Raw genomic sequence first — 57,671 nt, 5'->3', positions numbered from 1 at the left:
GGCCGCGTCCCCGTCCGCCGCCTCGCCGACCACCCGCACGCCCGGCGCGCCGCCCAGGATCATCACCAGGCCCGCCCGCACCGCCGCGTGGTCGTCGGCCACCAGCACCTCGACGACCCCGTCCACGCTCGCAGCGTCCCCACTCACCGCGTCCCCGCTCACAGCGGCAGCTCCGCGCGCACGACCCACAGCCCGTCCTCGACCCCGGCCCGGAACCGCCCGCCCACCGCGTGCGCCCGCTCCGCCATGCCCACCAACCCCGTCCCGCTCCCCGGCGCCCGCACGGCGCGCCCCTCGTCCCGCACCTCGTTGCCCACCTCCAGCACCACCCGCGCGGCCTGCCGCTCCACCCGCAGCGACACCCGCCCGCCGCGCGCCCCGTGCTTGAGCGCGTTCGTCAGCGACTCCTGCGCGATCCGGTACCCGGCCACGTCCACCGCGGCCGGGACCCCGCTCACGTCGTCCACCCGCAGCCGCACGTCCAGCCCGGACGCCTCCACCAGCCGCCCGACCTCGCCCAGCCGCGCCGACACCGCCTCGTCCACCTCGCCGTCGGCCCGCAGCACGTCGATCATCGTGCGCATCTCCGCCAGCGCCCCCACGCTGCCCTCCCGCACCGCCCGCAGCACCGACCGCACCCGGTCCGGGTCGTCGTCCGGCAGGGTCAGCACCGCCTCGGACTGGATCGCGATCGCCGACAGGTGCCCGGCGACCACGTCGTGCAGGTCGCGGGCCATCCGGGCGCGCTCGGCGGTCACCGCCGCCCGCCGGTCCAGCTCGGCGATGCGCGCCAGCTGCCGCTCGTTCTGCCGGTGCTGGCGGATGTTCGACCCCCACCACACCGGGACGACCGCCATCGAGAACGCCTGCACCGCCACCAGCAGCGCGAGCCGGGGCTCCCCGGTCAGCAGCGAGGCCCCCACGGTCAGGCCGACGCACAGCAGCCCGATGCCGGTCACCAGCCCCCGGTACAGCCTCGGCCCGGCCGAGATCGCCGTGCTGAACAGCACGTCGATCCCCACCACCAGCACCACGCTGCTGTGCCCGAGCACCATGTCCGCCGCCACGGCGGGACCGGCCAGCGCCAGCGCGAGACCGGGCCGCGCGGTCCGGAACAGCTGACCCGCGCAGGCCACCACCAGCAGCAGCACCCGAACCCAGGTCGGCGCGGCCTGGTCGGGGCCCCACAACCGGTCGAAGTCGATCCAGAACAGCAGGAGCCCGGCGCTCAGGGCCGTCGCGACCACGGCGAGATCGGTGCGGGACGGCACTCGCCCATCCCACCACACCGGTCCGGCGGGGCACGTCCTACGAACTGATGACCACCGGTGGCACCGATCGCCGACGCGCCGGGCCGCGCCGCCGGGGCACGCTGGTCGCCGTGGAACCCCTGGTCCTGGTCATCGTGGCCTGCGAGGTCGGCTTCTGGGTCGTGCTCGCCGCCGGTCTGCTGCTGCGCTACGCCTTCGGGCTGCGCCGCGCGGGCGCCGTCCTGCTCGCCTGCGTCCCGCTGGTCGACCTGGTGCTGCTCGCCACCGCCGTGGTCGACCTGGCGCGCGGCGGCCAGGCGACCGGCGCGCACGGCCTCGCCGCCCTCTACCTGGGCGTGAGCGTCGCGTTCGGGCACTCGCTGCTGCGCTGGGCCGACCAGCGGTTCGCGCACTGGTTCGCGGGCGGGCCGCCCCCGGTCAAGCCGCCACCGGGCGGTCCGGAGCGCGCGGCGCACGAGTGGCGGGAGTGGGGCAAGGCGGTGCTCGCGGCGGTCGTCGCCGCCGCCGTCATCGGGCTGCTCGCCCTGGTCGCGGGCGGCCTGGACCGGGTCGCGCCGCTGCTGGACTCGCTGCGGCTGGTGGCGCTGGTGTGCGGGGTGTGGCTGGTCACCGGGCCGGTCTGGTTCTCCGCCAAGCTGCTGGCCCGCCGGTAGCCGGCCGGAGGGCTTCTGCGACCATCGTGCCCGTCCGCAGGTCGCGGGCAGGTTCGCGCAGGAGGTTCGTCGCGGTGAGCACCGCCAGTGGTCCGTTCCAGCCCGGAGACCGGGTGCAGTTGACCGACCCGAAGGGACGGCACTACACCATCGTGCTCGAACCGGGCAAGGAGTACCACACGCACCGCGGCGCGCTGCCGCACGACAAGCTGATCGGGCAGCCCGAGGGCAGCGTGGTGTCCTCCGTGGGCGGCACCTCCTTCCTGGCGCTGCGCCCGCTGCTGGCCGACTACGTGCTGTCCATGCCCAGGGGCGCGCAGGTCATCTACCCCAAGGACGCCGCGCAGATCGTCATGTACGGCGACGTCTTCCCCGGCGCGCGGGTGCTGGAGGCGGGCGCCGGTTCGGGCGCGCTGACCTGCTCGCTGCTGCGCGCGGTCGGCGAGAAGGGCAGCGTGACCTCCTACGAGGTCCGCCAGGACCACGCCGACCACGCGATCCGCAACGTCGAGCAGTTCTTCGGCGAGCGGCCCGCCAACTGGTCGCTGACCGTGGACGACCTGGCCACCCACACCGGCGAGGTCGACCGGGTGGTCCTGGACATGCTCGCGCCGTGGGACGTGCTGCCGACCGTGGCCGCCAACCTCATCCCCGGCGGCGTGCTCGTGGTGTACGTGGCGACCACGACGCAGCTGTCGAAGGTCACCGAGGCGCTGCGCGAGCAGCAGCACTGGACCGAGCCGCAGGCGTGGGAGACCCTCGTGCGGCCGTGGCACGTGGTGGGCCTGGCGGTGCGCCCCGAGCACCGGATGATCGCGCACACCGCGTTCCTGCTGACCACCCGCAGGCTCGCCGACGGCGTCACCCCGCCCCGCCCGCAGCGCAGGCCGTCGAAGGGCTGAGCTGGCACTGAACGTCGAACGCCCCGGCGACCTGGTGGTCGCCGGGGCGTTCTCGCTGCTCAGGGGGGTCAGCCGCCGAGGGTGGTGGTCTCCAGCGCCTTGAAGACGTTGCAGACCTTCCAGCCGCCGTCCTCCTTCACCACGTCCATCGTGCGCGTGGTGTCCTTGACGTAGTCCTTCATGATGTCCGGCACGTTCTCGAACTTCACGATCACCTCGAAGGTGCCCTTGTCGCCGTTCTCGGTCACCTTGCCGAGGGTGTTCGTGGCCTTCATCTGCGAGGCGGGCGAGTCGGGGAGGTCGCCCAGGTCGGGCTTCTCCATGTCCTCGAACTGCTTGTTCAGCTCGGCGATCTTGGCCGCGTCCGCGGCGCAGAGCAAGTCCTCGCCCAGCTTCTCGCCGCCGTTGGACGCCGCGACGTAGCGCTCGGCCACTTCCTGCGCGCTGCTGCCGCCACCACCGCCGAGCACCATCACCAGCGTCACGACGACGCCGATCACCACGACCGCGCCGACGCCGCCGAGCACCCACGGCAGGGGGCTCTTCTTCTTGGGCGGCATCCCGCCGCCGTACTGGTCGAAGCCGGGCTGGCCGTAGGGCTGCTGCCCGAACTGGCCGGGCTGCTGGCCGAACTGGCCCGGCTGCCCCGGCTGGCCGAACTGGCCCGGCTGCTGCCCGAACTGGCCGGGCTGGCCGTACTGCCCCGGCTGGCCGGGCTGCTGGCCGAACTGGTCCGGCTGCCCGTACTGGCCGGGCTGCTGGCCGTAACCCGGCTGGGGCTGCTGCGGGAAGCCACCGCTGGGCTGGCCGTAACCGGGCTGGGGCGCGCCGGGGACCTGGCCGTAGCCGGGCTGCTGGCCGAACGGGCCGGACGGCGGCCCCTGGGGACCGGGAGGCGGCGGGACCGACATGGAGATCTCCTTGGAGCTGCTTGGGGCGGTGCTGGGTGCCCGGTAGGGGGATGCTGGGACCTGGGTACTCCGGTCCCCGCCTGCGCAGAGTAGCGCCCTGCGGGGTGCAAGATCGCTGGAACGGGGGTGTTCCGCACGATCCCCGAGCTGCGGCGTCACCCGGAGCGAGGGGTGTTCAGCGGCCGGTGGCGGTGGGGTCGGCGGGGGCGCTCTCGATCAGCTGCTTCGCGGACTTGGCCGTCCCGCAGACCTTCCACTCGCCGCCCTCCTTGACCAGCTCGACCGCGCCGTCCTGCTCGGGGTAGTTCGACTTCATCGTGGTGGGCACGTTGTCGTACTTCAGCCTGAGCTCCGCCGAACCGGTGTCCCCCGAGGCGGTGACCGACTTGATCGTGTAGCTGACGGTCATCTTCTCCAGCTCGGCGTAGCGCTCGCGCTGCTCCGCCGTCATGGACTGGCGCATCAGCTTCGTCTGCGCGCTGAGCTGCTGGAGCACCTTGCGGTCCTCGGCGCAGTACATCGCGATCAGGTCGGTGTTCTCGGAGGCGACCGGCGCGCTCCCCGCCTCGGCGGCGAAGGCCTCCACGAACGCCCTGGCCTCCGCGCCCGCGTCGGAACCGCCGGAGCTGTCGGTGCTGGAGCCGCCGGTGGCGGTGTCGGACCCGTCGTCGCCGGTGAAGAGCGCCACGCCCGCGACGACCCCGGCGACGACCAGCGCGCCGACACCGGCCAGCACCCAGGGGAGAGGGCTCTTCTTCCTGGGCGGGACGCCACCGTGCTGGGCGAAACCGGGGTACTGGGCGAAACCGGCTGGCGGGGCGAGACCGGGTGGTTGTGCGAAACCGGGGTGGCCGTGGGGCGCGCCGAACTGCCCGAGGCCGGGCTGCCCGTAGCCGGGCTGCGGCGCGCCCCCGGCTCGCCCGTGACCGGGCTGGGGCGCGTCGGGGGCCTGCCCGTGGCCCGGCCTGCCGTGGGGCGGTTGCCCGTGACCGGGCTGCCAGCCGTGGGGACCCTGCGGCGGGACCGACATCGCACCCTCCTCCTCAACACCGCGTCACCGCGCGGTAACGCCTGGTCAGGGCGCTGTCGCCCCCTTCCCCCGCACCCTAGGCGGCTGCGTGGGCCCGGTGCGCCGGGAGGGGCGACCCGGTCCGCCGCCCACCCACGGCGCCGTGAGCGAGCACACCCCCCCGGACGCGCGAGACCCCGGCGACCCGCGCGGGTCGCCGGGGTCTTGGGGCCGGTCGCCGGACCGGTCAGCCGTTGGCGCCGCCGGGGGTGCCGGTGAGCTGCTTGGCCAGGCCGCAGAGCTTCCAGCCGCTGCTCTCCTCGACCAGCTCCAGCGCCGTGGTGCTCTCGGCGGGCAGCGTCAGCCCCTCGGGGACGTTCGAGTACTTGACCCGCATGGTGAACGAGCCGGTCGTGCCCGACACGGTCACGTTCTCCGCCGAGTAGTCCATCTTCAGCGAGTTCAGCTTCTCGCGGCGCTCGGCCGGGATGCTGGCCTCCAGCTCCTCGGCCTGCTCGGCGACCGCCTTCACGGTCGGCAGGTCGGCGGCGCAGATCATGCTCTGGGCCTTCGCCTTGTCCGCGTCCTTGCCCTTGTTCGACTCGGCGACGTACGCGTCCACGACCTTCTGCGCCTCGGCCGTCTTCTCCGACCCGCCGCCCGCGCTGGTGCCGTGCTCGTCCGAGCCGCCGCTCGCGGTGTCGTTCCCGTCGTCGCCGGTGAACACCAGCAGGCCGACGACGACCCCGACGACGGCGAGCACGCCGACGCCGCCGAGCACCCAGGGCAGGGCGCTCTTCTTCTTGGGCGGGACGCCGCCGCTCGGGTCGAAACCGGGCTGGCCGTACGGGGTGAACTGGCCGGGCGTCCCCGGCTGCTGCCCGTACCCCGGCTGCCCGTGCTGGCCGAGCTGCTGGCCGAACTGGTCCGGCTGCCCGTACGGGCCGGGCTGCTGCCCGTACTGCCCCGGCTGCCCGTACCCCGGCTGCTGCCCGTGCGGGTCCGGCTGCTGGCCGTGCGGACCGGGTGGCGGGACCGACATCGCGTTCTCCTCATACCGGGATGGCCGTGCTCAGTGCGCACAGTAGCGCCCTGACCACGGCAGGTTCACCTGGATGAGACTTTCCTCCACTCCGCGGAACTGCCCGGTCACCGAGAGCGTCGAACACCTCTCCGGCGGGGGTGGTCAGCGGGTGCTGGACGCGCCCGCGTCCCCGGTCGCGGGCGCCCCCGGCGTCCGCGCCGCCCGAGCCGGACCCGCCGAACGCCCCCACCCCGCCCCACCCCGGTCGAAACCACCCGGTTGGCCGCATTCCGGCTGGCAGGCGGGGGTGTCCGCCCCCGAGGGCTGCTGACCGTAACCGCGCCCGCGCCCGCAGCCGGGCCCGCGCCGCCGCCCGGCGTCCCCCGCGCGGGGCGACCGCCGCCCGACCGCCCGCGACCGGACCGCCCACCTTGTGGGAAGTCCCACCCGCCCGCCGAAGCGCCCCCGCCGCCCACCCGCCGCCCGAACTGGCCTGGCTGCGGCCCCGATCACCCGCCCGTCACCCCCGCGCGCACGGGAACCGCCGTCCGCCCACCCGCGAAAACCCCTGGAACTCCCCGGTCACGGCGGGGACACTGCCCGGACACAACCGGTGGACGGCCACCGGCACGTGCACCGCAACGGGTGAGCGGCGCGCGGCGCCACCGAGATGGAGCAGTTCACCCCCCGTACATGTCGAACCCGGTGATCACCCGGCGCTCCGGCCGCCCGCCGAGGTGGCCGCTTTTGTCGGTGATCGCCGGTACCGTTGTCGTACGAACACGGGAGGAGGGCGCCGACATGCCGCACGGTCATCCCGGCAGCCAGCCCGACGAGGGCGGCGAGCTGAGCAATGGCAGCAGCTCCGGCGAGTTGACGGCGCAGATCAGGTTCCTGGAGGACGAGATCGCGCTGCTCCGCCGCAAGTTGACGGAATCCCCACGACACGTCCGCCTGGTGGAGCAGCGGTTGGCCGAGGCCACCGAGCGCGTCAACCAGCTGACCGAGCGCAACACCAAGCTCATCGACACCCTCCGCGAGGCGCGCGGTCAGCTCCTCGCCCTCCGCGAGGAGGTGGACCGGCTGGCGCAGCCGCCCAGCGGGTACGGCGTCTTCCTCGCCCGGTTCGAGGACGGCACCGTCGACGTGTTCACGTCGGGCCGCCGGATGCGCGTGTCCGTCTCGCCGTCGGTCGAGGCGCCCTCCCTGGTCATGGGTCAGTCCGTGCGCCTGAACGAGGCGCTGACCGTGGTCGAGGGCGGCGACTTCGAGCGCACCGGCGAGGTGTGCGCGCTGCGCGAGGTGCTCGACGACGGCGGCCCCGAGGGCTCCGTCGCGCGGGCGCTGGTCGTCGGCCACGCGGACGAGGAGCGGGTGGTCTGGCTCGCCCAGCCGCTGCTCGACTCGCCGCTCAAGGCGGGCGACTCGCTCCTGGTCGACACCAAGGCGGGCTTCGCCTACGAGCGGGTGCCCAAGGCCGAGGTGGAGGACCTGGTGCTGGAGGAGGTGCCGGACGTCCGCTACGAGGACATCGGCGGCCTCTCCCGGCAGATCGAGCAGATCCGCGACGCCGTGGAGCTGCCGTTCCTGCACGCCGACCTGTTCCGCGAGTACAAGCTGCGCCCGCCCAAGGGCGTCCTGCTCTACGGCCCTCCCGGCTGCGGCAAGACGCTGATCGCGAAGGCGGTCGCGAACTCGCTGGCCAAGCAGGTCTCGAAGGCGCGCGGCGAGGACCACAAGGACGCCAAGAGCTTCTTCCTCAACATCAAGGGCCCCGAGCTGCTCAACAAGTTCGTCGGCGAGACCGAGCGGCACATCCGGCTGATCTTCCAGCGGGCGCGCGAGAAGGCGTCCGAGGGCACCCCCGTGATCGTGTTCTTCGACGAGATGGACTCGATCTTCCGCACCCGAGGCAGCGGCGTGTCCTCCGACGTGGAGACCACGATCGTGCCGCAGCTGCTCTCGGAGATCGACGGCGTCGAGGGCCTGGAGAACGTCATCGTCATCGGCGCCTCCAACCGCGAGGACATGATCGACCCGGCGATCCTGCGGCCGGGCCGCCTCGACGTGAAGATCAAGATCGAGCGCCCGGACGCCGAGGGCGCGAAGGACATCTTCACCAAGTACCTGACCGACGACCTGCCGCTGCACGCCGACGACCTCACCGAGTTCGGCGGCGACCCGGCGGCCTGCATCCAGGGCATGGTGCAGCACACCGTCGAGCGCATGTACGAGGAGACCGACGAGAACCGGTTCCTGGAGGTCACCTACGCCAACGGTGACAAGGAGGTCCTGTACTTCCGGGACTTCAACTCCGGCGCCATGATCCAGAACATCGTGGACCGGGCGAAGAAGTCGGCGATCAAGTCGCTGCTGGACACCAAGCAGCCGGGCCTGTCGGTGCGGCACCTGATGGACGCCATCGTCGACGAGTTCGCCGAGAACGAGGACCTGCCCAACACGACCAACCCGGACGACTGGGCCCGGATCTCCGGCAAGAAGGGGGAGCGGATCGTCTACATCCGCACCCTCGTCACCGGCAAGAACCAGGAGACCGGTCGGGCCATCGACACGGCGACCAACACGGGGCAGTACCTCTAGCCCGTGCCTCGCGGCCCCTCGCGGGGGCCGCTAGGACCGCCACCCGGAACCCCTCCCCGGCAGCGCGCCGGGGAGGGGTTCCGCGCGTTCACCGGGCGTGACCAGGCCGGACTCGTAGGCGGCGATCACCAGCTGGGCGCGGTCGCGGGCGCCGAGCTTGTGCAGCAGCCGCCCGACGTGCGTCTTCAGCGTGCCGCGCGAGACGTGCAGCGCCTCGGTGATCTCGGTGTTCGACAGGCCCTCGGCGACCAGCCGCAGCACCTCCCGCTCGCGCGCGGTGACCGAGTCCAGCGCGGGCAGCGGCCGGGCGGCCGGGCGCGCGGCGAACTCGGTGATCAGCCGCCGGGTCACCGAGGGCGACAGCAGCGCCTCGCCCGAGGCCACCACCCGGATCGCGGCCAGCAGGTCGGCGGGCGGGGTGTCCTTGAGCAGGAACCCGCTCGCGCCCGCCCGCAGCGCGGCGTACACGTACTCGTCCAGGTCGAACGTGGTCAGGATCAGCACCCGCACGTCCGGCTGCGCCGCGCAGATCCGCGCGGTGGCCGCGATGCCGTCCACGTTCGGCATCCGCACGTCCATCAGCACCACGTCCGGCCCGGTGGCGGCGCACACCGCGACGGCCCGCTCGCCGTCGTCGGCGGTGCCCAGCACCCGCAGGTCGGGGGCCGAGCCCACCAGCACCTCGAAGCTGCCGCGCAGCAGCGCCTGGTCGTCGGCGATCACCACCCCGATCGGGGGCGGGGGCGCCGGGGCCGTGCCCGTCGGGTCCGGGCTCGTCAGGGCTGGGCTCATGGGGGCCGGGCTCATCGGGTCCGGGCTCATCGGGTCCACCTCGTCCCGGCTCATCCGAGCGGCACCTCCGCCCGCACCCGGAACCCGCCCTCCGGCCGGTTCCCGACCTCCAGCGAGCCCTCGTGCACGGCGACCCGCTCGCGCATCCCCACCAGCCCGTGCCCCTGCGGCAGCGGGTCGGGCGCGCCAGGACCGTCGTCCACCACCTCCACCACCACCGCCGCGCCGTCCACCACGGTGATCGACACCCGGCAGCTCGCGGGCGCGGCGTGCTTGACCACGTTCGTGATCGACTCCTGCACCAGCCGGTACACCGCCCGCCCGACCGCGTCCGGCAGCTCGGGGACCGGCCCGGACAGCTCGACGTCCACCCCGGCCTCCCGCGCGGCCCCGACCAGCGCGGGCAGGTCGGCCGGGCCCGGCATCGGGGCGCGCTCGGCCGCGTGGTCCTCGTCCCGCAGCACCCCCAGCAGCCTGCGCATCTCCACCAGCGTGTCCCGGCTGGTCCGCTCGGCCACCACCAGCGCCTCGCGGGCCACCTCGGGCAGGTCGGCGCACACGTGGTTCGCCGTTCCGGTCTTGACCGCGATCAGGCTGAGGCTGTGCGCGACCACGTCGTGCAGCTCGCGCGCGATCCGCCGCCGCTCGGCCTCCACGGTCCGCTCGGCCCGCTCCCGCTCGGCCCGCGCCCGGTGCGCCCGGTTCACCCGGTTGGCCCGCCCCAGCGCCCACGACGCCACCAGGATCACCGAGATCGCGCCCACCAGCCCGACGTCGTCCGGCCACGGCTGGCCGATCACCAGCGCGACGGCGGTGACCGGCAGCGCGCCGACCAGCACCGGCAGCGACCTGCGGCGCGGCACGAGCAGGCCGAGGGTGTAGGCGGCGTACGCGCTCGGCAGGTACATCTCCAGGGTGATCTGCAGGACCGTCGCCACGTTCTGCGCCAGCACGACCACCACGAACACCGCCAGCGGCCACTGCCTGCGCACCGCCAGCGGCACGCCGATCAGCAGCGCCAGCTGCAGCTCCGCCCACTGCGGGGCGGTGCTCTTGGAGGCGAAGTAGAGGTAGACCACCACGGCGGCCAGCGCCGCGAGGCCGTCGGCCGCGTGCAGCAGGGACACGGAGGAGAGCCGGAGTCGCACCCCGCGACGCTAGCGGTCCCGCGCCGACCGCCGGATCGGACCTGGGTCCGATCCGAGGTGCGGCCCGTGGTCCGATCCGCCTGGGGTGCTCGGGGCGGTTCGCTGTGCCGGTGATCGAAGTGCGTGAGCTGACCAAGCGCTACGGCGCGACGAGAGCGGTCGACGGCCTGAGCTTCACCGTGCCGCCCGGCCTGGTGACCGGGTTCCTCGGCCCGAACGGCGCGGGCAAGTCCACCACCATGCGCGTGCTCCTCGGCCTGGACCGCCCCACCTCGGGGGAGGCGTTGATCGGCGGCCACCGGTACGCCGACCTGCCCCGGCCGCTGCACCGGGTGGGCGCGCTGCTCGACGCCGGTGACGCCCACCCCGGCCGCGCGGCCCGCGACCACCTGCGCGTGCTGGCCAGGAGCAACGGCATCGGCGACCGCAGGGTGGACGAGCTGCTGGAGCGGGTCGGGCTGGGCTCGGTGGCGGGCAGGCGGGTGGGCGCGCTGTCGCTGGGGATGCGGCAGCGGCTCGGCGTCGCGGCGGCGCTGCTCGGCGACCCGGAGGTGCTGCTGTTCGACGAGCCGGTGAACGGGCTCGACCCGGAGGGCATCCGCTGGATCCGGGGGTTGATGCGGGTACTGGCGGCGGAGGGCAGGGCGGTGCTGGTGTCGAGCCACCTGATGGGCGAGATGGCGCTGACCGCCGACCGGGTGGTCGTGGTCGGGCGGGGCAGGCTGGTGCTGGAGGGGCCGGTGTCGGAGCTGGTGGGCAGGGCGCGGCGCGAGGTGCTGGTGCGCGCCCCGGAGCCCGGCGGGCTGGTGGCGGCGCTGGAGCGGGCCGGGGGAGTGGTCGTCGCCGAGGGGGAGCGGTGGGTGGTGCGCGGGCTGGACGCGCCCGCCGTCGCCGGGATCGTGCACGCCGAGGGGGTGCTGCTGCACGAGCTGACGCCGCGCGGCGCGTCACTGGAGGAGGCGTACCTGGAGCTGACCGAGTCCGTGGTGCGGCACCGCGCCGAGGGGGTGGCGGCGTGACCGCGCTGCTGTCGTCCGAGTGGCTCAAGCTCCGCACCGTGCGCTCCACGGCCGTGCTGCTGGCCGTGCTCGCGGCGGCCCTGCTCGGCGGCGCCGCGATCGCCTGCCTGATGACCGCCGACTGGGACCGGGCCGCGCCCGAGGTGCGGCTGCGGTTCGAGGCCGCCGACCCGGCGCTGCCGGTGGTCCCGATCGGCCAGTTCTGCCTGGGCGTGCTGGGCGCGCTGGCCATCACCGCCGAGCACGGCGGCGGCATGATCCGCCCCGCGCTGGTGGCCGTGCCGAGGCGGGGCGCGTTCCTGCTGGCGAAGACGGCGGTGGTGGCCGCGACCGCGACCGCCCTGGCGCTGCTGCTGTCGCTGGCCGCGACCGGGCTGGGCGAGTGGATCACCGGCGACCGCCCCGCGCCGATCGCGGCGTTCCCCGAGCTGTCCGACGCGTGGCCGACCGTGCTGGCGAACGCGCTGGTCATGGCGGTGTCGGCGCTGGTGGGCCTCGGTCTGGGGTTCGCCGTGCGCTCCAGCGCGGGCGCGCTGACCACGCTGTCGGTGCTCCAGTTCGTGATCCCGACCGCGTCCCTGCTGCTGCCGAGGCCCTGGAACGAGTACGTCTACGGCGCCAGCCTGGCCGCGCTCGCCCCGCAGCTCGCGGGAACCCAACCCGACCCGCTGCTGTCCCCGTGGGGCGCGGGGCTGGCGGTGGCGCTGCACGCGGTCCTCGCGCTGGGGGCGGGCGCGGTGGTGCTGCTGCGCCGCGACGCCTGAGGACCGGCCGCCCGGCGCGCGCGGCTACGGTGGCGGTCGTGTCCGAATTCGCCCTTGGTCTCGCCGCGCTGGGCAGGCCCGCCTACATCAACCTCGGCCGCGACGGCGCGCTCCCCGCCACCAGGGACGTCGACTCCATGCGCGCCGCCTGCCACGCCGTCCTCGACGCCGCGCACGCCGCCGGTGTGCGCCGGGTCGACGCCGCCCGCTCCTACGGCCTGTCGGAGAGCTTCCTGTCCGAGTGGCTCGCCGAGCGCGGGCACGACGACGTCGTCGTCTCCAGCAAGTGGGGGTACGCGTACGTCGCGGACTGGCGCGCCGACGCCGACGTGCACGAGGTCAAGGAGCACTCGCTGCAACGCTTCACCGGGCAGTGGGAGGAGACCTCGGCCCTGATCGAGCCCTCCCGCTACCTGGTGCACTCGCTCACGGCGGACAGCCCGCTGTTCGACGACCCGGCCCTGCAGGGCGCCCTGGGCGCGCTGCGCACCCGTGACGTCAAGGTCGGCTTCTCCACCACGGGACCGCGCCAGGCCGACACCGTCCGCCGCGCGCTCGCCCTGGAGGTCGACGGGCAGCCGCTGTTCACCGTCGTGCAGTCCACCTGGAACGCGCTGGAGCGCTCGGCGGGCCCCGCGCTGGCCGAGGCGTCGGCGGCGGGCTTCGAGGTCTACGTCAAGGAGGGCGTGGCCAACGGCCGCCTCGCCGTCCAGCCGCCCGCGCCCCTGCGGGAGCTCGCGCGGGACCTCGGCGCCACCCCGGACGCCGTCGCGCTCGCGCTGGTCGCGGCCCAGCCGTGGGCCGACGTGGTCCTGTCCGGCGCCGCGAGCACCGACCAGCTGCACGCCAACCTGCGCGCCACCGAGCTGGACGTGCCCGCCGACGCGCTCGACGAGCTCGTCGAACCGGCCGAGGGGTACTGGTCCACGCGCGGCTCGCTCGCCTGGACCTGAGCGGCGGGGCCCGCCGCCGGACCGCTCCGACCCGGTGACCGACCGGCTCACCGGGTCGGGCCCCCGCTCACCCCACCTCCGGACGAGAGCCCACCCCCGGCCGAGAACAACCGCCGCACGAGCGCCCGCCCGTCCGGCACCACCGCCCACTCCGGGTCCTCCACCAGCTCGCGGACCCGAGCGAGCGGCACCCACCCGCCCCAGGCCACTTCCTCGGGCTGGTGGGTGAACGGCCCGTCGGACCGCGCCAGGTAGACGTGCGCGACGTACCGGATGCTCCCGTCCTCGAACGGCGCCCGGTAGGAGAACTCCACCGGCGCCACCACCCCCAGCTCCTCCCGCAGCTCCCGCCGCGCGCACTCCTCCGGCGACTCCCCGTCCGCGATCACACCCCCGCACGTCGGGTCGTACAGGCCGGGGTACACGTCCTTGGTGTCGGTCCGCCGGTGCACGTACACCCGCTCGCCGTCCCCCGACAGCACCACGATCGCCGCGCACGAGTGCCACAAACCCTCGGCCCGCACGCGCGCCCGCGACGCGCGCCCCACCACTGCCCCATCCGGATCAACCAGCGCCACCAGCTCCACCCGCCGATCCTCCCCGAGGACTACCCGCCACGGCACCCCGGTCGTACACCGGCCCGCGACCCCGGACCGATGCCCGCGCGCCCCCGCCCCCACGAGACTTCCGGCAGGCCGGGACCACCCGGCCGCCGCGTCCCGAGGAGGACCGAAGTGCCCACGTCCCTGCGGCTCGCCATCGCCGAGCTGCGCGCGCACCCCGGCCGGGCGGTGCTGCCCGCCGTCGCCCTGCTCGTCGGGGTGGCCTGCCTGCTGGCGACCCTGCTCCTCAGCGACGCCATGGCGCGCTCGGCCGCCCAGGGCGCCCGCGCCCTGCCCGCCGGAACCGACCTCGTCGTCCTGCCCGAGCCCTTCAGCGGCGGCAGGCTCGACCAGGCCACGGCCGACCGGATCGCCGCCGCCCCCGGCGTGCGCGCGGTCGTGCCCGAGCGGCGCGTCGAGCTGGACCTGCTGCTCGACGACGGCCGCGCCACCGAGGAGCGCACCGTCGCCGACGTCGACCCCGACGGCTCCGTCGCCATCGCCCAGGGCCGCCCGCCCGCCGCCGACGGCGAGATCGCCGTCGACCGGGTCACCGCCCACCGCCACCACCTCGTCCCCGGCGGCCTGATCTCCATCGCCGACGCCGAGGGCCGCCCGGTCCAGGTCGTCGTCAGCGGCATCACCGAGCGCGGCGCCACCAGCGGTTCCCCCACCGCCTCGATCGGCCCCGCCCTCGCCGCGAGGGTCGACCCCCAGCCGGTCACCACCGCGCTCGCCGTCCAGGGCGGCGCGCTCGACGCCGTCGACCAGGCCGCCGGTCCGACCGCCGTCACCCGCACCGCCGCCACCGTCACCGCCGAGCGCGGCGACGCCACCGAGCTGTGGGTGATGCTCCTGCCGTTCAGCCTGCTCGCGCTCGCCACCGCCGTGTTCGTCGCCTCGGCGACCTTCCGCGCCGTCTACCTCCAGCGCCAGCGCACCACCGCCCTGCTCCGCTGCCTCGGCGCGTTCCGGGGCCCGCTGCTCACCGCCAACCTGGTGGAGGCCCTGATCAGCGGCGCACTGGCCGGTCTGGCGGGCGCCCTGCTCTCCGGCCCGCTCGCCCGCGCGCTCGGCGCGGTGATGGACGGCGTCGGCCTGTCCGAGATGTTCGGCGCGGTCGACCTCGCCCCGGCGGCCCTGCCCTCGCCCACCTACCTGGTGATCGGCGTCGTCACCGCCGCCGTCCTCAGCGCCGTGGCCGCGCTGCGCCCGTCGCTGTCCGCCGCCCGCGTCGCCCCGCTGGCCGCCCTGCGCACCGCCGACGGCACGATCGCCGTGCCCAGGCTGCGCAGGCGCCTGCTCGGCGGCGCGCTGCTCGTGTCCGCCGTCGCACTCGGCGCGGGCGCGCTCGTCCTCAAGCAGTCCGCCGCGGCCGTCTTCCTGGTGTTCTTCTCGTCGATGTGCGCCGCGACCGCCCTGTTCGGCGTGTTCGGCCCGGTGGTCGTGCCCGCGCTCAGCCGCGTCTTCGGCGCGGTCGCCACCCGCCTCGGCGGACCGGCCGAGTCCAAGGCCCAGTGGAAGCTCGCCACCGCCGAGGTCCGCCGCGTCCCGCAGCGCGCCGCCTCGGTCGCCCTGCCGCTGCTGCTCGCCTCGGCCATGGTCAGCTTCTTCGCCGTCACCGCCGGGACCACCCAGACCGCCCTGTCCGGGGTCGCCGAGCAGCGCCCGGACGCCCAGGTCGCCGACACCGGCCGCAGGCCCCTGCCGCCCGAGGCCGTCGCCGCCGCCGAGAACGCCCCCGAGGTGCGCGCCGCCGTGCCGGTCACCGTCGCCGAGGGCGCCTGGCCGACCACCGACACCACCGGCGCCCGCCCCACCCGCGCCACCGTCATGCTCGCCGACCCCACCCGGATGCGCGACTGGCTCGCAGCCGAGGACGTCACCGTCCAGCTCGGCGCGGACGAGGTCCTGCTGGCCTCCCACACCGCAGGCGCCCTCGGCGTCCAGCGCGGCGACACCGTCACCCTGAACGACCTGCCCGGCGGCCCCCGCACCGCCCGCTTCACCGACGTCGTCGACGGCGGCCTGCTCAACTACGCCGACGCCGTCTTCGGCACCCCGGACCCCGAAGGGGTGACGCGGGTCCTCGTCTCGCTCCGGGACGGCGCCGACCCGGACGCCTACCAGGCCGCCGTCGCCGCCGCGCTGCCGGACAACCCCACCACCCTGATCACCACCCTGAGCGACTGGGGGGCCGAGACCCAGGCCTCGCTCGACCAGGGCCTCACCCTGCTCATGCTGCTGATGGGCCTGTCCGCCGCCGTCGCCGTCACCGGCATCGGCACCGCCCTCACCATCTCCGTCCAGGAGCGCCGCAAGGAGCTGGCGCTGCGCCGCGCGCTCGGCGTGACCAGGGGCGGCCTGCTCGGCGGCGTCCTCGCCGAGGCCGTCCTGCTCGCCCTCACCGGCCTGCTCGGCGGCGGCCTGTTCGGCACCTTCTACGCCGAACTGCTGCTCGCCGGCCTCGGCCTCCTGGTCTGGCCGTCGGCGGCCGTCGCCCCGCTGCTCGTCGGCGGCTCCGCCGTGCTCGCGCTCGCCGTCCTGTCCGCGCTCGCCCCCGCCCGTTCGGCGGCCCGAATCCGCCCGGCGGCCGGCCTGTCCTCGGGGTGAGAAACCGGCTCGTCCACCGGCACGCGGGGCGCGTCACGCCGTAGGCTGCGCAGTATGCGGCGGATCATGGGAACGGAAGTCGAGTACGGCATCGCTGTGCCGGGTGACGCCACCGCGAACCCGGTGCTCACCTCCACCCAGGTGGTGCTGGCGTACGCGGCAGCCGCCGACGTGCCCCGCGCCCGGCGCGCCCGCTGGGACTACGAGGTCGAGTCCCCGCTGCGCGACGCGCGGGGCTTCGACCTCGGCCACCCCGGCGGGCACCCCGGCCCCGGCGACGGCGACGTGGAGGACCTGGGCGCGGCCAACGTCATCCTGACCAACGGGGCCAGGCTGTACGTCGACCACGCCCACCCCGAGTACTCCGCCCCCGAGGTCACCAACGCCCGCGACGCGGTCATCTGGGACAAGGCGGGGGAGCGGGTCATGGAGGAGGCGGCCATGCGCGCCGCCACCGTCCCCGGCCAGCCGCGCCTCCAGCTGTACAAGAACAACGTGGACGGCAAGGGCGCCAGCTACGGCACCCACGAGAACTACCTGATGCAGCGCAGCACCCCGTTCACCTCGGTGATCGCCGGCCTCACCCCGTTCTTCGCCTCCCGCCAGGTGATCACCGGCTCCGGCCGCGTCGGCGTCGGCGCGTCGGGCGAGGAGGCCGGGTTCCAGCTCTCCCAGCGCGCCGACTACATCGAGGTCGAGGTCGGCCTGGAGACCACGCTCAAGCGCGGCATCATCAACACCCGCGACGAGCCGCACGCCGACGCGGACAAGTACCGCAGGCTGCACGTGATCATCGGCGACGCCAACCTGGCCGAGTACTCCACGTACCTCAAGGTCGGCACCGCCTCGCTCGTGCTCGACATGATCGAGGCCGGTCGCCGCTTCGACGACCTGCGGCTGCTCGACCCGGTGCGCGCCGTGCACCGCATCAGCCACGACCCGACCCTCAAGGCGAGCGTGGAGCTGGCGGGCGGGCGCAAGTTCACCGGGCTCGACCTCCAGTTCGCCTACTACGAGCGGGCCTGCGAGTTCGTCGAGAAGGAGGGCTACGGCGACCGGGACGTGCTGCGCACCTGGGGCGAGGTCCTGGACGCGCTGGCCCGCGACCCGCAGGAGTGCGCCGACCGGCTCGACTGGGTCGCCAAGCTGCGCCTGCTGGAGGGCTACCGCGCCCGCGACGGCCTGGCCTGGGGCTCGCCCCGGCTGCACCTGGTCGACCTCCAGTACTCGGACGTGCGGCTGGACAAGGGCCTGTACAACCGGCTCGTCGCGCGCGGCTCGATGAAGCGCCTGGTCAGCGAGGAGGAGGTGCGGGAGGCCGTGTTCACCCCTCCGGAGGACACCAGGGCGTACTTCCGGGGCCGCTGCCTCGAGCGCTACCCGAGCGCCGTCGCCGCCGCCTCCTGGGACTCGGTGATCTTCGACCTGGGTCGCGAGTCGCTGGTCCGCATCCCCACCCTCGAACCCCTGCGCGGCACGAAGGCGCACGTCGGAGCCCTGCTGGAGGCCGCCGACACCGCCGAGGAGCTGGTGGACGCGCTCACCAGGGGCTGATCGCCCAGGGCTGATCACCAGCCCCGAGTGGCAGACGTGGAATGTCAGTCCTGCTCGGTAGTGTTGACCGGGCAGGACCCGAGGACCGGGGAGGTCGGCATGGCCCAGGAACAGGTTCAGCGGCAGGGCGGCGGCGACGGCGACGACGGCGGTGACGCCGCGGCGGCTGCCGGCCAGGAGCGCCGCGAGAAGCTCGGCGAGGACGTCGACGCCATCCTCGACGAGATCGACGACGTGCTGGAGGAGAACGCGGAGGACTTCGTCCGCGCGTACGTGCAGAAGGGCGGCGAGTGACGGCCGCCGGTCACCTCTGCCGGTAGTCAGCACGAGCCTGCGGGACAGGAGAAGAAACAGCACATGGACAACAGCTCGACCGGGCGCTACCCGGCCGCGTCGCTGCCCCCGGCCTACCTCAGGCCGGGGTCTTCGTCGTTCACCGACTTCCTTCGCGCGCAGGCGCCCGAGCTCCTGCCCACCGCGCGGTCCTTCCCCGAGGGGAGCGTCGTGCAGGCGGCCCACGGCACCACGATCGTCGCGCTGACCTTCAAGGGCGGCGTGGTCATCGCGGGCGACCGGCGCGCCACCATGGGCAACGTCATCGCCCAGCGCGACATGAAGAAGGTCTTCGTCACCGACGACTACTCGGCGGTGGGCATCGCGGGCACCGCGGGCATCGCGATCGAGATCGTGCGGCTGTTCGCGGTCGAGCTGCGGCACTACGAGAAGATCGAGGGCGTCTCGCTGTCCCTGGACGGCAAGGCCAACCGGCTCTCCGGCATGGTCAAGGGCAACCTGGACGCCGCGCTGGCCGGTCTCGCCGTCGTCCCGCTGTTCGTCGGCTACGACACCGACGCCCCCGACCCCGACCGGGCCGGGCGGATCGTGTCGTACGACGTGACCGGCGCCCGCTTCGAGGAGACCCTGGGCTACCAGTCGGTCGGCTCGGGCTCGCTGTTCGCCAAGTCCGCCCTGAAGAAGCTCTACGACCCCGACGCGGACGCCGACGCGGCCGTGCGCGCGGCCGTCGAGGCCCTGTACGACGCGGCCGACGACGACTCGGCCACCGGCGGCCCCGACCTGGTCCGCCGGATCTTCCCGGTGGTCGTCACGGTCACCGCCGACGGCGCCGCCCACCTGCCCGAGGAGCGGACCTCGGCCATCGCCGAGACCGTCGTCGAGGGCCGCCGCGCCCGCCCGGCGGGCTGAGCCGTGCCCCCCGTGTTGTCCGCCCGAGCCCAGGAGCCGCACCAGTGACGATGCCGTTGTACGCCTCACCCGAGCAGATCCTGCGGGACCGCTCGGAGTACGCGAGGAAGGGCATTTCCAGGGGCCGCAGCGTCGTCGTGCTCAGGTACGCCGACGGCGTGCTGTTCGTGGCCGAGAACCCGTCGAGCACCCTGCACAAGGTCTCCGAGATCTACGACCGGATCGGCTTCGCGGCCGTGGGCCGGTACAGCGAGTTCGAGAACCTGCGGCAGGCGGGCATCCGCTTCGCCGACGTGCGCGGCTACCAGAACGACCCGCGCGACGTGACGGGCCGCTCGCTGGCGAACGTGTACGCGCAGACCCTCGGCTCGATCTTCACCGAGCAGATCAAGCCGCTGGAGGTGGAGATCTGCGTGGCCGAGGTCGGTCACACCCCGGAGCACGACACCCTCTACCGGCTGACCTACGACGGCTCGATCGTGGAGGAGCCGCAGCACGCCGTGATGGGCGGTCAGGCCGAGACGACGGCGACGGCGCTGAAGGAGGCCTACGAGGAGGGCCTCGACCTGGCGGCGGCGCTGCGCGTGGCCGTGAAGGCGCTGAGCGCGGGCTCGGCGTCCACCGGCAACGGCAAGCCGGACCTCCTGGAGGCCGCGAACCTGGAGGCGGCCGTCCTGGAGCGCGACCGCCCGAGGCGCGCGTTCCGCAGGCTCAAGGCCACCGCGCTGGCGGCCCTGCTGGAGGAGACGGCGGACGCGGCCCCGGACGCGGACGACGCGAAGTCCGCGAAGGACGTGAACCTCCCGCCGAACGACGACAAGGCCTGACCCCGGTCGAGCCCCCGAGGCCGTCCCCACCGCGCGGTGGGGACGGCCTCGGGCGCTTCCGGCCGTTCGCACCGGTCGGAGGTCACGCCTGGGCGGTGGGCCGGACCACGATCTCCCCGACGTCCACCCCGTCCGGCTGCCCGATGGCGTAGGCGATCGCCTCGGCCACCGCGACCGGCGGCATCGCGGTGTCCTCGCCCAGCGCCTTCAACCCCTCCCGCGCGGCCGGGCTGGTCACGTGCTCGGCGAACGCGGTGGCGGTGAACCCCGGCGAGACGACCGTGACCCTGAGCCGCTCACCCGCCTCCTGCCGCAGCCCCTCGGAGAACGTCCGGACCGCCGCCTTGGTCGCCGAGTACACCGCCTGGGCGGGCACGACCCGGTGCGCCGAGGTGGACGCGACGTGCACGAAGTGCCCCCGCCCCTGCGCCCGGAACACCGGCAGCGCCGCGGCGACCCCGTGCAGCACCCCCTTGAAGTTCGTGTCGACCATGGCCTCCCAGTCGTCCACCCGCAGCTCGTCCAGCGGCGACACCGGCATCACCCCGGCGTTGGCCACCAGCACGTCCACCCCGCCGAACCGCTCCAGCGCCACCCCGACCAGCTCCCGCACCTCCTCCCGCCGCCGCACGTCCACCCCCACCGCGACCGCCGCGCCCCCGCCCGCCCGCACCTCGGCGGCGACCTCCTCGGCCCGCTCCGCCCGCCGGGCCCCGAGCGCGACCCGCGCCCCGAGCCCGCCGAGCAGCCGGGCCGTGGCGGCCCCGATCCCGCTGCCGCCGCCCGTGACGACGACGACCTTGCCGCTGATCCGATCCGCGTTGCCCGACAATGGGACCTCCTGGAACGAGCACTCGTGTAAGAGACCTCTTACACACTCCAATGTAAGAGGTCTCTCACCGACTTGTCGAGCGCGTGAGGAGCGCCCCGTGGCCAAGCGCCCGACCTACCACCACGGCGACCTGCGAGCAGCGCTCGTGGACGCCGGTCTGACCCTGGTCGCCGAAGGCGGCCTGCCCGCCCTGTCCGTGGCCGAGGCCGCCCGCCGGACCGGCGTCAGCCCCGGAGCCCCCTACCGGCACTTCCCCGGCCGGGAGGACCTGCTCGCGGCGGTGGCGACCAGGCTGGCGACCCTGCTGGCCGAGGAGATGCGCCGGGCCACCGCGCCCCTGCCCACCCCGGAGGCCCGCCTGGCCGCAGCCGCAGGAGCCTGCGCCGTCGTCACCGCGCGCCACCGAGCGGGGATCGACCTCGTGTTCGCCGAAGAGCTGCGCGCGCGCGACGACCGGGCCCTGGCCGAGGCGGGCCGGGCCGTGATGGACCACCTGCTCCCGGACGCCCTGACCGTCACCGGGACCCCGGAGGCGGCCCTGGCCCTGCTGGAGAAGCTGGTGGCGACCGCCCACGGCCACGCGGTCCTGCTGCTGACCGGCTTCGCCCGCCGCTTCGTCCCGGACGAGCAGGCCCTGCTCGCGTCGGCCACCGAGTCAGCCGCGATCCTGATCGCAGCCGCCCGCGCCTGACCACGCGGCCCCCGCCCGCGCGACCCACGCGCGCGGGCGCCCGGTCACCCCCGCCCGGACAACCGCTGCACCACGCCCACCCTGGACCGCACCCCCAACTTCGTGAACACCCGCGCCAGGTGCGCCTCGACCGTCTTCGCCGACAACGACAACCGCTCGGCGATCTCCCGGTTGGTCAACCCCTCGCCCACCAGCCGGGCGACCTCCCGCTCCCGCCCCGACAACGCCTCCACGGTCCCCACCGCCTCGGGCCGCCGGGGCCTGGGCGCCCGAGCCCCCAACCGCGACTCCCCGGCCCGGACCCGCCCCAGCAACCACAGCGCCCCGCACGCCGAGAACCCGCTCTTGGCCCGCCCGAACGCCGCCCGAGCCGCCTCGAAGTCCCCGGCGGCGGCCAACGACGACGCCGCCCGCTCGTGCCCCAGCGCGACCTGCAGCGGGGCCTCGGCCTCGCCGAACCGCTCCACCGCCACCCCGGCCTCGTCCACCGACTCGGCCAACCGCCCGCAGGCCGCCAGCACCCCGGCCCGAGCCAGCGCGGCCTCACCCCGCTGGAACGCGATCCCCAGCTCGTCCGCCACCCGCACCGCGTGCTCGGCCAGCCCCAGCGCCTCGTTCCACGCCCCGCCCCCGGCCTGGCACACCGCCAGCACCCCGCACCACCGCACCGAGGCCAGTCCGCGCGCCCGCGTTCCCCCGGCGCCCGCGTGCCGCCCGGCCAGCTCCCCGGCCCGCCGCAGCTCCCCGGCCCTGACCAGCGCCACCGCGACCGCCGCGTCCATCTCCCGCGCCCACCACCCGGACCGGGGCCGCCCCTCCTCGGCCAGGTCCAGCGCCGCCGTGGGCCCCCGCCGCCACAGCACCGGCTCGATCCGCGCGGCCACCGCCATCGCCGCCAGCTCCGGGCTCCCCAGCGCCTCGGCCGCCTCGTGCGCCTCCTCGGCCGTCTCCACCGCCACCGCCAGCTCCCCGCGCGACGCGGCCAGGTCGGCCACCACCACCCGCAGGTACGGCCGCACGTGCGCCCGCCCGGTGGCCAGCGCGACCTCCTCGCCCCGCCGCAGGTGCCGCTCGGCGTCCTCCCGCGCCCCGAGCCGCAGCTCCAACCACCCCAGTGGCGGCAGCACGTGCAGGTGGTCCCGCAGCGCCGTGTCCGGCAACCCGTCCACCAACCGCACCGCCGACGCGGCCCAGGTCCGCGCGGCCCCGGCGTCGCCGTCCTGCAACGAGGTCAACCCGACCAGCATCGACGCGGCGGCCTCCTGCCCCCGGTCCCCGCGCTCCCGCCCGTCCACCACGGCCTCGCGCGCCAGCGCCGCGCACGAGGCGGTGTCCCCGCGCAGCACCTCGGTGGCCGCCAGCTCCACCAGCAGCGGCCCCCGGCCGCCGCCGGTCCCGCCCGCCGCCAGCTCGGCCTCCAGCAACGCCCTCGACTCGTCGAACCGCCCCAGCAGCCGGTCCGCGACCGCGCTGAACCGCACCGCCTCCCGCCGGTCCGGCACCGCCGAGTCCAGCACCCCGTGCAGGATCCGCCTGCTCTCCGGCAGCCGCTCCGCCAACCCGACCGCCCGAGCCAGCAGCACCCGCAGCCCGGCCGACCGGCCGTCCCCCTCGGGCAGCAGCTCCAACGCCGTCCGCAACCACCCGGCGGCGCTGGCGGGCGCGCTGTCCACCGCCACCACCGCCGCGTCCACCAGCGTCCCCACCGCCACGTCGTCCCGCCGGGCCGCCCGACTCGTGTGGTGCGCCCGCAGCGCGAGCGGCCCGCCGCAGGCCCGCAGGTGCTCCTCGGCCCGCCGGTGCGCCCCGATCCGCCACGCCGCCCCCGCCGACTGGTACGCCGCCGCCCTGACCAGCGGGTGCCGGAACCGGAACCGCCCACCGGACGGCCGCAGCACCCCCAGCTCCGTCAGCTCGTCGACCGCCGCGAACACCTCGTCCTCCGGCAGCCCCGCCACCGCGACCAGCAACCCCACCTCGGCGGTGTCCCCGGCGACCGCCGCGGCGTGCGCCACCCGCAACCGGTCCGGCGCGAGGTCCCGCAGCTCCCCGGTCAGCAGCGCCCCCAGCCTGCGCGGCAGGTCCTCGGGATCGGTGTGCTCCCGGTCCAGCGCCGCCAGCGCCCGCTCGTCCAACCGCGCCAGCGCGTCCAGGTACAGCGGGTTCCCGCCGCTCACCCTGGTCAGCAGCTCCCGCCTGCGCGCGGGCACGTCCGGCAGCAGCACCGCCACGTCCCGCTCCACCAGCGGCGCGGGCGCCAACCGGGTCACCTCGGCGCGGGTGCGCCCCAGCGCGGCGGGCAGCCCGGCGGGCACCTGGTGCGCCCGGTACGCGACCGCCACGACCAGCGGCGCCTCCGGCAGGTCCAGCAGCAGCGACTCCAGCAGCTCCAGCGACGCCACGTCGGCCCAGTGCACGTCGTCCAGCAGCACCACCAGCCCCGACGGCCTTGCCCGCCTGCCGAGCGTGCGCCGCACCGCCCGGTGCAGCCGGTACCGGTGCGCGACCCCGGCCTGCCCGGCCTCACCCGGCGCGCCCTCGGGGGTGAGCGAGTCCAGCAGCGCCTGCGTCGTGTCGTCCGGCTTCAACCCGCCGAGCGCCTCGGCGACGATCCCGAACGGCACCCCGCGCTCGTACTCCCCGGCCCGCCCGGAGACCACCTCGAACGACCGCTCCAGCGCCAGGACCGCCAGCTCGTCCAGCAGCGCGGTCTTGCCGATCCCCGGTTCCCCGTGGACCTCCACCACCTGCGGCGACCCGGTCCCGGCCGCGCGCGCCACCGCCTGCCGCAGCGCCTCGACCTCGACGTCCCTGCCCGCTGCCGCCCGACCGGCGCCCACTGACCTACCCGCACCTTCCCGCCGCCCGGAACCGCGATCACCGCCGAGCCTAGGGGCCGAGCGCGACCACGTCGATCAACCCGACCGCCGGGGGACCCGAGAGCGCCTCAAGCCCGGTAGATCCCCAGCGCGGCGGGCCGAGCCCGGAACGAGAACCGCGACCCGGTCGGCCCGACCTCCCCGTCCGTCGCGATCGCCACCGACCGCCCCAGCACCCGCACGTCCAACCGCCGCGTCTCCATGTGCCGGTAGGTGCGGCTGCGGTGCAGCGACCCGAGCAGCGCGCCCAGGAAGAACCGGGTCCGCGACATCCTCGTGTCGGCCCGGATGAACCGCACGTCCATCAGCCCCCGGTCCAGCGCGGGCCTGGTGGTCGGTGCGAACCCCTTCGGCCGGTACGGCCCGTTGCCCACGAACAGCATCCACACCAGGTGCGGCTCGCCGTTCAGCTCCACCCGCAGCGGCTTGGACGTGGCCAGCACCCGCCCCATCGCGATCGCGGCGGCGGGCCACTTGCCCCACCGGTGCTGGAGCTTGTCGCGCAGCCGCACCATGTCCGGGTAGCCGCCCAGGCTCGCCGTGTTCACGAACCAGCGCGGGTCGGCCCCGTCGACCTGCACCGTCGACAGGTCCACCACCACCCCGTCACCGGCCGCGACCGCCCGCGCCGTGTCGTACAGCCCGGTCACGCCGACGTCGCGCGCGAAGTGGTTGAGCGACCCGGCGGGCACCAGGACCAGCGGCAACCGGTTCTCGGCGGCCACCGCCGCGACCGCGGCCACCGACCCGTCCCCGCCCGCGACGCCCAGCGCGCGCGGCCGGTGCTCCAGCACGGCGCCCAGCTCGTCGATCCCGACCAGGATGGCCTTGGGCCACTGCTCGGCGATCGCCTCGGACGGGTCCGCCGAGGTGAACCCGGCGCTGGGGTTGACCACCACGACCAGCCCCTCGCCCTCCGCCAGGGCGTCCAGCGACGCGTGCTCCCTGGCCGACGCCGGCTCGTCGCGGCCCAGCGGCCACCAGCGCCGGGTCAGCAGCCCCGCGCCCACCCCGACCGCCACGCCCGCCGCCACGTCCGACGGCCAGTGCACCCCGGTGTGCACCCGCGAGTAGGCCACCGCCGCCGCGATCGGGGCGATCGCGACCGCCGCGATCGGGTGATCCATGGCCACCGCCGTGGTGAACGCGGCGGCCGACGCCGAGTGCCCCGACGGGAACGAGGACGAGGTGGGCCGCTTGGTCAGCCTGCGCGGCACGTCCAGCAGGTCGGCGGCGGGGCGGCGGCGCGGGAACAGGGTCTTGCCGACCAGGTTCGCCGACGCGCTGGCCCCCGCGATCGCGGCGATCCCGCGCAGCGCCGCGTGCCTGCCCCTGCCCTTGCGCAGCGCCAGCACGCCCGCCACCGCGAACCACAGCACGCTGTGGTTCGCGGTCTTCGTGAGCGCCTTCAGCCCCCGGTCCAGCCGCGACGGCGGCAGGTCGGCGACGCGCTCCATCAGTGCCTGATCCAGTTGGTTCACACGTCGGCGCACACCCGGAACGTTATCGGCGAACGCGCCGCTCCGCCCGATTGGATCACTGGACGCGGGCCGGGATGCGCCTACTGTTGAGGGATGCAGCGGCGGATCTTCGGCATTGAGACTGAGTTCGGGGTGACCTGCACCTTCCACGGGCAGCGCAGGCTGTCCCCGGATGAGGTCGCGCGGTACCTGTTCCGCCGGGTCGTGTCCTGGGGGCGGTCCTCCAACGTCTTCCTGCGCAACGGCTCGCGGCTCTACCTGGACGTGGGCTCGCACCCCGAGTACGCGACGGCGGAGTGCGACGACCTGGCCCAGCTCGTCAGCCACGACAAGGCGGGCGAGCGCATCCTGGAGGACCTGCTCGTCGACGCCGAGCGCAGGCTCGCCGACGAGGGCATCGGCGGCGACATCTTCCTGTTCAAGAACAACACCGACTCGGCGGGCAACTCCTACGGCTGCCACGAGAACTACCTCGTCGCCCGCGCGGGGGAGTTCTCCCGCATCGCCGACGTGCTGCTGCCGTTCCTGGTGACCCGCCAGCTGATCTGCGGGGCGGGCAAGGTGCTCCAGACCCCGCGCGGCGCGGTCTACTGCCTGTCCCAGCGCGCCGAGCACATCTGGGAGGGCGTCTCGTCGGCGACCACCCGGTCCCGGCCCATCATCAACACCCGCGACGAGCCGCACGCCGACGCCGAGCGCTACCGCAGGCTGCACGTCATCGTCGGCGACTCGAACATGTCCGAGGTGACCACGCTGCTCAAGGTGGGCAGCGCGAACCTGGTCCTGGAGATGATCGAGCAGGGCGTGCAGTTCCGGGACTTCAGCCTGGACAACCCGATCCGAGCCATCCGCGAGATCAGCCACGACCTGACCGGGCGGCGCACGGTCAAGCTGGCGGGCGGCAAGGAGGCGTCGGCGCTGGACATCCAGCGCGAGTACTACGAGCGGGCGGTGGAGCACGTGGCCAAGCGCTCGCCCGACCCGATGGCCGAGCGGGTGCTGGAGCTGTGGGGCCGCACGCTCGACGCGGTGGCCGCGCAGGACCTGTCGAAGATCGACCGCGAGATCGACTGGGCGATCAAGCACCGGCTGCTGGAGCGGTACCAGGCCAAGCACGACATGGACCTGTCGAACCCGCGCATCGCCCAGCTGGACCTGGCGTACCACGACATCCGGCGCGGGCGGGGGGTGTTCGATTTGCTCCAGCGCAAGGGGCAGGTCGAGCGGGTGACCGACGACGGCGAGATCGAGGCGGCGAAGGACACCCCGCCGCAGACCACGCGGGCGAAGCTGCGCGGTGACTTCATCGCGGCGGCGCAGGCGGCCGGACGGGACTTCACGGTCGACTGGGTGCATCTGAAGCTGAACGACCAGGCGCAGCGGACGGTGCTGTGCAAGGACCCGTTCCGGGCGGTGGACGAGCGGGTGGAGCGGCTGATCGCGTCGCTGTAGGGGCTTTTCGGCTGCTGAGGCCCACAGGCCACAGGCCGCAGGCCTGGGACTTGGACCTGGTCCTGGACTTGGTCTTGGACCTGGTTCTGGACTTGGTCTTGGACCTGGTTCTGGTTCCCGTCGCGGGCACGCCGCCGCGGCGGGACGGGGTGCATCGGGACGGGGCGTGTCGCCGCGGCGGGACCGGGTGTGTCGCCGTGACGGGATCGGGCACGCCGCCGCGTCGAGACGGGGCACGTCGCCGTGACGGGATCGGGTGCGCCGTGGTCTGCTGGTTCCTCGCTGTCGTCGGGACGTCAGGGGGTCGCTGTGGGCGAGACGGTGCGGTTGGCGGTGCGCGCGGGCGTTCCGGTCGAGCGGGTGTGGCGCGCGCTGACCGAGCAGGCCGAGGTCCGGGCGTGGCTGGCCGAGGAGTCCGAGGTCGACCTGCCCACCCGCTTCACGTTCGGGGGACGCCAGTCACCCGGCGGTGAGCAGCGGGTACTAGCCGTGGTCGACGGCGAGGCGGGGGACCGGGCACTCACCCTCGGGTGGGACGTCGGCGGCGAGCAGACCACGGTCGAGTTCCGCTTGGTCACGGACGGTGGCGGCACGCAGGTGCACTTGGCGCAGAGCCACTTCCCCGGTTGGGAGGCGGCGGTCGCCGAGGAGGGCGTGCTGGCCTGGCTGTACACCTTCTGGGTGCTGGCCCTGTGCGACCTAGTCGACCACGTCGAGGGCCGCGAGGTGGGCCCGAGGCCGGACTTCACGCCGGGCCTAGCCGAGTTCCGAGCCGAGGTGCTGATCCGCGCACCCCGCCCCGAGGTGGCGGCGTCCCTGGTGGAGCCGGAGCGCTACGAGCGCTGGTTCGGCGCGAAGGTCGACATCGAGCCCTGGCCGGGAGGCCGCTTCGCAATGGGCGGTTTCGACCTGGACCCGTCCCCCGGACAGGTGGCGGCGTACGAGCCCGACCGGATGATGCGCATCGCCTGGGGCCGCTCGACGCACACCTGGGAACTGTCCGACGCCACCAACGCCACCAACGCCACCGACGCCGAGGAGGGCACCACCCTGGTGGTCACCCAGTCCGGCTTCGACCCGGACCACCCACCGCACGGCGAGTGGGCAGGCTGGCTGGGCGGCCTGGCGGGCCTGCGCCGCTACCACGAACTGCCGAACACCCCACCGATCTGGCTCCCCGGCGACGTGCCCGGTCTACCCGAGGGAATGCTCACCGAAGACGACTGACCCGCCCCAGCAGACCACAACCACCCCACCCACGACCACCACCACCTACTGCACCCCACCTACTGCAACCTGACCAGCCACTGGTCACCTGCCTGCCTGCCTGCCGCGCCACCCAACGCCTCTCGTTCGGGCGGTTTCGGGGGTGAATGGTCCGCACGCCTGGGGTGAACGGTCCGCACGCTCACGAGTGAGGCGAACGGTCCGCACATCCGGGGCGAACGGTCCGCACACCTGGGGTGAGTGGTCCGCACATCCGGGGTGAATGGTCCGCACACCTGAGGTGAGTGGTCCGCACACTTGCGAGTCGGGTGAGTGGTTCGCATTTCCGGGGGCGAACGGTCCGCACGTCTGCAGGGTGGGGTGAGTGGTCCGCACATCCAGGGTGAGTGGTCCGCACGCCTGGGGTGAATGGTCCGCACGCTCGCGAGTGGGGTGAACGGTCCGCACGGTCGTGAGTGAACGGTCCGCACATCCGAGGGGGAACGCTGGCCCCTGACCGACCGGCCGCCCCCGCCAACCCGCCATCCACCACCCAACCCACCCCGCCCCACCTCGCCCACCCCACCCCGCCCCACCTCACCCACCCCGCCCGCTCCGCCACGGCGGTGCCCCCGCCATCCAAGCGAACGGCCCACTCACCAACTCCCACCCACCCCTCCCACCAGCCAAAACCCACCCCAACGGACCATTCGCCCACCAAACCACCGGGGATGCCCACCACCCCACCCCCCTCCGGGGTTAGGGTTCCGTCGTGGCCACCGCACGTGCTGAGCGGCTCGTCAACCTGGTCCTGTGCTTGCTTTCCACTCGCCAGTACCTGACCGCCGAGCGCATCCGCGCCATCGTCCCCGGATACACCGACGCCGCGACGGACGAGGCGTTCTTCCGCATGTTCGAGCGCGACAAGTCCGAGCTCCGCGACCTGGGCGTCCCCCTGGAGACCGGGCGCAGCGGCGCCTTCGACTCCGTCGACGGCTACCGCATCGCCCGCCGCGACTACGAGCTCGGCGACATCGACCTCGAACCCGACGAGGCCGCCGCCGTCGCGCTCGCCGGCCGCCTCTGGGACTCCCCGCAGCTCACCGGCGCCGCCCACGGCGCGCTGCTCAAGCTGCGCGCGGCGGGCGTCGACGTGGACCAGGACGTGCACGTGCCGGTCGAGCCGAAGGTCCGGGCGACCGAACCGGCGTTCCCGCCGCTGCTCGCCGCCTCCCAGACCGGCCGCGTGGTCGAGTTCGACTACCGCCGCCCCAGCCCGGTCGAGGTGCGCACCCGCACCGTCGAGCCGTGGGGCGTGGTGGCCTGGCGCGGGCGCTGGTACCTCGTCGGGCACGACCGGGACCGGGCGGCCACGCGGTGCTTCCGGCTGTCCCGGATCGTCGGCGACGTGCGCACCCTCGGCAAGCCCGGTGCCGTGACCAGGCCCGACGACGTCGACCTGCTCGGCTTCGTCGCCCGCACCCAACCCTCCCCGCAACCGCCCGCGCCCGCGAAGCTGTGGGTCGCCAAGGGCCGAGGCCACGGACTGCGCCGCCGCGCGCGCGTCGTGGGGGAGCGCGAGCTGGACGGCGTCCCCGGCGACCTGCTGGAGATCGAGCTGAACTTCCCGGACTCGGCCGCGGGCTGGATCGCGGGCTTCGGCCCCGACGCCGTCGTGCTGGAGCCCGAGGTGCTGGCCAAGAGCGTGCGCGAACGCCTGCTCGGCGCGCTGCGCGGGACGGGGGTGGTCGCGTGACCTCGGCGAACGACCGGTTGCCGAGGCTGCTCGCGCTGGTCCCGTACCTGCTGGCCCGCCCCGGCATCCCGATCGTCGAGGCCGCCGCCGACTTCCAGGTCACCCCCAAGCAGCTGCGCAAGGACCTGGAACTGCTCTGGATGTGCGGCCTGCCCGGCTACGGCCCCGGTGACCTCATCGACCTCTCGTTCGAGGGCGAGACGGTCACCGTCACGTTCGACGCGGGCATGAGCCGCCCGCTGCGGCTGACCGCCGCCGAGGCCACCTCGCTGCTGGTGGCGCTGCGCGCGCTCGCCGACACGCCCGGCGTCGCCGACAAGGCCGCCGTCGAGCGCGCCGTCGCCAAGGTCGAGTCCGCCGTCGGCCAGGCCCAGCCCTCCGGCGTCGCGGTCGGCCTTGCCGTGCGCGAGGGCCCGGAGACGGCGCGGGTGCGGGACGCCATCGCCGAGGGCGTGCGCGCCCGCCGCGCGCTCGCCCTGCGCTACTACACGCCGTCCCGCGACGAGATCACCGACCGCGTCGTGGACCCGATGCGGATGCTGCTGGTCGAGGGCCGCAGCTACCTGGAGGCCTGGTGCCGGGCCGCCGACGGGGTGCGGCTGTTCCGGGTCGACCGGGTCGACGCCGTCGAGGTGCTCGACGAGCCCGCCAGCCCACCGCCGCACGCCGTGCCCACCGACACCTCCGAGGGCCTGTTCCAGCCCGACCCGGACCAGCGCACCGCCGTGCTCGTGCTGGAGCCGGACGCCCGCTGGTTCGCCGAGTACTACCCGACCGAGGCGATGGTCGAGCTGCCGGACGGCCGCGCGCGCGTGCTGATGCGCTACACCGACACCGCCTGGATGGTCCGGCTCGTGCTCGGGCAGGGCGGCGAGGTGCGCGCCGAGGAGCCCGCCGAGCTGGTCGAGGCCGTGGCGCGGCAGGCGAGGGCGGCATTGGACCGGGCGGATCAACTTCACTGAACCGCTTGCCTATACGGTTGTCGGTGTGCCGTACTTGCCGTCCCTAGCACTGGTGCTGCTCGGGCTGGTCATCCTGGTGGTGGCCGTGCTCAAGGTCACCCGGTCGTTGCGCCGCGTCCGCGCGGCAAGCACTCTGATGAGCGACAGGGTCGGCGATCGGGTCGGCTTCCTCCGCGCGCGCCTGGCCGCGCTCGGGGTGGCCTTCCAACAGCGGCGTCCGGACCAGGCCCGCCAGGGCGAACCCCGGCTACGATCGAGGAACCGGGGCCGACAGGAGGAACACCATGCCCAATCTCGGAGTACCTGAACTGCTGATCATCGCCGTGGTGGTCCTGCTGCTGTTCGGGTCGAAGAAGCTCCCGGACATGGCCCGCTCGCTCGGCCGCTCGGCGAAGATCCTCAAGGCCGAGACCAAGGGCCTGCGCGAAGAGGACCAGACCCAGCAGCCGGTGCAGCAGGTCCAGCCGGTGCAGCAGCCCGTCCAGCCGCTGCCGACCGCCCAGCCCCAGCAGGTGGCCCAGCCGGTGCAGCAGCAGCCGGTCGCCCAGCCGGTGCAGCCCAAGCAGGACTGACCCGGTTGCCCGCGCCGCTCGCGGCCGGGCAGCGAGACCGGCGGCGAGCCGGTCGACGACAGAAACCGGTCGCGCCGCGAGCGGCACGGGCCGCCACCCGTGCCCTGCGCGCGACCTCGCCGAACGACGAGCGGTGCCGGGCGAGCCAGTCCCGGCCGACGAGCAGTGAAGGACGGTCCACGCCGTGGGGGCGAGCCCTGGGTGGTTGTCGCGCAGGCGGGAGAGCCGCAAGCTGAAGAGCAGGCGGCACAACCCCGAAGGCACCATGTCGCTGCGCGACCACCTCTACGAGCTGCGCAACCGGCTCGGCTGGGCGCTGCTCTTCGTCACGATCGGCGCGATCTTCGGCTTCATCTGGTGGAGCTGGCGCATCCTCGGCACGCCCAGCCTCGGCGACATCATCATCTCGCCGTACTGCGGCATCCCGCTGGAGGACCGGTTCAACCAGAACCAGGAGTGCCAGCTTCTCCAGACCCAGCCGTTCGAGGCCTTCATGATCCAGTTGAAGGTCGGCGCGGCGGCGGGCGCGGTGCTCACCGCGCCGCTGTGGCTGAACCAGCTGTGGCGGTTCATCGCCCCCGGCCTGTACGCGAAGGAGCGCAAGTTCGCGCTGATCTTCGTCGGGGTGGCGTCGCTGCTGTTCCTCGCGGGCGCGGTGCTGGCGTTCTACGTCGTGCCGCAGGGCCTGTCCGTGCTGGTCGGGTTCGGCGACAACAAGTTCCTGACCGCCTTGTCGGGCACCGCGTACATCGACTTCGTGCTGGCGCTGCTGATCATCTTCGGGGTGAGCTTCGAGCTGCCGCTGGTGGTGGTGATGCTGAACGCGGTCGGCATCCTGCCGTACGAGAAGCTCAAGCGCTGGCGCCGAGGGCTGATCTTCGGGTTGTTCGTGTTCGCCGCGTTCGCGACGCCGGGCACCGACCCCATCTCGATGGTCGCGCTCGCGATCTCGCTGGCGCTGCTGTTCGAGATGGCCACCCAGATCGCCCGCCTGCACGACAAGCGCAAGGCGCGCAAGCGCCTGGAGGAGGGGTTCGGCCCCGAGGAGAACTGGGAGGGCCTGTCCGACGACGAGGCCTCGCCGTTCGACTACACGCCGTCGCAGGTGGAGGACACCGGCCAGGGCAGGACCGCGACCCAGACCGCGCCCACCCAGACCGCGCCCACTCAGACCACCGCGCAGCCGCAGCCCGTGCCGCCGCAGACCGCCGCGCAGCCGCAGTCGCAGCCTCCGACCCAGCCCGCCGCCCAGCCGGAGCGCAGGGTGAACTACGACGAGGACGCGACCTGATCCGCGTGCCCTTGATCCGCGTGCGCTGATCCGCGTGCGACGACCTCCGAGGACCGGCCGGGCCCAGCCCAGCCGGTCCTCGGCGTTCCGGGGTCTCCGGCGTTCCACGTCCCTACGCGCTCCCGGCCCTACGCGCTCCTGGCCACGTCACACTCCTGGCCGCTCCACGCTCTCGGCCGCACCACGCTCCCGCTTCTCAGCGCACCCGCGCACCCGCGCACTTCGTGTTCCCGCGCACTGCGAGCGCCCCCCGCCCTCCCGCTCCTAAGCTCGCAGGGTTCCGCGTGGGCAGCACCACCCCGACCGACTGGAGCGCCGCCGTGACCAGAGCCGCCCTGCTGGTGTCGCCGAACTCCGGAGGGGGAGCCGCCGCGCGGATCGCGGGCACCACCGCGGCCCTGCTGCGCGAGTCCGTGGACGTCCTCGACCTGCTGGTCCCCACCAGCACCGCCGAGGCCGCGGAGCTGGCCGCGCGGGCGGTGGGCTCGAACGCGGATGCTCTGGTCGTCCTGGGCGGCGACGGCGCCGCGCACGTGGCCCTCCAGGCCTGCGCGGGCACCCCGACCGCGCTGGCCGTCATCCCGGCCGGGACCGGGAACGACCTGGCCAGGGCGCTGGGCACCCGTTCGGCGGCGGACCTGGCCCCGGCCCTGCGCTCGGGCGAGCGCCGCCGGGTCGACCTCGGCCGGGTGCGCGGCGGGCGGTGGTTCGCGACGGTGCTGTGCGCGGGCTTCGACTCGGCGGTCAACGCGCGGGCGAACCGGATGCGCTGGCCCGCCGGTCCGCGCCGCTACGACCTGGCCCTGCTCGCGGAGCTGCTCGGCCCGCGCCCCGGCAGGCTGCTGCTGGGCACCCCGAACGGCGAGATCGGCGTGAACGCGCTGCTGGTCGCGGTCGGCAACACCGGCAGCTACGGCGGCGGCGTCCCGGTCTGCCCCGGCGCCGACCCGGAGGACGGGCTGTTCGACGTCACGGTGGTGGAGGCGGTGAGCAGGCGGACCCTGCTGCGCGTGCTGCCCACCCTGCGCACCGGCGACCACACCGCGCACCCGGCGGTGCACACCTTCCGCGCGTCCTCGATCCGCCTGGCCGGACCCGCGTGGACCGCCTACGCGGACGGCGAGCGCCAGCGCGCCCTGCCGGTGACCGCGACGTGCGTGCCTGGCGCGCTTACCACTATTCCTTCAGTGCAGACCGATTCCAATATTCCGGCGCGAACCTGAGCGACCGAGCGGCCCCAACCCGCAAGGCGCACCCACCCCGCAAGGCGCACCCGACCGACCACCTCCGCCCCACCGGGTGCCGCGCCCTACCGGTTACCCCGCCGCGCCGAGCACCGCTGTCCGGCTGGGCGCACCTGCCCCGCCGAGCATCCCCGCCCCGCCAGCCACCCCGCCCCTCAGTGCGCCCCGACCCGCCACCCGCCCCGCACCGCCGAGCACCTCCGCCCGGCTGGGTGCCCACGCCACCCCGGCTCCCGACCCCCGCCCCACCGAGAACCTCCGCCCGCCACCGCCACCGCCACCACCATCACCATCACCACCGCCGCCACACCCCACCCACCAACGACGACTTCACCACCCCACTCCCGCCCCCTCACCAGGACGATCGCCCCCAGCCGACCTCGCGTGGAAAAAATGACCACAGCTTTTGTCGGCCCCTTGTGACAGCCTGGAGGGGTGTCAAGTGCTTCCCGGTCCCCGGCCGAGGCCTACGCGGAATCCCGCCGCCGCGCTTCCCGGCCCCAGTTGACCGACTTCCTCTCGGTGGTCTCCTTCGAGCTCGACCCGTTCCAGCTGCGCGCCTGCGAGTCGTTGGAGGACGGCCACGGCGTCCTGGTGTGCGCGCCCACCGGCGCGGGCAAGACCGTCGTCGGCGAGTTCGCCGTGCACCTCGCCCTCGCCGAGGGCCGGAAGTGCTTCTACACCACGCCGATCAAGGCCCTGTCGAACCAGAAGTACGCCGACCTGTGCGCCCGCTACGGCCAGGACAAGGTCGGCCTGCTCACCGGTGACACCTCGGTCAACGGCGACGCCCCCGTGGTCGTCATGACCACCGAGGTGCTGCGCAACATGCTCTACGCGGGCTCCTCCACCCTGCACGGCCTCGGCTACGTGGTCATGGACGAGGTGCACTACCTCGCCGACCGCTTCCGGGGCCCGGTCTGGGAGGAGGTCATCCTGCACCTGCCCGAATCGGTGCGGCTGGTGGGCCTCTCGGCCACGGTGAGCAACGCCGAGGAGTTCGGCGAGTGGCTCGTCACCGTCCGGGGTGACACCTCGGTGGTGGTGGACGAGCACCGGCCGGTGCCGCTGTGGCAGCACATGCTGGCCGGTCCGCGCATGTTCGACCTGTTCGCCGACGACCTCGCCGACACCCACGTCAAGATCAACCCGCAGCTGCTGCGCCAGGTCGAGGACCTGGCCCGCTTCCACGTGCCGTGGTCGCGCGGCCGGGGCAACAAGGGCCGCCCGCCGCGCTCGTCCGGGTTCAAGCCGCCGTCGCGGGTCGACGTCATCCAGCGGCTCGACGCGGCAGGCCTGCTGCCCGCGATCGTGTTCGTGTTCAGCCGGGCGGGCTGCGACGCGGCGGTCAACCAGTGCGTGCGCTACGGCCTGCGCCTGACCACGCCCGACGAGGTCGAGGTCATCCGCCGGATCATCGACGAGAAGACCCGCGACCTGCCGCAGGACGACCTGATGGTCCTCGGCTACTGGGAGTGGCGCGAGGCGCTGGAGCGCGGCATCGCCAGCCACCACGCGGGCCTGCTGCCCGCGTTCAAGGAGACGGTGGAGGAGCTGTTCGTGCGCGGCCTGGTCAAGGCCGTGTTCGCCACCGAGACCCTCGCGCTCGGCATCAACATGCCCGCCCGCACCGTCGTGCTGGAGAAGCTGGTCAAGTACAACGGCGAGGCGCACGTCGACCTCACCCCCGGCGAGTACACCCAGCTCACCGGCCGCGCGGGCCGTCGCGGCATCGACGTCGAGGGGCACGCCGTCGTGGTGTGGCAGCCCGGCGTCGACCCGAAGGCGGTCGGCGGCCTGGCGTCCACCCGCACCTACCCGCTGCGCTCCTCGTTCCGCCCCGGCTACAACATGGCCGTCAACCTGGTGCACCGGCTCGGCGCGCCCGCCGCCCGCGACCTGCTGGAGCAGTCGTTCGCCCAGTTCCAGGCCGACCGCTCGGTGGTGGGCCTGGCCAGGCGGATCGAGCGCAACCGGGAGGCCCTGGAGGGCTACGCCGACTCGATGACCTGCCACCTCGGCGACTTCACCGAGTACGCGTCGCTGCGCCGCCGCGTCTCCGAGCGCGAGAAGGCCCTGGCCAGGCAGAACACCTCGGCCAGCCGCGCCGAGACGGCCGCGTCGCTGGAGAAGCTGCGCAAGGGCGACGTCATCGCGGTGCCGTCCGGTCGGCGCACCGGGCTGGCCGTGGTGATCGACCCCGGCCTCGAGCCGCTGGGCGAGCCGAGGCCGTTCGTGGTCACCGAGGACCGCTGGGCCGGGCGGCTGACCTCGACGGACTTCCCGCTGCCGGTCGAGGTGCTCGGCAAGCTGCGGCTGCCCAAGCAGGTCGACACCCGCTCGCCCAGGTCCCGCCGGGACCTGGCGGCGACGCTGCGCAACACGGGGCTCGTCGCGCCGAGCGCGCGGAAGCGGCGGTCCACGGCGGACGACGACGCCGAGCTGGCCACGCTGCGCCGCGCGCTGCGGGCGCACCCGTGCCACGGCTGCGAGAAGCGCGAGGAGCACGCCCGCTGGGGCGAGCGGTACCACCGGCTGCTGGCCGAGACCGAGCAGACCGAGCGCAAGGTCGCGGCGACCACGCACTCGCTGGCCCGCGAGTTCGACCGCATCCGGGCGCTGCTGCGCGAGCGCGGCTACCTGGAGGTCGTGGAGGACGAGCCCGAGGGCGGGGCTGTGTTCGAGGCTCCCGGCGAGGGCGTCGCTTCCGAGGGCACTGCTTTCGGGGGCGCGGCTGAGGGCGAGCCGGAGCAGAGGAAGCGGCGCGTCGTGCGCCGCGCGGGGCAGGAGCGCGTGTCGGGTGGGCCCGGCAGGCGCGGCGGGGAGCGCGTCACCGAGCACGGCAGGCGGCTGACCAGGCTCTACAGCGAGTCTGACCTGCTGGCGGCGGAGTGCCTGCGGCACGGCGTGTGGAAGGGCCTCGCCCCCGAGGAGCTGGCCGCCGTCGTGTCGTCCCTGGTCTACGAGGCGCGCAGGGACGGCCCGATGGAGACCCGCCTGCCACCGGGCCGGGTCTCCGACGCCATGACCGCCACCGCCCGCCTGTGGGCCGAGCTGGAGGACGACGAGCGCCGCCACCGGCTCGACCGCACCCGCCAGCCCGACCCCGGCTTCGCCTGGGCGGTGTACCGGTGGGCGCGCGGCGAGTCGCTGGAGAAGGTGCTCGGCACCACCGACTCCGGCGGGACCGAGCTGGGCGCGGGCGACTTCGTGCGCTGGTGCAGGCAGGTCGTCGACTTCCTCGACCAGATCAGGGACGTCGTCGGCGGCGGCGACCCGGTGGGCGCGGCGGCCCGCAAGGCGGTCGACGCGCTGCGCCGGGGCGTGGTCGCCTTGGCCACGGTCTGACAAAGTTTGGCGGGGTGCGCTGCGTAGTCGGCGCCATCCTGTGGTTTGATCGCGCGAGCAAGCCAGCACGTCCGAAATAGTCCTTTTCCCGTTCAAGACCGACCGCCGGAGGCCGAGCATGACCAGTCCGTACGGACCGTCCGGAGGGAACGACCCGCAGCAGCAGTGGGGCCAGCAGCCCTACGGCGGTGGCGGGTACCCCGGCACGCCGTCGGGTGGTTTCCCCGCTCAGCAGCCCGGTTACGGGCAGCCGGACCCCGCGCAGCAGCACCAGCAGCAGTGGGGCCAGCAGGCGCCGCAGGGCCAGCCGTACGGGCAGCCCCAGCAGCAGCAGTACCCCGGCACCCCCGGCGGCGGGTTCGACCCGAACAACCCGTACGGGCAGCCGCAGCAGCAGCCCGGTTACGGGCAGCAGCCGGGGCAGTACGGCCAGCCCGGCCAGTTCGGCCAGCAGCCCTACGGCCCGCCGCCGCCCGCGAAGAAGTCCAACGGGCTCATCTGGGGCGTCGTGGTGGGCGTGGTGCTGATCGCGGGCGTCGTCGGCATCGGCGGTTTCGTGACGCCCGGCTGGTTCAACACCAAGGTCCTGGACAACACGTCCGTGCAGAACGGCATCGTGCAGGTCCTCAAGGACGACTACAAGCTCGACGCGAAGAGCGCGTCCTGCACCGGCCAGCACGAGGTCACCCCGAACACCACGTTCGAGTGCGACGTCAAGGTCGGTGACGCGGACAAGAAGGTCAAGATCACCATCAAGACCTCGGACGGCGAGTACGAGGTCGGCCAGCCCACCGGCTGATCCGCGCGCCGTTCCACCGAGGCCGTTTCCCGCTCACCGGGAAACGGCCTCGGTGCTTTTCCGGGAACCCCTCCCGTGATTCCCGCCTAATTGATTAGTGGGCGCACGGGCGCCGGGAGAGGATGGCGGGGTGACCGACCACGACATCCGCGTCCTCCAGGACGAGGCCCACTACCGCGCCGCGCACACCGTGTTCCGCAGGGCGCTGCTGCACGGCCCCGCCACCGACGAGCTGTGGAAGGTGGTGCTGGACTCTTACGAGCCCGGCCGCGCGCTCGGGGCGTTCGACGGGGACGAGGTGATCGGGTCGGCGCAGTCGTTCCCCTCGTCGCTGGTCGTGCCCGGTGGCGCGGTGCTGCCGATGAGCGCGGTGAGCCGGGTCGGCGTGCGCGCGGACTGGACGCGGCGCGGCGTGGTCAGCGCCCTCATGCGCACCCAGCTTCGTTCGCTGCGCGACCGGGGCGACGCGGCGGCGACGCTGCGCGCCACCGAGGGCGCGATCTACGGCCGGTTCGGCTACGGCGTCGCCACCAGGGGCCGGGACCTGCGGCTGACCAGGGCGAAGTCCGAGGCGCGCGCCCGCGTGGAGGGCCGGGTCCGGCTCAAGCCCGCCGCGGACGCCGCCGCCGAGCTGCGCGCCCTGTTCGAGGGCCTGCCCGCCACCCGACCGGGGCTGATCGGCCGCTGGGACGGCTGGTGGTCGATGAACGTGCGGGCCGACAAGGACCAGGACCCGCAGGCGGTCATCACGACCGGCCAGGACGGCGTGGACGACGGGTTCGCGGTGTACCGGGTGGAGCGCTCGCACACCGAGAAGTCCGTGCTGACCGTGCTGGACCTGTGGGCGGCCACGCCGCGCGCCTGGGCCGACCTGTGGCGGTACCTGCTGGGCGTCGACCTGGTGGACGAGGTCGTCGCGCACCTGCGCCCCCTGGACGAGCCGGTCGAGCTGCTCCTGGTCGACCCGCGCGGCTGCCGCTGGGAGACCACGTCCGACGAGACCTGGCTGCGCCTGCTGGACGTGCCGAAGGCGCTGGCCGAGCGCGCGTACACCGGCGACGGCTCGGTGGTGCTCGGCGTGCGCGACGGGCTGCTGCCGGAGAACGCCGGGAACTACCGGGTGTCGAAGGCGGGCGCGGAGCGCGTGGAGGACGCGCCCGAGCTGGTCCTGGACGTCGCCGACCTGGCCTCGGCCTACCTCGGCGACGTCCCGTTCGCCGCACTGGCCGCGACCGGCCGGGCCGAGGTCCTGGCCGAGGACGCGGTCACCCGCGCCGACGCCCTCTTCGCCGTGACCACCACCGCCTGGGCGGGCACCTACTTCTAACCCCCAGGGACGGGCCGAACCCACCACGGGGGCGGCCCACCCCGCCCGCTCACCGGCCTCCGCTCAGCGCCAGGCTGGTCGGCGCCGCCCCACTCACTGGCCCCGCCCACCGGCCCGGCCCACCGGCTCCACTCACCGGACCCGCTCACCGACTCGCGCGCCGCTCCAGCGCCGTCACCAGCCGGGGAACCGAGCTCCCCAGCCCCCACCGCCTGGTCAGCTCGGCGAGCCGGTCCGGATCGGCGGGCGCGGCGGGCAGCGCGTCGTCCCGGTCCAGGACCACCGGCGCGTCCACCGCGACGTCCACCACGGTCGGCGCCACCGCCAGGTAGTCCTGCGCGGCGATCAGCGCGTTGCGCGCCTTGGTGGTGAGCTTGCGGTCCCGCCCGTCGTGCACCGCCGCCAGCACCGCCTCCAGCGACCCGAACTCGGTGATCAGCTTCGCGGCCGTCTTCTCCCCGATGCCCGCGACTCCAGGCAACCCGTCCGAGGGATCTCCGCGCAGCACCGCCATGCCCGCGTAGGCCCGCCCCGCGTCCGCCTCGGGCAGCGCGTACTTGGCGGCCACCTCAGCGGGCCCGACCAGCTCGGCCTTGGCCCACCCGCGCCCCAGGTAGAGCACCCCGACCGGGGTCGGTTCGGTGCGCACGAGCTGGAACAGGTCCCGGTCCCCGGTGACCACCTCCACCACATCCCTCGCCTCCCGCGCCACGAGCGCGCCGATCACGTCGTCCGCCTCGTAACCGGCGGCCTCGGCGGTGGCGATCCCGACCGCGTCCAGCACGTCCAGGATGATCGGCACCTGCGGCGTGAGCGCGTCCGGCACCTCCTCCCCGTCCCCGCTCGCGGCCACCCGGTGGGCCTTGTAGGAGGGCAGCGCGGAGACCCGGAACTCCGGCCGCCAGTCGGCGTCCAGGCAGGCCACGAGCCTGCCCGCGCCCCGGTCGTTGACGATCTTGGCGATGGTGTCGACGAACCCGCGCACCGCGTTGACCGGGGTGCCGTCGGGCGCGGTCATCGACTCCGGGAGCGCGTAGAACGACCGGAAGTACAGGCTGGCGGCGTCCATCAGGACGAGCGGGCTGCTCACCGTGGAGAGCTTGCCAGACACCCCCGACACCGCGCGGTCGCGGCACGGCGGTCAGGGCCCCGCCCACCGCCCACCACCCACCGCCCGTGATCGTCACCGGGTCTCGCGGAGCGGGCGGACCGCACGGGTGCGACTAGGCTTCCCACCCATGTCGACCCGTGTTGGACCCCTGGACGTGGAAGCCCTGCGCTCCCGACTCGACCGCGCCACCGCAGCCGCCGCCGTCGCGGGCGTGGACGCGCTGCTCATCTCGCCCGGCTCCGACCTGCGCTACCTCATCGGCGCGGGCGGTGCCTCGTTCGAGCGGCTCACCTGCCTCGTGGTCCCGGTCGGCGGCGACCCCGTGCTCGTCGTGCCCAAGCTGGAGCAGCCCGGTTACGCGGCCGTGCCCACCGACGCGCTCGGCGTCGAGGTCGCCACCTGGGTCGACGGCGAGGACCCGTACGCGCTGGTCCGCAAGGCCCTCAAGGGCACCGCCCGCACCGCCGTGGCCGACATGACCCCCGCCCTGCACGTGCTCGGCCTGCGCTCCGCGATCGGCGGCGAGCAGGTCCTCGCGGGCCCGATCCTGCGCGAGCTGCGGATGCGCAAGGACGCCGCCGAGATCGCCGCCCTGCGCAAGGCGGGGGAGGCGATCGACCGGGTGCACGCGCGCGTCGGCGAGTGGCTGCGCGCGGGCCGCACCGAGGCCGAGGTGGGCGCCGACATCGCCGCCGCGATCGTCGCCGAGGGCCACGAGGTCGCCGAGTTCGTCATCGTCGGCTCCGGCCCGAACGGCGCGTCCCCGCACCACGGCCTGTCCGACCGGGTGATCGAGGCCGGTGACGTGGTCGTGGTCGACATCGGCGGCCCGGTCGCCGAGGGCTACAACTCCGACTCCACCCGCACCTACTCCGTCGGCGAGCCGCGCGACGCGGACGTGCGCGAGACCTACGCCGTCCTCCAGGCCGCCCAGCAGGCCGCCGTGGACGCCGCGAAGCCCGGCGTGACCTGCGAGGCCGTCGACGCCGCCGCCCGCGAGGTGATCGACGCCGCCGGTTTCGGCCAGTACTTCGTGCACCGCACCGGCCACGGCATCGGCCTGGACGTGCACGAGGAGCCGTACATCGTGGCGGGCAACGACCTGCCCCTCGAAGCGGGCATGGCGTTCAGCGTCGAGCCCGGCATCTACCTGCCCGGCCGCTGGGGCGCGCGCATCGAGGACATCGTCATCGCCACCGAGACCGGCTCCGAGCGCCTGAACAACCGCCCGCACGACCTGGTGGTGCTTCAGGCGTGACGAACCTGGAGCCGATCGACCGGGCGATCCTGCGCGAGCTGTCCACGGACGGCCGCTGCAGCTTCACCGACCTCGCCGAGCGGGTCGGCCTGAGCGTGTCGGCCGTGCACCAGCGGGTGCGCAGGCTGGAGCAGCGCGGCGTGGTCAAGGGCTACGCCGCCAGGCTCGACGGCGACGAGGTCGGCCTCCCGCTGACCGCGTTCATCTCGCTCACCCCGATCGACCCGGCCGCCCCGGACGACTACCCGGAGCGGCTGGAGCACCTGGCGCAGATCGAGGCCTGCTACTCGGTGGCGGGCGACTCCTCGTACCTGGTCAGGGTGCGCGTGGCCTCCCCGAAGGCCCTGGAGGACCTGCTGCGCCAGATCCGCGAGGTGGCGAACGTGTCCACCCGCACCACGGTCGTCCTGTCGACCCCCTACGAGGACCGTCCCCCCGCCGTGTGACCGCCCCCCCGCCGCGCCCTCGCGCGGCGGGGGAGCCCTCACCCCGCCACCGGCCCCCACGGAACCGCCTCGAACGCCTCCCGCAACCGCTCGAACGCCTCACCGACCGGGTACCGCACGTCCCCGATCCGCCCCACCGGCGAGACCCCCCACGAGTTGGCCGTGAACGCCCCGTCGTACGCCCCGAGGTCCCCCAACCGCACGACCTCCCGCCGCGACGGCACGTGCGACTCCAACAACCGCATCGTCGTCCCCCACAACCACGGCCCGTCCGCCCACACCACCTCGCCCCCCGCGAAGAACCCCACGTTGGCGACTGCGGACTCGACCACCACCCCACCACCCCCGACCAACAACGCGTCGTCGAACCCGGCCCGCCCCGCAGCCCGGTGGTGCACCGCCCGCTCGAACCCCCCGAGGTGCTTCACGTGCGGAACCGGCCGCACGTACTCCACGGGCAACAAAGCCTGAGCCTCCCGAGCCGCCTCCTTGGGCTCCCGCACCGAAACCAACACCGACGGCTCCTCAACCCCGAACACCACCACCCGAACCGAGGCGTCCCCAACCCCACGAAGCCCCCGACCGACCAACTCGCACACCCACCCCCGGTCGAGCCCGATCCCGTACAACTCCCGGTTCCCCTCAGCCAACCGGTCCAGGTGGCACCCCATCCCCCTGACCAGCCCACCCCGCACCTGAAACGCCGTGAAGTGCCCGTAGTTGGCGAACAACCCGGCCATGTCCTGAGCGCTGGCGGGAACCCCGTCGACCTCGATCCTGTGCACCGCCAGACCCTAAGCGCCCCCCAGCCCACCCCCCAGACCTCCTCGCGGGCTGCGGGGCGAGCGCAGCGAGCCCGCAGCCAGCCCATCCCGCGTCCCTCTTCTCCGTGTGGCCTGGCGAAGCCCGAGCGCAGGTGTCAAGATGCCGCCGCACTGCCCGGCAGACTGCCTGGTCATACGGCGTCTTGACGCCTGTGCTTGCCTGAAAGGAGGCCACACGGAGAAGAGGGACCCCGCCCACCGCAGGGGTAAACGCAACCACCCTGAAACAGCCACCGGCCGGCAGAGCCCGTCCCCCTCTTTTTTGGAGGCCTGCCCCGCCGGCGAGGCGTGCCCTTAAGCTCTTGATCTTCGTTTTCCCCCCCCCGTCCCCACCCGGAACGGTGAACCGTCAACATCCCCCCACCCCCTCCACCCGCGATCCGATCACCCCCACCCGCCCTTCCTTGTACCGTGTCCCGCCTACCGGTGCCGCCCCCAGTCCCGGCCAGCCCTGCCCCACCCCTGACCCGGCCCCGGTTCCGGTTCCAAGTGACAGCGACACCGGCAGCGACAGCGACAGCGGGAGAGACATGGCGACGGGTTTCCGAGCGGTCTTCGGGGTGGCAGAGTTCCGAGTCCTGTGGTGCGCGGCGGTCCTGTCCACACTCGGCGACCAACTAGCCCGCGTGGCCTTATCCGTGCTCGTCTTCGAGCGCACCAACTCCCCGGCCTGGACAGCCCTCACCTACGCGCTGACCATGCTCCCGGCCCTCTTCTCCGGAATCCTCTTCTCCGGCCTGGCCGACCGCTACCCCCGCCGCACCGTCATGGTCACCGCGGACCTCCTCCGCGCCGCGGTCCTCGCGGTCATGGCCCTCCCCGGAGTCCCCCTCCCCCTGGTGGCCGCCCTCCTCGTCCTGGCCCAGCTCGCCGAACCCCCGTTCGCAGCCGCCCAAGGCGCCCTCCTCCCCACCGTCCTGGGCGACAAGTACGAGGCAGGCCAGTCCGTCCACCTCATCACCCACCAGGCAGGCCTCCTCCTCGGCTTCGCCGGAGGCGGCCTGGCGGTCTACTGGCTCGGCACCTCCGGCGCCCTCGCCGCCGACGCCGCCACCTTCGCCGCCTCCGCCCTCCTCCTCCACCTCGGCCTCAAGCCCCGCCCGGCCCCCGCCTCAACCTCCGCCACCCCCACACGACTGCGGATCAACGAAGGCGCGGCCCTGGTCTGGCGCACCCCGCGCCTGCGCCTGCTGGTCCTCCTCGGCTGGCTCGCCCTGTTCACCGTCGTCCCCGAGGGCCTGGCCGCCCCGTTCTCCGACGAGGTCGGCACCGGCCCCGCCGGAGTCGGGATCCTGCTCGCCGCAGACCCAGCCGGGATGGTCCTGGGCACCGTCCTGCTGCGCTACCTGCCCACCGAACGGCGGGTGCGCCTGCTGGGCCTTCTGGCCGTCGCCACCGCCCTGCCGCTGGTCGCCTACCTGCTGCACCCCGGCCTGCTCGGCGCCGTCACCCTGCTGGCCCTCAGCGGCGTCTTCAGCGCCTACCAGGTCACCGCCGGGGCCACCTTCGTCCGCCTCGTCCCGGACGCCCGCCGGGGCCAGGCCCTCGGCTTCGCCCGCAGCGGTCTCGTCGCAGCCCAGGGCGTGGGCGTCGCGGGCGGTGGCCTGCTCGCCACCGCCACCGGCTCGGCCGCCACCGCCATCGCGATCGCCGCCGGGGTCGGCGTGGTCGCCGCCGCCGCCGTCACCACCCGGTGGATGGCGCTGGGCCCGCTGGAGCACCTCGCCGAGGGCTGAACGCCCGGCCGCCCGCAGCGCGCGAGCGGCCGGGCTCACCGGTCACCGGGCACATGGGGCGCGCCGGGGGACCGCCATCGCGTGGGGCGTCAACCCCACCGTCTTCACCAGATCTTCTCGCGCATGACCGAGCACCTCCTCCACTGGCCGTACCGGGCAAGTCGGGCGCCGGGATCGCACCGGGGTCACCAGATCTTCTCGCGCACCGCGATCACCTCCCAGTACCCGTGTCACCCCACCAGCGGATGACACCCGTTCGCCCCAGGGTTACCGTGACGCTCCAGCCGGTCACCAACCGGGGGGTCCGGTGTGGACGGGCGCGAGGGAACCGTGGTTGGACGAAGCTGGTCACTATGGTCCCTTCCGAGGGGCGCGCTGGGCTACGTGCTCTCGGTGGACCTGCTCGCCCTGCTGGCAGTCGCCGCCGCGACGGCGACGAACCAGCCGACGACCAGGCACGACTGGGTCGTCCTCGCGGTGTTGCTCACCTGCGCCGGGCTGCACCTGGTCTTCTCCCGCTGGATCGAGCGCGCCCGCAGGGACGCGACCGGCCTGCCGCACCTCGACCTGTGCAGCATCTGGATATTCGCCGGTTCACTCCTGCTCCCGCCACCCCTGGTCGGAGTATTGGTGGTCGTCCTCTACGCCCACCGCTGGTGGGTCGTCGGCCGCTGGGACCCGTTCCGCCCGCCGCACCGGGGCGTGTTCACCGCCGCGATGATGCTCCTGGTGGCCCTGGCCGCCAACGTCGTCGCCACCGCCACCGGCCTGCGCGACAGCCTCGCCTCCGGCCACCTCGAAGGCCCCTGGGACCTGCTCGGCCTGATCGGGGCGGGCTCGGTCTACTGGACCGTCAACACCGCGCTCGTCGCGGGCGTCATCGTGCTCACCACCGGCGCGCGCACCAACCTCTTCGGCGGCCCGCTGGACAACCTCCTCGAAGCCGCCCAGCTCAGCCTCGCGTTCTTCGTCGCCATCGCGGTCGCCTGGTGGCCCGGTTTCGCGTTCCCCATGGTCGTCGCCGCCGTCGCGCTGCACCGCACCGTGCTGATCCACCAGCTGGAGCTGGCCGCCCGCACCGACGCCAAGACCGGCCTGCTCAACGCCGAGGCCTGGCACCTCCAGGCCCGCGTTGAGCTCAACCGCACCCGCCAGCGCGGCGACGCCCTCGGCCTGCTCATGATCGACGTGGACCACTTCAAGGGCATCAACGACACCCACGGCCACCAGACCGGCGACGAGGTGCTGCGCTCCATCGCCGACGTCATCCGCGAGTCGGTGCGCAGGGGCGACAGCGTCGGCCGGTTCGGCGGCGAGGAGTTCGTCGTGCTGCTGCCCGGCGCCGGCCGCGACGAGTCCATGGCCATCGCCGAGCGCGCCCGCACCCGCGTGGGCCTGCTGGGCACCGGGGCCGGTCCCGTGCGGGGCCTCACGGTCAGCGTCGGGGTGGCCGTCTGGCCGGATGTGCCCGAGGACACCGTCGAAGGTCTCCTCGCCGCCGCCGACGGAGCGCTCTACCAGGCCAAACGCCTCGGCCGGGACCAGAGCCGGGCCGCCTGGAGCCACCAGCAGCCCTCGGTCCGCAGCGACCAGGGCGGCTGAACCGGCCCGAATCGGCGCGGATTTACCACGGGTTCCCGGTCCGCGCGACTCAATCGTGACCGGCGTGGCGTACGTTCTGCCAGCCACCACTCGTTCGGACGTCGCACGGAGGCCGCTGTGGACGCCCGCCACCTGCCAGAGGGTATGTGAGCCGTGGATCTTGGACCGCCGCACGGAATCCGCTTCCGCTTCTCCACCGGACTGGTGCGGGCGGTCCTGCTGGACGCGCACGGCAAACCGCCGCTGCCCCTCGCCGAGGCCCTGTCGATAGACGTGGGCACCCGCGAGCTGGCGGTCGCCGAGGACCACGGCGACCCGCTGCGCGCCGTGCTGCGCCAGCGCTACGACCTGGCCGAGCCGGTCGAGTGGCGGCTGCACGTCCCCGGTGACGCCTCCGTCGACGGCGACGGCGTCCAGTTCGACCTGCCCACCGGAACCTCCGTCCGGGTGACCTCCACCGGGCAGGTCTCGGCCACCGAGGACGGCGTGGTCGTCGCGCTGCCCGCCGGTCCCGCCGAGATCGACGTCGAGGTGGTCAGCAGGCCCCAGTACGCGGTGTCCGACACCGTCGTGGTGTGCCGGGCGCACCAGGCGCGCGAGGCCGCCGTCGTGGTCTCCTGCCTGCCCGGCGACCGCTTCACGCCCGTCATCGCGCTGGACCGCCCGCCACCCGCAGGCGGCAGGCACGCGCTCCCCGGCGAGCACGACGACGAGCTCGACGCCCCCGGCCCCGACACCGGCCCGCTGCGCTCCTGGAACAACCGCAACAGCCTCCTCGCCGACCTCATGCGCGCCACCGGCGTGCGCCGCGCCGTCGTGCTCGCCGACCCGCCCCCGCAGGCCGCGCACGTGTTCGACGGCATGGAGCACGTCCGGCTGCTCAAGCCCGACCTCCTCGGCGAGGACCTCACCGACGAGGTGTGGGCGCTGCTGCACGGCGAGGGCCAGCAGCCGACCAAGGTGCTGGAGGCCGCCCCCGGCGACGACCCCGCCGAGGCCCTCTACACCGCGCTGCGCACCGGCTCCGCGCTGCGCTTCACCGAGCGCGCCGAGCCCGTCGGCGACCGGTTCGCCGCCGCCGGTCCCGAGTCCGGCGACGAGGCCGTGCTGGTGGAGACCACCGGCGAGGCCGACGACCTGGTCGCCGCCTGCTACGCCCACCACCGGGGCGCCCGCCTGGTCACCACGCCCCAGCCCGACCTGGCCGAGGTCGACCGGGTCGTCGCCGAGGAGCAGACCCGCGTCACCGAGGCCGCCAGCGCCATAGGCGACGCCGTCAAGGGCATCGCGGTCGGCGAGGCGCTGTGGCGCTACCTGTCCACCGGCGGCCACGACCCCTACCCGGCGGTCGAGGCCGTGGTCACCGCCCAGGTGCCCGCCGACGCCGTGCACGCGGTGGGGGAGCGGCGGCTGACCGCGTTCACCGCCGGACTGCCCTACCCGTTCGTGCGCACCGCCACCGGCAGCTGGGCGCGCAAGCCCATCGGGCACGTCACCACCGATCCGGCGCTGGTCGTGCTGACCGAGCTGCACCGGGAAGGCGCTTGCCGCCCGCGCGGCGCGTTCGCCCTCCTGGTCGAACCCGGCTTCCCGGCGGCCCCCGCCGACCGGGCCGCCCACGTCACCCACCCGCTGGTGCTCACCGGGTCCGAGACCGCGCTGCCCGTGGTCGCCGCCCTCGCCGCCGACCTGCCGGTCGAGGTGCTCGCGGTCAACGCGCACGACGACGAGGGCAACGCCCTGCTCGACGGGCGCCCGCTGCCGCCGTGGCTGGTCGCGCACGCGCTCGACCTGCCGCACCAGCCCGTGGTGCTCAACAACTCCTGCCTGTCGTGGACCGACCAGGCGCGCGAGTACCTGCGGGTCGGCGCGCGCGGCTACGTGGGCGCGCTGTGGCGCATCCCGCCCGACCTGGCGGCCGACTTCACCCGCGTCGTGGTGCGCAGGCTCACCGCCGGGGAGGTGCCCGCCGCGCGCGCCGTGGTGGACACCGGGCTGCCCGGCGGCATCGAGCGGTCCTACCTGTACGCGGGGACCGCCAACGGGAGGCTGGACCGGTGGCGCGCGGGCGCACCCGGTGAGGGAGAGTCAGCGCTGACCGGGTGCGCCCTGCTGGCGGGCGTGGACCACGGCGGCGAGGAAGTGCTGCGGAAGGTGGTCCACCGGGAGATGAGTGCACTGCGCAGAGCGGCCGAGACGACCCCCGCCTCGGGGACCGAGGCCTACGTGGACACCCTGTTCGACGAGCTGTCCTTCGCGGGCGACCTGTCCGACGCCGCCGAGGTCGTCGAGAAGATCGACAAGGCGCTGCCCGCGCTGGACCTGCCCCCCGCCGAGGCCGACCGCCGCTGGGCGGCCCGCTACGAGCGCACCGGCGCGCTGCACGAGCACGGCGGCGACCCCGGCGCCGCGCTGGCCGACTACGGCCGCAGCGCGTCCTACGGCGACGCCGGTCCCGACCGGGCCGGGGTGCTGCTGCGGATGGCCGCGCTGGAGGCCAGACCGCAGGAGGCGCTGAGACTGGCGGCCCAGGCGTACCGGGCGGCCGTCGCCTCCGGGGACCGGGAGACCGAGTTCCACGCCTGCGCCTCGCTCAACGACCTCGGCAGGCGCACCGGGGACCTGGACACCGCGCTCAAGCACGCCGTGATCGGCCACGACCTGGCGGCCGTGCGCGGCGACCTGGTCCGGCAGACCGCGTTCAAGGTGGACGAGTGCGCGCTGCGGCGCGAGCTGGGCGACCCGGACGGCGCCATAGAGGCCGGGACCGACGCGCTGGAGCTGGTGCGCGCCCAGGGCGACCCGGCCACTGAGCTGCGGGTGATAGGGGAACTGGCGCGCTGCCACGAGGCCAGGGGCGACCTCGCGGCGGCGCTGAGCTACACCAAGGCCGGGCTGTCGCTGTCCGAGCACCAGGACGCGCCCGGCGAGTTCGCCCGGTTCCAGGACGAGACCGGGCGGCTGCTCACCAGGAAGGGCGAGCACGCCGAGGCGCTGCGGCACTACCGGAGCGCGGTGGAGGGCCTGGTGGCGCGCGGGTCGCTGGCGCGCGGGGCCGAGCTGCTGCCGCACCTGGCGGTCGGCGCGGTGCGGGCCGGTGACGCCGGGGCGCTGTGGACGACGGCGCTGTGCGGCGGGCTGGTGTGCGAGGTCGTGGAGCGCGACGTGTGGCAGGCGCTGGTGCCGCTGGTCGTGGACTCGATGAAGCGGGCGATCGAGATCGGGTCGGCCGAGCTGACCCAGCGGGGCATGACCGACTTCGCGAGCGCGGTGACCGCCGGGCGGCGCGACGACATGCCGGTGCAGGTCGGGGTGCTGTCGGACGTGGTGGTGCTGCTGCTGGCGTGGCTGATGGGGCGGATCGACGACTCGATGCTGGCGTTCGGGCGGGAGGTCGACCGGCAGACCGGCGGGGTGCTGGACCTGGTGGGGTACGTGTCGACGCCGTACGCGCAGCGGGTGCGCGGCGGGGCCGTGGCCGGGCGGTGGTCGGCGCGGTGAGGACGTGCCGGGGGCTCCGGTCTCCGGGGTCTCCGGTCTCCGGAGTCCCCGGTCCCCGGTCCTCGTCGGTCGGCTCAGCTCGCCGCCCGGTGGGCCGCGTGCGTGCGCGGGAACAGCTCGCGGTGCGCCGCGAAGCGCCCGCGCGGCGTGGTGACCGACTCGGCCGCCAGCAGCCCGTGCGCCAGCGCGCGGGCGAACACCCGTGACGCGGCGCGCAGCACCTCGTCCGGCGGTGCCTGCCGGTCTCCGGTGACCGCGCCGAACACGGTGTCGCCGTCCGCCATGCCGTGCGCGGGCGAGACCGCCAGCGCCACCCCGTCCTGCCCGGCGACGGCCAGCGCGAACGGCGGCACGGCCGCGTTGGTGGCGACGACGCCGATGACCGTGTTGAACGGCGGTGGCGCGGGCGGCGTCAGCTCGACGGCCGGGTCCAGGACCGCGCTCGGGAACTCGCCGGGCAGCCCCAGCCCGGCGGCCAGCGGCAGCCCGTCCGGCGAGTAGGACGGCCCGACCGCGTTGAGCGCCGCGATCGCGCCCACCACGACCCCGCCGCCCAGGTCCGCGCTCGCGGTCCCGACGCCGCCCTTGAGCGCCACGTTGAGCGCCCCCGCGCCAGCGCCGACGTTGCCCTGCGGCACGTCCACCGAGGCCGCCCGCACCGCGAGCGCCCCGAACGAGGCGTCCGGCCGGGCCCCGAAGTCCCCACCCCGCCCGAGGTCGAACAGCGCCGCCCCCGGCACCACCCCACCGCCCAGCTCGGCGGCGGCCCCGCGCGCGGCGGCCAACCCGTAGGCGCTGCCACCGGTCAGCACGACACCGGGCACCTCACGCCCGCCGTACCGCGCGTCCACGGCGGCGGTGTCCACCGTCGCGGGCCCACCCCCGCGCACGTCGGCGACGACGAGGTTGCCGGGAGGCAGCAGCACGACCGTGGTCCCGGTGAGGAAGCCCCCGCCGATCCGCGTCACGTGCCCGACCAGCACACCGGGGACGTCGGTGATCGCGTTGCGCACCCGGTCGATGCTACCGAGCCGCCACCCGCGCCCCGATCTCCCGCACCACCGCCACCAGCAGCTCCACGTCCTCCACCCGAGTCCGCCAGTTCACGATCGCAGGCCGCAGCGCCACCGCGCCCCGGTGCACCGTCGTCCCCGCGTGCACCCGCCCGTCCTCCGCCAGCGCCGCCCCCAGCGCCCGGTTCAGCTCGTCCAACCCGTCCGGGTCCACCCCCTCGGGCCGGTACCGGAAGCACACCACGAACAGCGTCACCGGGGACAGCAGCTCCAGGTCCTCCGCCGCCTCCACCAGCTCGCCGAGCCGCCGCGCCAGTTCGAGGTGCCGCTCCACCACCGCCCGGTGCCCCGCCCGCCCGTACGCCCGCAGCGCCGCCCACAGCGGCAGCGCCCGCGCCCGCCGCGAGGACTCCGGGCCGAGCGTGTTGTAGTTGACCCGCTCCTCGTCCGGTTCCGGCAGGTAGGCCGCGTTCCACGAGCCGAACGCCCGCCCCAGCGCGCCCCGGTCGCGCACCAGCGCGAACCCGCTCTCGTACGGCGTGTTCAACCACTTGTGGCAGTCCGCCGCCACCGAATCGGCCCGCTCGACCCCGCGCACCAGCTCCCGCGTGCGCGGCGAGGCCGCCGCGAACAGGCCGAACGCGCCGTCCACGTGCAACCACGCCCCGTGCCGCTCCGCGAGGTCCGCCAGCTCGTCCAGCGGGTCGTACCGGCCCGCGTCGACCTCGCCCGCCGTCCCGATCAGCACCGCCGGACCCGAGTCGGCCAGCTCCCGGTCCAGCCGGTCGACGTCCAGGCTCCCGTCCGCGCGGGCCACCAGCCGCACGCCGTCCCGCCCGCAGCCGAGCACCTGCAGCGCCTTGCGGCAGCTCGCGTGCACGTACCCGCTGGACAGCACCGGCATCCTCGGCAGACCGGCCAACCCGTCGGCGGCCACGTCGACCCCGTGCCGCGCGGCCCACCACTGCCGCGCGCAGGCCAGACCGGTCAGGTTCGCGAACGTCGCGCTCGGGGTGAGCACGCCGCCGTGCGACGCGGGGAACCCGAGCAGGTCCTTCAACCAGCCCAGCACGACCGTCTCGGCCTTCGCGGCCAGCGGCGAGGTGGGCCACAGGCCCGCGGGCTGGTCGAGCAGCGAGACGACCCAGTCCCCGGCCTGCGCGGCGGGGGTGGCGCCGCCGATGACGTAGCCGAAGTACCTCGGGCCCGCCGTGGCGGTGGCGGCTGCGGCGCCCACGCGGAGCAGCTCGGCGACCGCGACGAGCGCGCCGTCGCCGTCCTCGGGGAGGGGACCGGTCAGCTCGTCGAGCAGGCGGTCGCGGTCCGGCGGGTGCACCGGGCGGTCGTCCAGCCCGGCCAGGAACGGGCCCGCCGCGCGCGCCACCAGCTCCAGCGCGGCGGCGGCGTTGTCGACCGGGCCGCCACCCCGGTCGTTCTCGGGGGCACCTCGCTTGTCCACCCGGCGAGCATATGCCGGGTGCACGGCGGCAGGGCGACGTTGACCTGCGCCGTTGCGGTCTCACCCGCGCGCTGCTTCGGGGCGGTGCCCGCAGCGTGCCGGAGCCGGGCCCGATGCCCGCCCCGACCCGGCGCGGTCACGTGCGTCGAGTGACCCAGCGCTTCCACCAAGGCGAACCCGGAGCCGCCTCAGCTATCCGCGCGGCTTCCGCCGCGCCGTCCGTACCGGCTGTTCCCGTCGCTTCGACGGCCGGTCCGAGTACCGCCCGCAGCGCCTCCGGCAGGACCGCCCTCGCCACCAGTGCCTCCAGCCGGTCGCGCAGCCTGGTGTCCGGGACCAGCGTCCCGGCCGCCAACCCGACCCGCGCCTGCTCGGGCGTGCGCTGTCGGGCCGCGTGCGCCTCTGCCAAGCGGCCGTCCAGCAGCAGCTCGTAGTCCTCCCGCCAGTGCCAGCCCACGCCGCGCTCGTACACGGTGTTGGCCGCCATCGCCGCGCCCCCGTTGGCGATCTTGCGCTCATACTGCGCGTATCCGCGGTCGGGCACGTGCAGGATCTCCAGCGGCCTCTGCGGGGCCCGCGCGCCCAGGAGCGGCCCTGCGGCGTGGTGGTTGCCCACGTCAACGACCACGTCCGGGTCGGCCCGGTGGCAGACCTTCGCGCCGATCCGGGTTCCGCGCGTGGACAGCGACTCGGTGTCGCGCAGCACCAGCTCGCGCGTCCACCCGCCCGCCGAGCCGAGCGAGGGGTCCGCGACCAGGTTGTCCCGCCTGACTTCGACCAGGCCGAACTCGGCGGGCACACCTGCCAGCGCCTCGTCGAGCCGCGCCGCCGCCACCGGCCAGAAGAACTCGTCGGCATCGGCGTTGACCACCCAGTCGGCCCCGTGCCCGGTCGCCGCGCGCCGCGCCATCCGCGTCACCCAGCGGCCCTGCTCGTAGTCCAGCGAGGGCTCGTGCAGCAGCTCCAGCACGCCTGCGTCCCGGTACGCCTCCAGTACCTCGGCGGTACCGTCGCGCGAGCCGTTGTCGGTGGCGACGACGAAGTCCACGCCTGAAGCCAGGTGGTGCTCGATGGTCGCCGCCACGACGTCGATCTCGTCGCGCACGAGCAGCGTCATGACGACCTTCAACGCTGCCCGTCCCGCTCCCGCCGAACGGTCACCTTCCGACCCTTCATGGTCGCCCCGCGCAACGCCGTGATCACGTGCTGCGCCGAGCTCTCCGGCACCTCCACCAGCGAGAACCGGTCGGTGATCTCGATCGCGCCGATGTCCCGGCCCTGCAGCCGGGCCTCGCCCGCGATCGCGCCCACGATGTCCTGCGGCCGGATGCCCGAGCTGCGCCCGGCGCCCACGAACAGCCGCGTCATGCCCGCCGTCGGCGGCCGGACCCGGCGCTCGCGCCGCTGCCCGTCGCCGCCGGGGCCGCCAGCGCCACCCCGGCTCCGGTCCGAGCGGTGCGCGACCTCGGGGATCTCCTCCTCGTCCGCCGCCGCGCCGCTGGCCTCGTGCGCGAGCTTGACCGCCGCGAGCGCCACCTCCATGACGTCGAACTCGTCGGACAGCGACTCCACGACGACCCGGAAGCCCTCCAGCTCGTCCTCCAGCAGGCTCTCGTGCAGCGCCGCGCGGGTCAGCTCCAGCCTGCGGGCCCGCAGGTCGGCCACCGTGGGGACCTTCTCCATGGTGATCCGCTGCTTGGTGACCCGCTCGATCGTCTTGAGCATCCCGTGCTCGCGCGGCTCGGCCAGCGTGATCGCCACGCCCTCCCGGCCCGCGCGGCCGACCCGGCCGATGCGGTGCACGTAGGACTCGGGGGCGGACGGCACGTTGTAGTTCACGACGTGCGTGAGCTGCTCGACGTCCAGACCACGCGCCGCCACGTCCGTGGCGACGAGCAGGTCGGCGGTGCCGTTGCGCAACCGCGCCATCACCCGGTCGCGCTGCTCCTGGCTGATGCCGCCGTGCAGCGACTCCGCCCGGTAACCACGGCCGTTGAGGGTCTCGGTGAGCTGGTCGACCTCGTCGCGGGTGCGGCAGAAGACGATCGCGGCGGTCGGGGCCTCCACGTCCAGCACCCGGCCGAGCGCGGCGGGCTTGTGGGCGCGCGGCACGACGTAGGCGACCTGGCGCACGCGCGGCGCCTCGCCGGGCTCGGTGCGCTCCTGGTTGATGGTGATGCGGGCGGGGTCCTTCAGGTGCTGGCGGGCCAGCTTGTCGATGCGCGGGGGCATCGTCGCGGAGAACAGCACGGTCTGCCGCTTCTCGGGGGTCTCGGCCAGGATCGTGTCCAGGTCCTCGGCGAAACCCATGTCGAGCATCTCGTCCGCCTCGTCCAGCACCACGATCTGGAGGTTCTCCAGGTTCATGGTGCCCCGGCCGAGGTGGTCCACGGCGCGACCGGGCGTGGCGACGACGACGTCGACACCGCGCTCCAGCACGCGCAGCTGCCTGCCGATGGGCTGGCCGCCGTAGATGGGGAGCACGCGGGCGCCCAGCTCGCGCCCGTAGCGGTGCACGGCCTCGGAGACCTGCACGGCGAGCTCGCGCGTGGGCACGAGCACCAGCGCGAACGGCGCGTCGCCGCGCTTCTCGACCTGCGCGAGGCGTTCGAGCACGGGCAGCGCGAAGGCGGCGGTCTTGCCGGTGCCGGTGGCGGCCTGCCCGAGCAGGTCACGCCCCTCGGTCAGCGGCCCGATGGCCTCGCGCTGGATGGGGGTGGGTTCTTCGTAGCCGAGTCCGGAGAGCGCCCGCAGCAGTTCGGGGCGGAGCCCGAGGTCGGCGAAGCTGGTCCTGTCGTCGTCGGGCGCGTCGGTCATGAGGTCAAGTCTCGCCGATCGCCGTGGAAGCGCGCGGTGTGGGGTGGGGGTTAGCTCCTGAGAGGAGTGTGCAGGTGAGGTGCGCGTGGCGTTGTCGTGACGGGCGGGTGAAATCGGGCGGGGGCTAGCGTTCACGAGGTGCTAAGCAACAACTACTTGGCGTTAGACACGGTTTACGGGTCCGTCGTGCAGGCGGGGTCGGTCAGCGGTGGGCTGACGGTGAACAGCACCGTCGTCCACAACTGGGGTCGACCTGAGCGTCTGGTCATGGCGCTGGGCCGGGCGACCGTCGGCGTGGAGAGCCGGTTGGGCAGCGGTTCCGGGGTGCAGGTCGCACCGGGGTTGGTGCTGACGCACGGGGCGCTGGTGGACGGCGGGGACGGGCTGCGGCTCGTGCGCTGGGACTGCGGGGACGCGCTGGTCGCGTGCGTGTCGTTCGAGCCGCCGGGCCAGCACGGGTCGTTCCAGGGAGGCACGGCGCCCGGCTCACCCGTGCTGGACTGGCGGACCGGGGCGGTGTGCGCGCTGGTGGGGCCGAGGGGCGAGCTGTGCCCGGTCCTGCACGCCTCGCCGCTGGTGGAGGCGAGCGCGGGGAACCGGGAGTGGCTGGACCTGCTCGACCGGGAGCAGGTGGCGGCGGGCGGGTGGAAGCACGTCGGGCCTGAGCTGCGGGAGTACCTGCGGGCGGTGTCGCGGATCGACGAGGTGCACCAGAAGCGCCACGTCAACGCCATCGCCCCCAAGCTCTCGGAGATCTACCTGACCAGCCGTGAGGTGCAGTGGGAAGCCGAGCTCGACCAGGACGGTGACATCCCGCACCGGATTCCCGCCAAGGACCTCGGTGTCGTCCACCGGGACGTTCAGGTGGTCGGCAAGGCCGGGGTGGGGAAGTCGAGCCTGCTCAGGCAGCTCACGGCCGACGCGGCCAAGGCGTGGTTGGACGGAGTCGGTCCTCCTCACATCCCCCTCCTGCTGGACGCCGACGGCCTGGCTCGGGACGGTGGCGGACTGCTTGACCTCTTGGCCGAAGGCGCGCTGCAGGAGGTCACCTACGCCAAGAGCGCCGCCCACCTCGTCGAACTGCTGGCGCATGATCCAGTGCCAGGCGTCCCGTGGTTGGTCCTGGTAGACGCTTTCGACGAGGTCACCGACCCGCATCGCCAGGAGCGGGTCATGAAGCGCCTGCTCGACATGGCGGAGCAGCACCCCAAGCGCTACAGCCTGGTGGCCAGCAGGGACCCGCACCAGAAGCAGTTCCTCGCGCTGGTCAACCGCCGCAAGACCCCGACGTACCAGCTGGGGGAGTTCTCCGAGTCCGAACTGGACGAGTTCGTGCGCCGCTACCTGCGCGCGGCCAAGCTGGTCAACCACGAGGCCGCCGCTGTCTCGCTCCTCGTGGACGTCCGCGCGACCCCGGCGCTGGAGGGCCTGGTCCGGGTTCCGCTCATGGCGACGATGCTGTGCGTGCTGCGGACGCGCAGCGGTGAGTTCCGACTGCCGCACAACCGCACCCAGCTCTACCAGGACTACATCGACGCGCAGTTGAGCAGCGTGACCCGGAGCAGCAGGAACACCCTCCTCAGCAGGGTGAGCCACCGGGGCAGGGCAGCGGTCGACGCGGTGGAGTCGATGCTCGGCGACCTGTCCGTCCTGCTGGAGCGGATCGCCCACCGCTCCTACCCGCCCATCGCGCCGTTGGAACTGGCGGAACGTGAGCATCCATCGCCCGGCGTGCCCGTCGAGGAGTGGCGCGAACTGCTCGCGGACGTCCTGCGGCGCACCGGCCTGCTCCACCCCGATCGCGGCTTCGACCACGACACCCTGACGGCGTTCTTCGCGGGGAAGCACCTGCTGCGCCTCTACCCCAAGCCAGTGCCGTGGTGGTCCTACCGCTTGTCGAGAGGTCAGCTAGTGGCGTGTCTCGGAGGGTTGACCCGGTAATCGGTCTGGTGGGCTGATCGGCCAGGCTGGTCTCGCATGTCGAGTGCGGGAGGTGGCTGTGGCTCGTCGACCGAGCGTGTTTGTCCGGCCCTTATCGATGGAGGAGGGCCGGAAGATCCAGCGGATCACCAGGACCTCGAAGGATCCGGTGCGGCTGCGGCGGGCGATCGTGGTGCTGATGTCGGGCCAGGGTCAGGCGGTCCGGGACATCACCTCGTTGATGCAGGTGAGCGAGGACTACGTGCGTGAGGTGATCCACACGTTCAACGAGCGG

46 protein-coding genes (1 of these 46 running past the window's edge) are annotated in these 57,671 nt (G+C 74.2%); 29 read left to right on the top strand and 17 right to left on the bottom strand.

Annotated elements, in window-relative coordinates:
• A protein-coding gene (locus LV78_RS25445) for a response regulator (RefSeq protein WP_308208746.1) crosses the window boundary here: on the bottom strand, window positions 1–147 show its 5' portion. The gene continues 510 nt to the left of window position 1, outside the view; the window shows 147 of its 657 coding nt (coding positions 1–147); it begins with the start codon at window positions 145–147; the stop codon falls past the left edge of the window.
• Window positions 148–158: 11 nt separating this feature from the next.
• Window positions 159–1,271, bottom strand: a complete 1,113-nt coding sequence (locus tag LV78_RS41745; RefSeq protein ID WP_253848146.1) for a sensor histidine kinase — start codon at window positions 1,269–1,271, stop codon at window positions 159–161.
• Between the two features lie 110 nt (window positions 1,272–1,381).
• On the opposite strand from LV78_RS41745, the gene LV78_RS25435 reads away from it, so the two are divergent.
• On the top strand, window positions 1,382–1,924 hold the full coding sequence (locus LV78_RS25435; RefSeq protein ID WP_253848145.1) for a hypothetical protein: 543 nt from the start codon (window positions 1,382–1,384) through the stop codon (window positions 1,922–1,924).
• A 74-nt stretch (window positions 1,925–1,998) separates the two neighbouring features.
• Complete coding sequence (locus tag LV78_RS25430) at window positions 1,999–2,826, top strand: tRNA (adenine-N1)-methyltransferase (protein ID WP_015801057.1); 828 nt, start codon at window positions 1,999–2,001, stop codon at window positions 2,824–2,826.
• Window positions 2,827–2,894: 68 nt separating this feature from the next.
• On the opposite strand, the gene LV78_RS25425 is transcribed toward LV78_RS25430, so the two are convergent.
• The 3 genes from LV78_RS25425 to LV78_RS25415 all read right to left on the bottom strand — a co-directional run bounded on the left by LV78_RS25425 (window position 2,895) and on the right by LV78_RS25415 (window position 5,788).
• Window positions 2,895–3,737: an Rv0361 family membrane protein gene (locus tag LV78_RS25425; protein ID WP_253848144.1), complete on the bottom strand. Its 843-nt coding sequence runs from the start codon at window positions 3,735–3,737 to the stop codon at window positions 2,895–2,897.
• Window positions 3,738–3,912: 175 nt separating this feature from the next.
• Complete coding sequence (locus tag LV78_RS25420; RefSeq protein WP_253848143.1) at window positions 3,913–4,767, bottom strand: Rv0361 family membrane protein; 855 nt, start codon at window positions 4,765–4,767, stop codon at window positions 3,913–3,915.
• Between the two features lie 226 nt (window positions 4,768–4,993).
• The gene (locus LV78_RS25415) at window positions 4,994–5,788 is read right to left on the bottom strand and encodes a hypothetical protein (RefSeq protein WP_253848358.1); all 795 of its coding nucleotides are present in this window, start codon (window positions 5,786–5,788) and stop codon (window positions 4,994–4,996) included.
• 783 nt (window positions 5,789–6,571) lie between these two features.
• On the opposite strand from LV78_RS25415, the gene arc reads away from it, so the two are divergent.
• Complete coding sequence (arc, locus tag LV78_RS25410) at window positions 6,572–8,371, top strand: proteasome ATPase (RefSeq protein WP_253848142.1); 1,800 nt, start codon at window positions 6,572–6,574, stop codon at window positions 8,369–8,371.
• 30 nt (window positions 8,372–8,401) lie between these two features.
• On the opposite strand, the gene LV78_RS25405 is transcribed toward arc, so the two are convergent.
• Window positions 8,402–9,163, bottom strand: coding sequence for a response regulator (locus LV78_RS25405; protein ID WP_253848342.1), 762 nt, complete (start codon window positions 9,161–9,163; stop codon window positions 8,402–8,404).
• A gap of 50 nt (window positions 9,164–9,213) precedes the next feature.
• Window positions 9,214–10,311: a sensor histidine kinase gene (locus tag LV78_RS25400; RefSeq protein ID WP_253848141.1), complete on the bottom strand. Its 1,098-nt coding sequence runs from the start codon at window positions 10,309–10,311 to the stop codon at window positions 9,214–9,216.
• A 110-nt stretch (window positions 10,312–10,421) separates the two neighbouring features.
• Between LV78_RS25400 and LV78_RS25395 the strand changes: the two genes are divergently transcribed.
• From LV78_RS25395 to LV78_RS25385, 3 genes are read left to right on the top strand one after another with little or no spacing between them, the layout of a single operon-like run.
• Window positions 10,422–11,330 carry an ATP-binding cassette domain-containing protein gene (locus LV78_RS25395; RefSeq protein ID WP_253848140.1) on the top strand — a complete coding sequence of 303 codons (909 nt, stop codon included), beginning with the start codon at window positions 10,422–10,424 and terminating at the stop codon, window positions 11,328–11,330.
• The gene (locus LV78_RS25390) at window positions 11,327–12,094 is read left to right on the top strand and encodes an ABC transporter permease (RefSeq protein WP_253848139.1); all 768 of its coding nucleotides are present in this window, start codon (window positions 11,327–11,329) and stop codon (window positions 12,092–12,094) included. The genes LV78_RS25395 and LV78_RS25390 overlap by 4 nt, the downstream gene beginning before the upstream one ends.
• A gap of 38 nt (window positions 12,095–12,132) precedes the next feature.
• Window positions 12,133–13,047, top strand: coding sequence for an aldo/keto reductase (locus LV78_RS25385; protein ID WP_253848138.1), 915 nt, complete (start codon window positions 12,133–12,135; stop codon window positions 13,045–13,047).
• 47 nt (window positions 13,048–13,094) lie between these two features.
• Here LV78_RS25385 and LV78_RS25380 read toward each other — a convergent pair whose 3' ends face one another.
• Window positions 13,095–13,634: an NUDIX hydrolase gene (locus LV78_RS25380; protein ID WP_253848137.1), complete on the bottom strand. Its 540-nt coding sequence runs from the start codon at window positions 13,632–13,634 to the stop codon at window positions 13,095–13,097.
• A 147-nt stretch (window positions 13,635–13,781) separates the two neighbouring features.
• Here LV78_RS25380 and LV78_RS25375 point away from each other — a divergent pair, with 147 nt between their 5' ends.
• The 5 genes from LV78_RS25375 (at window position 13,782) to prcA (ending at window position 19,849) form a co-directional block, all read left to right on the top strand.
• The gene (locus LV78_RS25375; protein WP_253848136.1) at window positions 13,782–16,262 is read left to right on the top strand and encodes an FtsX-like permease family protein; all 2,481 of its coding nucleotides are present in this window, start codon (window positions 13,782–13,784) and stop codon (window positions 16,260–16,262) included.
• A gap of 54 nt (window positions 16,263–16,316) precedes the next feature.
• The gene (dop, locus tag LV78_RS25370) at window positions 16,317–17,816 is read left to right on the top strand and encodes a depupylase/deamidase Dop (protein WP_253848135.1); all 1,500 of its coding nucleotides are present in this window, start codon (window positions 16,317–16,319) and stop codon (window positions 17,814–17,816) included.
• Between the two features lie 99 nt (window positions 17,817–17,915).
• A complete protein-coding gene (locus LV78_RS25365; RefSeq protein ID WP_015801069.1) occupies window positions 17,916–18,110 on the top strand; it encodes a ubiquitin-like protein Pup in 195 nt (64 codons plus the stop codon).
• Between the two features lie 63 nt (window positions 18,111–18,173).
• Window positions 18,174–19,022 (top strand): proteasome subunit beta, encoded by an 849-nt coding sequence (gene prcB, locus LV78_RS25360; RefSeq protein ID WP_253848134.1) that lies wholly within the window; start codon window positions 18,174–18,176, stop codon window positions 19,020–19,022.
• 44 nt (window positions 19,023–19,066) lie between these two features.
• Window positions 19,067–19,849 (top strand): proteasome subunit alpha, encoded by a 783-nt coding sequence (gene prcA, locus LV78_RS25355; protein WP_253848133.1) that lies wholly within the window; start codon window positions 19,067–19,069, stop codon window positions 19,847–19,849.
• A gap of 82 nt (window positions 19,850–19,931) precedes the next feature.
• Here prcA and LV78_RS25350 read toward each other — a convergent pair whose 3' ends face one another.
• Window positions 19,932–20,681 carry an SDR family oxidoreductase gene (locus LV78_RS25350; RefSeq protein WP_253848132.1) on the bottom strand — a complete coding sequence of 250 codons (750 nt, stop codon included), beginning with the start codon at window positions 20,679–20,681 and terminating at the stop codon, window positions 19,932–19,934.
• 97 nt (window positions 20,682–20,778) lie between these two features.
• Between LV78_RS25350 and LV78_RS25345 the strand changes: the two genes are divergently transcribed.
• Window positions 20,779–21,372 carry a TetR/AcrR family transcriptional regulator gene (locus LV78_RS25345; protein ID WP_253848131.1) on the top strand — a complete coding sequence of 198 codons (594 nt, stop codon included), beginning with the start codon at window positions 20,779–20,781 and terminating at the stop codon, window positions 21,370–21,372.
• A 44-nt stretch (window positions 21,373–21,416) separates the two neighbouring features.
• Here the strand turns inward: LV78_RS25345 and LV78_RS41740 are convergent, their stop codons facing one another.
• Together LV78_RS41740 and LV78_RS25335 are read right to left on the bottom strand one after the other, a co-directional pair.
• Window positions 21,417–24,212 carry an ATP-binding protein gene (locus LV78_RS41740; protein ID WP_253848130.1) on the bottom strand — a complete coding sequence of 932 codons (2,796 nt, stop codon included), beginning with the start codon at window positions 24,210–24,212 and terminating at the stop codon, window positions 21,417–21,419.
• 107 nt (window positions 24,213–24,319) lie between these two features.
• Window positions 24,320–25,708: a bifunctional phosphatase PAP2/diacylglycerol kinase family protein gene (locus LV78_RS25335; RefSeq protein WP_253848341.1), complete on the bottom strand. Its 1,389-nt coding sequence runs from the start codon at window positions 25,706–25,708 to the stop codon at window positions 24,320–24,322.
• A gap of 117 nt (window positions 25,709–25,825) precedes the next feature.
• Between LV78_RS25335 and pafA the strand changes: the two genes are divergently transcribed.
• The 11 genes from pafA to LV78_RS25280 all read left to right on the top strand — a co-directional run bounded on the left by pafA (window position 25,826) and on the right by LV78_RS25280 (window position 39,689).
• On the top strand, window positions 25,826–27,184 hold the full coding sequence (pafA, locus tag LV78_RS25330) for a Pup--protein ligase (protein WP_096492763.1): 1,359 nt from the start codon (window positions 25,826–25,828) through the stop codon (window positions 27,182–27,184).
• 309 nt (window positions 27,185–27,493) lie between these two features.
• Window positions 27,494–28,411: an SRPBCC family protein gene (locus tag LV78_RS25325; protein ID WP_253848129.1), complete on the top strand. Its 918-nt coding sequence runs from the start codon at window positions 27,494–27,496 to the stop codon at window positions 28,409–28,411.
• A gap of 751 nt (window positions 28,412–29,162) precedes the next feature.
• Complete coding sequence (locus LV78_RS25320) at window positions 29,163–30,146, top strand: helix-turn-helix transcriptional regulator (protein ID WP_253848128.1); 984 nt, start codon at window positions 29,163–29,165, stop codon at window positions 30,144–30,146.
• Window positions 30,143–31,108 (top strand): helix-turn-helix transcriptional regulator, encoded by a 966-nt coding sequence (locus LV78_RS25315; protein ID WP_253848127.1) that lies wholly within the window; start codon window positions 30,143–30,145, stop codon window positions 31,106–31,108. Before LV78_RS25320 ends, LV78_RS25315 begins: the two co-directional genes overlap by 4 nt.
• Before the next feature lie 25 nt (window positions 31,109–31,133).
• Complete coding sequence (locus tag LV78_RS25310; protein WP_253848126.1) at window positions 31,134–31,415, top strand: bacteriophage holin; 282 nt, start codon at window positions 31,134–31,136, stop codon at window positions 31,413–31,415.
• Window positions 31,393–31,680, top strand: a complete 288-nt coding sequence (gene tatA / locus LV78_RS25305) for a Sec-independent protein translocase subunit TatA (RefSeq protein ID WP_253848125.1) — start codon at window positions 31,393–31,395, stop codon at window positions 31,678–31,680. Before LV78_RS25310 ends, tatA begins: the two co-directional genes overlap by 23 nt.
• A 265-nt stretch (window positions 31,681–31,945) precedes the next feature.
• Complete coding sequence (gene tatC, locus LV78_RS25300; RefSeq protein WP_253848340.1) at window positions 31,946–32,971, top strand: twin-arginine translocase subunit TatC; 1,026 nt, start codon at window positions 31,946–31,948, stop codon at window positions 32,969–32,971.
• A 284-nt stretch (window positions 32,972–33,255) separates the two neighbouring features.
• Complete coding sequence (locus LV78_RS25295) at window positions 33,256–34,194, top strand: diacylglycerol/lipid kinase family protein (RefSeq protein ID WP_253848124.1); 939 nt, start codon at window positions 33,256–33,258, stop codon at window positions 34,192–34,194.
• A 456-nt stretch (window positions 34,195–34,650) separates the two neighbouring features.
• Window positions 34,651–37,563 (top strand): DEAD/DEAH box helicase, encoded by a 2,913-nt coding sequence (locus LV78_RS25290; RefSeq protein ID WP_253848123.1) that lies wholly within the window; start codon window positions 34,651–34,653, stop codon window positions 37,561–37,563.
• A gap of 118 nt (window positions 37,564–37,681) precedes the next feature.
• Complete coding sequence (locus LV78_RS25285) at window positions 37,682–38,362, top strand: DUF4333 domain-containing protein (RefSeq protein ID WP_253848122.1); 681 nt, start codon at window positions 37,682–37,684, stop codon at window positions 38,360–38,362.
• 130 nt (window positions 38,363–38,492) lie between these two features.
• Window positions 38,493–39,689 (top strand): GNAT family N-acetyltransferase, encoded by a 1,197-nt coding sequence (locus tag LV78_RS25280; RefSeq protein WP_253848121.1) that lies wholly within the window; start codon window positions 38,493–38,495, stop codon window positions 39,687–39,689.
• Between the two features lie 145 nt (window positions 39,690–39,834).
• Here the strand turns inward: LV78_RS25280 and LV78_RS25275 are convergent, their stop codons facing one another.
• Window positions 39,835–40,779, bottom strand: coding sequence for a 5'-3' exonuclease (locus LV78_RS25275; protein WP_372494997.1), 945 nt, complete (start codon window positions 40,777–40,779; stop codon window positions 39,835–39,837).
• A 148-nt stretch (window positions 40,780–40,927) separates the two neighbouring features.
• Here LV78_RS25275 and LV78_RS25270 point away from each other — a divergent pair, with 148 nt between their 5' ends.
• Complete coding sequence (locus LV78_RS25270) at window positions 40,928–42,058, top strand: M24 family metallopeptidase (protein WP_253848120.1); 1,131 nt, start codon at window positions 40,928–40,930, stop codon at window positions 42,056–42,058.
• On the top strand, window positions 42,055–42,504 hold the full coding sequence (locus LV78_RS25265; protein ID WP_015801088.1) for an Lrp/AsnC family transcriptional regulator: 450 nt from the start codon (window positions 42,055–42,057) through the stop codon (window positions 42,502–42,504). Before LV78_RS25270 ends, LV78_RS25265 begins: the two co-directional genes overlap by 4 nt.
• A 38-nt stretch (window positions 42,505–42,542) precedes the next feature.
• Here the strand turns inward: LV78_RS25265 and LV78_RS25260 are convergent, their stop codons facing one another.
• A complete protein-coding gene (locus LV78_RS25260; protein ID WP_253848119.1) occupies window positions 42,543–43,289 on the bottom strand; it encodes an aminotransferase class IV in 747 nt (248 codons plus the stop codon).
• Window positions 43,290–43,888: 599 nt separating this feature from the next.
• Here LV78_RS25260 and LV78_RS25255 point away from each other — a divergent pair.
• From LV78_RS25255 to LV78_RS25245, 3 genes are all read left to right on the top strand, one after another.
• Window positions 43,889–45,064: an MFS transporter gene (locus LV78_RS25255; protein ID WP_253848118.1), complete on the top strand. Its 1,176-nt coding sequence runs from the start codon at window positions 43,889–43,891 to the stop codon at window positions 45,062–45,064.
• Between the two features lie 330 nt (window positions 45,065–45,394).
• Window positions 45,395–46,666 (top strand): GGDEF domain-containing protein, encoded by a 1,272-nt coding sequence (locus tag LV78_RS25250; RefSeq protein WP_253848117.1) that lies wholly within the window; start codon window positions 45,395–45,397, stop codon window positions 46,664–46,666.
• A gap of 153 nt (window positions 46,667–46,819) precedes the next feature.
• Window positions 46,820–50,167 (top strand): hypothetical protein, encoded by a 3,348-nt coding sequence (locus tag LV78_RS25245; protein WP_253848116.1) that lies wholly within the window; start codon window positions 46,820–46,822, stop codon window positions 50,165–50,167.
• Window positions 50,168–50,241: 74 nt separating this feature from the next.
• Here the strand turns inward: LV78_RS25245 and LV78_RS25240 are convergent, their stop codons facing one another.
• The 4 genes from LV78_RS25240 to LV78_RS25225 form a co-directional block, all read right to left on the bottom strand.
• On the bottom strand, window positions 50,242–51,180 hold the full coding sequence (locus LV78_RS25240) for a P1 family peptidase (RefSeq protein WP_253848115.1): 939 nt from the start codon (window positions 51,178–51,180) through the stop codon (window positions 50,242–50,244).
• Between the two features lie 10 nt (window positions 51,181–51,190).
• Window positions 51,191–52,639 carry a pyridoxal phosphate-dependent decarboxylase family protein gene (locus LV78_RS25235; RefSeq protein ID WP_253848114.1) on the bottom strand — a complete coding sequence of 483 codons (1,449 nt, stop codon included), beginning with the start codon at window positions 52,637–52,639 and terminating at the stop codon, window positions 51,191–51,193.
• 136 nt (window positions 52,640–52,775) lie between these two features.
• Entirely contained in the window at window positions 52,776–53,756 is a 981-nt protein-coding gene (locus LV78_RS25230) for a glycosyltransferase family 2 protein (protein WP_253848113.1), read from the bottom strand.
• Window positions 53,757–53,764: 8 nt separating this feature from the next.
• A complete protein-coding gene (locus LV78_RS25225) occupies window positions 53,765–55,456 on the bottom strand; it encodes a DEAD/DEAH box helicase (protein WP_253848112.1) in 1,692 nt (563 codons plus the stop codon).
• A gap of 219 nt (window positions 55,457–55,675) precedes the next feature.
• Here LV78_RS25225 and LV78_RS25220 point away from each other — a divergent pair, with 219 nt between their 5' ends.
• A complete protein-coding gene (locus LV78_RS25220) occupies window positions 55,676–57,397 on the top strand; it encodes an NACHT domain-containing protein (RefSeq protein WP_253848111.1) in 1,722 nt (573 codons plus the stop codon).
• Window positions 57,398–57,671 lie beyond the last annotated feature (274 nt).

It is taken from the genome of Actinosynnema pretiosum, assembly GCF_024171695.1.
Taxonomy (GTDB): domain Bacteria; phylum Actinomycetota; class Actinomycetes; order Mycobacteriales; family Pseudonocardiaceae; genus Actinosynnema; species Actinosynnema pretiosum.
Note: the sequence above shows the minus strand (reverse complement) of the source record. Positions and strands in the feature narration are given on the sequence as shown.

Coding starts and splice junctions, on each gene's coding strand:
- LV78_RS25425 (WP_253848144.1), bottom strand. CDS start 3,737: ATGTCGGTCCCGCCGCCTCCCGGTCCCCAGGGGCCGCCGTCCGGCCCG.
- LV78_RS25420 (WP_253848143.1), bottom strand. CDS start 4,767: ATGTCGGTCCCGCCGCAGGGTCCCCACGGCTGGCAGCCCGGTCACGGG.
- LV78_RS25415 (WP_253848358.1), bottom strand. CDS start 5,788: ATGTCGGTCCCGCCACCCGGTCCGCACGGCCAGCAGCCGGACCCGCAC.
- arc (WP_253848142.1), top strand. CDS start 6,572: ATGCCGCACGGTCATCCCGGCAGCCAGCCCGACGAGGGCGGCGAGCTG.
- LV78_RS25405 (WP_253848342.1), bottom strand. CDS start 9,163: ATGAGCCCAGCCCTGACGAGCCCGGACCCGACGGGCACGGCCCCGGCG.
- dop (WP_253848135.1), top strand. CDS start 16,317: ATGCGGCGGATCATGGGAACGGAAGTCGAGTACGGCATCGCTGTGCCG.
- LV78_RS25365 (WP_015801069.1), top strand. CDS start 17,916: ATGGCCCAGGAACAGGTTCAGCGGCAGGGCGGCGGCGACGGCGACGAC.
- prcB (WP_253848134.1), top strand. CDS start 18,174: ATGGACAACAGCTCGACCGGGCGCTACCCGGCCGCGTCGCTGCCCCCG.
- LV78_RS25335 (WP_253848341.1), bottom strand. CDS start 25,708: ATGGAGCGCGTCGCCGACCTGCCGCCGTCGCGGCTGGACCGGGGGCTG.
- pafA (WP_096492763.1), top strand. CDS start 25,826: ATGCAGCGGCGGATCTTCGGCATTGAGACTGAGTTCGGGGTGACCTGC.
- tatA (WP_253848125.1), top strand. CDS start 31,393: ATGCCCAATCTCGGAGTACCTGAACTGCTGATCATCGCCGTGGTGGTC.
- tatC (WP_253848340.1), top strand. CDS start 31,946: ATGTCGCTGCGCGACCACCTCTACGAGCTGCGCAACCGGCTCGGCTGG.
- LV78_RS25285 (WP_253848122.1), top strand. CDS start 37,682: ATGACCAGTCCGTACGGACCGTCCGGAGGGAACGACCCGCAGCAGCAG.
- LV78_RS25270 (WP_253848120.1), top strand. CDS start 40,928: ATGTCGACCCGTGTTGGACCCCTGGACGTGGAAGCCCTGCGCTCCCGA.
- LV78_RS25230 (WP_253848113.1), bottom strand. CDS start 53,756: ATGACGCTGCTCGTGCGCGACGAGATCGACGTCGTGGCGGCGACCATC.
- LV78_RS25225 (WP_253848112.1), bottom strand. CDS start 55,456: ATGACCGACGCGCCCGACGACGACAGGACCAGCTTCGCCGACCTCGGG.